37 protein-coding genes (2 of these 37 cut by a window edge) are annotated in these 57,671 nt (G+C 45.1%); 18 read left to right on the forward strand and 19 right to left on the reverse strand.

All coding sequences use genetic code 11. The features are described from left to right. Positions 1 to 249, forward strand: partial view of a YybH family protein gene (locus BMX95_RS29335; RefSeq protein ID WP_081202890.1) — the 3' portion only. It extends 201 nt beyond the left edge of the window; only the last 249 of its 450 coding nucleotides appear in the window; its start codon lies off the left edge, out of view; it ends in the stop codon at positions 247 to 249. Positions 250 to 293: 44 nt separating this feature from the next. Here BMX95_RS29335 and BMX95_RS29340 read toward each other — a convergent pair whose 3' ends face one another. Further along, positions 294 to 1,112 carry a helix-turn-helix domain-containing protein gene (locus BMX95_RS29340; protein ID WP_081202889.1) on the reverse strand — a complete coding sequence of 273 codons (819 nt, stop codon included), beginning with the start codon at positions 1,110 to 1,112 and terminating at the stop codon, positions 294 to 296. Between the two features lie 645 nt (positions 1,113 to 1,757). On the opposite strand from BMX95_RS29340, the gene BMX95_RS29345 reads away from it, so the two are divergent. Beyond that, the gene (locus BMX95_RS29345) at positions 1,758 to 2,780 is read left to right on the forward strand and encodes an LLM class flavin-dependent oxidoreductase (RefSeq protein ID WP_081202953.1); all 1,023 of its coding nucleotides are present in this window, start codon (positions 1,758 to 1,760) and stop codon (positions 2,778 to 2,780) included. 53 nt (positions 2,781 to 2,833) lie between these two features. Here BMX95_RS29345 and BMX95_RS29350 read toward each other — a convergent pair whose 3' ends face one another. After that, positions 2,834 to 3,841, reverse strand: coding sequence for a serine hydrolase domain-containing protein (locus BMX95_RS29350; protein ID WP_081202888.1), 1,008 nt, complete (start codon positions 3,839 to 3,841; stop codon positions 2,834 to 2,836). Positions 3,842 to 3,859: 18 nt separating this feature from the next. Between BMX95_RS29350 and BMX95_RS29355 the strand changes: the two genes are divergently transcribed. After that, complete coding sequence (locus BMX95_RS29355; RefSeq protein ID WP_242673200.1) at positions 3,860 to 4,261, forward strand: putative quinol monooxygenase; 402 nt, start codon at positions 3,860 to 3,862, stop codon at positions 4,259 to 4,261. A gap of 59 nt (positions 4,262 to 4,320) precedes the next feature. On the opposite strand, the gene BMX95_RS29360 is transcribed toward BMX95_RS29355, so the two are convergent. After that, a complete protein-coding gene (locus BMX95_RS29360; RefSeq protein WP_081202887.1) occupies positions 4,321 to 4,878 on the reverse strand; it encodes a hypothetical protein in 558 nt (185 codons plus the stop codon). A gap of 769 nt (positions 4,879 to 5,647) precedes the next feature. Between BMX95_RS29360 and BMX95_RS29370 the strand changes: the two genes are divergently transcribed. Further along, positions 5,648 to 6,439, forward strand: coding sequence for an HAD family hydrolase (locus BMX95_RS29370; protein ID WP_081202885.1), 792 nt, complete (start codon positions 5,648 to 5,650; stop codon positions 6,437 to 6,439). 63 nt (positions 6,440 to 6,502) lie between these two features. On the opposite strand, the gene BMX95_RS29375 is transcribed toward BMX95_RS29370, so the two are convergent. The 5 genes from BMX95_RS29375 to BMX95_RS29395 all read right to left on the reverse strand — a co-directional run bounded on the left by BMX95_RS29375 (position 6,503) and on the right by BMX95_RS29395 (position 13,375). After that, on the reverse strand, positions 6,503 to 7,618 hold the full coding sequence (locus tag BMX95_RS29375; RefSeq protein ID WP_081202884.1) for an efflux RND transporter periplasmic adaptor subunit: 1,116 nt from the start codon (positions 7,616 to 7,618) through the stop codon (positions 6,503 to 6,505). Positions 7,619 to 7,623: 5 nt separating this feature from the next. After that, on the reverse strand, positions 7,624 to 10,803 hold the full coding sequence (locus BMX95_RS29380) for an efflux RND transporter permease subunit (protein ID WP_081202883.1): 3,180 nt from the start codon (positions 10,801 to 10,803) through the stop codon (positions 7,624 to 7,626). Positions 10,804 to 10,812: 9 nt separating this feature from the next. Beyond that, positions 10,813 to 12,195, reverse strand: coding sequence for a TolC family protein (locus BMX95_RS29385; protein ID WP_081202882.1), 1,383 nt, complete (start codon positions 12,193 to 12,195; stop codon positions 10,813 to 10,815). A 117-nt stretch (positions 12,196 to 12,312) separates the two neighbouring features. Continuing rightward, positions 12,313 to 12,699, reverse strand: coding sequence for a hypothetical protein (locus BMX95_RS29390; RefSeq protein ID WP_081202881.1), 387 nt, complete (start codon positions 12,697 to 12,699; stop codon positions 12,313 to 12,315). Between the two features lie 37 nt (positions 12,700 to 12,736). Next, positions 12,737 to 13,375, reverse strand: coding sequence for a peroxiredoxin (locus tag BMX95_RS29395; protein ID WP_081202880.1), 639 nt, complete (start codon positions 13,373 to 13,375; stop codon positions 12,737 to 12,739). A gap of 264 nt (positions 13,376 to 13,639) precedes the next feature. Here BMX95_RS29395 and BMX95_RS29400 point away from each other — a divergent pair, with 264 nt between their 5' ends. Next, positions 13,640 to 14,089, forward strand: coding sequence for a VOC family protein (locus tag BMX95_RS29400; RefSeq protein ID WP_081202879.1), 450 nt, complete (start codon positions 13,640 to 13,642; stop codon positions 14,087 to 14,089). A gap of 71 nt (positions 14,090 to 14,160) precedes the next feature. Here BMX95_RS29400 and BMX95_RS29405 read toward each other — a convergent pair whose 3' ends face one another. Both BMX95_RS29405 and BMX95_RS29410 read right to left on the reverse strand, forming a co-directional pair. Further along, on the reverse strand, positions 14,161 to 14,661 hold the full coding sequence (locus tag BMX95_RS29405) for an SRPBCC family protein (RefSeq protein WP_081202878.1): 501 nt from the start codon (positions 14,659 to 14,661) through the stop codon (positions 14,161 to 14,163). Beyond that, complete coding sequence (locus BMX95_RS29410; RefSeq protein WP_207631670.1) at positions 14,658 to 14,984, reverse strand: ArsR/SmtB family transcription factor; 327 nt, start codon at positions 14,982 to 14,984, stop codon at positions 14,658 to 14,660. The genes BMX95_RS29405 and BMX95_RS29410 overlap by 4 nt, the downstream gene beginning before the upstream one ends. Positions 14,985 to 15,236: 252 nt before the next feature. Between BMX95_RS29410 and BMX95_RS29415 the strand changes: the two genes are divergently transcribed. The 4 genes from BMX95_RS29415 to BMX95_RS29430 all read left to right on the forward strand — a co-directional run bounded on the left by BMX95_RS29415 (position 15,237) and on the right by BMX95_RS29430 (position 23,794). After that, a complete protein-coding gene (locus BMX95_RS29415) occupies positions 15,237 to 18,476 on the forward strand; it encodes a SusC/RagA family TonB-linked outer membrane protein (RefSeq protein WP_081202877.1) in 3,240 nt (1,079 codons plus the stop codon). 21 nt (positions 18,477 to 18,497) lie between these two features. Next, the gene (locus tag BMX95_RS29420; RefSeq protein WP_081202876.1) at positions 18,498 to 20,225 is read left to right on the forward strand and encodes a RagB/SusD family nutrient uptake outer membrane protein; all 1,728 of its coding nucleotides are present in this window, start codon (positions 18,498 to 18,500) and stop codon (positions 20,223 to 20,225) included. A 113-nt stretch (positions 20,226 to 20,338) separates the two neighbouring features. Beyond that, complete coding sequence (locus BMX95_RS29425; protein WP_081202875.1) at positions 20,339 to 20,899, forward strand: hypothetical protein; 561 nt, start codon at positions 20,339 to 20,341, stop codon at positions 20,897 to 20,899. 312 nt (positions 20,900 to 21,211) lie between these two features. Then, positions 21,212 to 23,794 (forward strand): M4 family metallopeptidase, encoded by a 2,583-nt coding sequence (locus BMX95_RS29430; protein WP_133053994.1) that lies wholly within the window; start codon positions 21,212 to 21,214, stop codon positions 23,792 to 23,794. 97 nt (positions 23,795 to 23,891) lie between these two features. Here the strand turns inward: BMX95_RS29430 and BMX95_RS29435 are convergent, their stop codons facing one another. From BMX95_RS29435 to BMX95_RS29460, 6 genes are all read right to left on the reverse strand, one after another. Next, positions 23,892 to 26,549 (reverse strand): murein L,D-transpeptidase catalytic domain-containing protein, encoded by a 2,658-nt coding sequence (locus BMX95_RS29435; RefSeq protein WP_081202873.1) that lies wholly within the window; start codon positions 26,547 to 26,549, stop codon positions 23,892 to 23,894. A 33-nt stretch (positions 26,550 to 26,582) separates the two neighbouring features. Next, positions 26,583 to 27,854, reverse strand: coding sequence for a hypothetical protein (locus BMX95_RS29440; RefSeq protein WP_081202872.1), 1,272 nt, complete (start codon positions 27,852 to 27,854; stop codon positions 26,583 to 26,585). A 39-nt stretch (positions 27,855 to 27,893) separates the two neighbouring features. Continuing rightward, positions 27,894 to 28,271 carry a hypothetical protein gene (locus tag BMX95_RS29445; RefSeq protein WP_081202871.1) on the reverse strand — a complete coding sequence of 126 codons (378 nt, stop codon included), beginning with the start codon at positions 28,269 to 28,271 and terminating at the stop codon, positions 27,894 to 27,896. A 19-nt stretch (positions 28,272 to 28,290) separates the two neighbouring features. Then, positions 28,291 to 29,505 (reverse strand): hypothetical protein, encoded by a 1,215-nt coding sequence (locus BMX95_RS29450; RefSeq protein WP_177193729.1) that lies wholly within the window; start codon positions 29,503 to 29,505, stop codon positions 28,291 to 28,293. Positions 29,506 to 29,556: 51 nt separating this feature from the next. Continuing rightward, on the reverse strand, positions 29,557 to 32,082 hold the full coding sequence (locus tag BMX95_RS29455) for a hypothetical protein (protein ID WP_081202869.1): 2,526 nt from the start codon (positions 32,080 to 32,082) through the stop codon (positions 29,557 to 29,559). 72 nt (positions 32,083 to 32,154) lie between these two features. Further along, positions 32,155 to 32,607: a helix-turn-helix transcriptional regulator gene (locus BMX95_RS29460; RefSeq protein ID WP_081202868.1), complete on the reverse strand. Its 453-nt coding sequence runs from the start codon at positions 32,605 to 32,607 to the stop codon at positions 32,155 to 32,157. A 588-nt stretch (positions 32,608 to 33,195) separates the two neighbouring features. Here BMX95_RS29460 and BMX95_RS34715 point away from each other — a divergent pair. From BMX95_RS34715 to BMX95_RS29480, 3 genes are all read left to right on the forward strand, one after another. Beyond that, on the forward strand, positions 33,196 to 37,293 hold the full coding sequence (locus BMX95_RS34715) for a DUF5977 domain-containing protein (RefSeq protein WP_081202867.1): 4,098 nt from the start codon (positions 33,196 to 33,198) through the stop codon (positions 37,291 to 37,293). Positions 37,294 to 37,327: 34 nt separating this feature from the next. Further along, positions 37,328 to 41,902, forward strand: coding sequence for a DUF6443 domain-containing protein (locus BMX95_RS29475; RefSeq protein ID WP_165759034.1), 4,575 nt, complete (start codon positions 37,328 to 37,330; stop codon positions 41,900 to 41,902). A 197-nt stretch (positions 41,903 to 42,099) separates the two neighbouring features. Next, on the forward strand, positions 42,100 to 43,929 hold the full coding sequence (locus BMX95_RS29480) for a M1 family metallopeptidase (RefSeq protein ID WP_081202865.1): 1,830 nt from the start codon (positions 42,100 to 42,102) through the stop codon (positions 43,927 to 43,929). 89 nt (positions 43,930 to 44,018) lie between these two features. Here BMX95_RS29480 and BMX95_RS29485 read toward each other — a convergent pair whose 3' ends face one another. The 3 genes from BMX95_RS29485 to BMX95_RS29495 all read right to left on the reverse strand — a co-directional run bounded on the left by BMX95_RS29485 (position 44,019) and on the right by BMX95_RS29495 (position 50,128). Then, a complete protein-coding gene (locus BMX95_RS29485; protein ID WP_081202864.1) occupies positions 44,019 to 45,845 on the reverse strand; it encodes a carbamoyltransferase family protein in 1,827 nt (608 codons plus the stop codon). A gap of 243 nt (positions 45,846 to 46,088) precedes the next feature. Beyond that, entirely contained in the window at positions 46,089 to 48,887 is a 2,799-nt protein-coding gene (locus BMX95_RS29490) for a TonB-dependent receptor (RefSeq protein ID WP_081202863.1), read from the reverse strand. A gap of 2 nt (positions 48,888 to 48,889) precedes the next feature. Beyond that, on the reverse strand, positions 48,890 to 50,128 hold the full coding sequence (locus tag BMX95_RS29495; protein WP_081202862.1) for a 6-bladed beta-propeller: 1,239 nt from the start codon (positions 50,126 to 50,128) through the stop codon (positions 48,890 to 48,892). Positions 50,129 to 50,371: 243 nt separating this feature from the next. Between BMX95_RS29495 and BMX95_RS29505 the strand changes: the two genes are divergently transcribed. From BMX95_RS29505 to BMX95_RS29530, 6 genes are all read left to right on the forward strand, one after another. Then, positions 50,372 to 50,986 (forward strand): DUF4230 domain-containing protein, encoded by a 615-nt coding sequence (locus BMX95_RS29505; RefSeq protein WP_081202860.1) that lies wholly within the window; start codon positions 50,372 to 50,374, stop codon positions 50,984 to 50,986. Positions 50,987 to 51,096: 110 nt separating this feature from the next. Then, positions 51,097 to 51,915 (forward strand): tetratricopeptide repeat protein, encoded by an 819-nt coding sequence (locus BMX95_RS29510; protein ID WP_081202859.1) that lies wholly within the window; start codon positions 51,097 to 51,099, stop codon positions 51,913 to 51,915. 65 nt (positions 51,916 to 51,980) lie between these two features. Beyond that, the gene (locus BMX95_RS29515; protein WP_081202858.1) at positions 51,981 to 53,321 is read left to right on the forward strand and encodes a hypothetical protein; all 1,341 of its coding nucleotides are present in this window, start codon (positions 51,981 to 51,983) and stop codon (positions 53,319 to 53,321) included. A gap of 171 nt (positions 53,322 to 53,492) precedes the next feature. After that, positions 53,493 to 54,632, forward strand: a complete 1,140-nt coding sequence (locus BMX95_RS29520; RefSeq protein WP_081202857.1) for a sensor histidine kinase — start codon at positions 53,493 to 53,495, stop codon at positions 54,630 to 54,632. Continuing rightward, positions 54,629 to 55,354 carry a LytR/AlgR family response regulator transcription factor gene (locus BMX95_RS29525; RefSeq protein ID WP_081202856.1) on the forward strand — a complete coding sequence of 242 codons (726 nt, stop codon included), beginning with the start codon at positions 54,629 to 54,631 and terminating at the stop codon, positions 55,352 to 55,354. Before BMX95_RS29520 ends, BMX95_RS29525 begins: the two co-directional genes overlap by 4 nt. 145 nt (positions 55,355 to 55,499) lie before the next feature. Next, a protein-coding gene (locus tag BMX95_RS29530; RefSeq protein ID WP_081202855.1) for a TonB-dependent receptor crosses the window boundary here: on the forward strand, positions 55,500 to 57,671 show its 5' portion. The gene runs 258 nt beyond the window's last position; only the first 2,172 of its 2,430 coding nucleotides appear in the window; it begins with the start codon at positions 55,500 to 55,502; its stop codon lies beyond the right edge, outside the window.

The following is a 57,671-nucleotide window of genomic DNA, read 5'->3' on the forward strand; positions in this document are numbered from 1 at the left end:
GCCCCCATTTGTGGTCGCGACAATATCCTGAATTTCTTTAAAGGCGGTCCGAAAGTGCATAGTAAATTTGTTGTTCAGCATATTTACGGAGACGGGAACGACTTTGTTACAGAAGAAAGTAGTTATGAATTGTATGACCTTGATCATAATAAAATAGATGAAGGTAAAGTGCTGGTGATCTGGAAAAAAACTGCTGCCGGCTGGAAAATGCATCGCGATATGTTCAGTAGCAATCGCACAACTCATTAATTTTAATAAAGTGATAGGCGTCTCCCGGGATGCTTATCACTTTCTCAAAAGCCAATATTGACAACCTGCTGGAATTCTTCTCCATTGCTCTGTAGCAAGGATCTTGCGGCTAAAGGAGTGGTTCCGGTGAATTTTGAAAATTCTTTTATAAAATGTGACTGGTCGTGGTACCCACACTCATAAGCAATCGATGTTAATGGGTGCCCGGATGTTAGCACCAGATTAAGACTTTTATTGAATCTATGTACAGTGAAAAGTGCGCGGGGAGATATGCCCACCATGTTCATAAACAATTTCTCCATGTATCTTTCTGAAAGACCATAACCAGATGATAAAGTTTTGCTGTCGTATGCGTCTCCCATCGAGAAAATGTGGTTGCATACGTTCCGGATCAGCGAGACCTTTTTAAATTGTTTTTCATGCTGACCGAGTTTGGCGATCAGGAAACCTTCAAGTGCCGCAACCTTTTGTTCAAGTGTAGCTGTTTCCATTAAGCCAGCATAAAAATCATTGATCTCTTTCAAAAATATCCCGTAAGCATCGGTGGCATAATTTGTGAACTCCGACATGGAATCTGTGAAGAACAATGAGCTGGCAAATGGATAAATTCTGGCAATTAACACTGAAGTTCCTTTGGTGACCGTAAGGCGGGAAGGCAATGTAAGATGGCCAAGCACTTCAACGCCCGGTAGCTTCCTGCTGCGGCCATTAATTAGCGTAAAAGCACTGCCTTCCGAAATGTTTATGACCAGATCTACATAGCCACTGGGGTAAAATACTTCATCTGTCAGATCTTTGTCAATGGAAATCAATGTATAATTCTTCACATAAGGCCTTAATATCTCAGCCGGAGCAAATTGCATACTGGCTTCTTTTTACGAATGTACATTATCCGTTACCTTCATTATTACCACTCGTCATAAATTCTTTCGCCGTCAGAAATGGCGCTTTTTCTTATGTGACATTCATATGAATCCCTGGTGATACTTATGTGATATTCGGTGGATAGTCGATGCTTATTCCACCAACATCCCGGCAATATGCCACTGGAATGCCACTGTACAGTGGCATTCCAGTGGCATTCTGGTGGCATTACAGTGGCATTATTACCGGGGATGTCGTATATCTGGAGTGAATCTGTCTAGAATCAGACAGGGGAAATGGTAGGCCACAAATCGGCAGGCGCGTTAATATGCCCTATAGGCGCTTTGATTGCTCTGGTTGGGCTTTGTGCTAAAAGGATGGCGATGAAGCTAAATTAAGCTTCTTATGACGTTGCAGCTGGGGTGTTGTCGGTTTGCCGTGTCCGCTGTTTAATTCGTCTTTGTTCAAAAAGCCACTCAAACAATCCTGGTTCGTTATAAACTTTGCCCCAAATGTTGTGTTTAAAACCAGGGTATTCTGTCAAAGCTTTCGGCACTCTGTTGAAGGATGAAGAAAGACAGACAATTGCAGACAATTATATATTACTTATTTTTGTGCGGTTATTTTACAATCGAAAGCATGTTATGAAGAAAATAGGATTTTTATCATTCGGACATTGGTCCAATCGTACAGGCTATAAAACCCGTACGGCAGGCGACACGTTGCTGCAGTCCATTGACCTGGCCGTTGCTGCTGAAGAGATCGGTTTAGATGGGGCGTATTTTCGGGTGCACCATTTTGCCGCTCAGCTAGCCTCTCCATTTCCGCTGCTTTCAGCCATCGGCGCCAAAACAAGCAAGATAGAGATTGGAACAGGTGTTATTGATATGCGTTATGAAAATCCCCTTTACATGGTAGAAGATGCCGGGGCCGCCGATTTGATTTCCCGCGGGCGATTACAATTGGGCATCAGCAGAGGTTCGCCGGAACAGGTAATCGATGGGTGGCGTTATTTTGGGTATGAACCAGCCGAAGGAGAAACAGACGAAGGTATGGGGCGCCGCAAAGCGCTGCAATTTTTGGATGGGCTCAAAGGTGTTGGATTTGCAGAACCCAACCCCTATCCCATGTTTCCTAATCCCCCAGGCTTATTACGACTAGAACCATACTCAGAAGGATTGCGGGAACGTATATGGTGGGGAGCCGGTTCAAATGCCACCGCTATCTGGGCAGCCGAAAACGGAATGTATCTGCAAAGTTCAACCCTGAAGTTCGACGAAAGCGGCAAGCCATTCCATATACAGCAGGCAGAACAGATCAGGTTGTACAAAGAAGCCTGGAAAAAAGCAGGGCATCAGCGTGAACCAAGAGTATCCGTGAGCCGGTCTATTTTTGCATTGGTAACTGATCAGGACAGGTATTTCTTTGGACAGGAAACCAACAGAGTCGACAAGATTGGTATTCTTGAAAACGACAGACGCGCCATTTTCGGAAGAAGTTATGCGGCAGAACCAGACCAGCTTATCAGGGAGTTGGCCCAGGACGAAGCCATCCAGGAAGCGGATACTGTCCTTTTAACAATACCTAACACGTTAGGAGTTGAATACAATGTCCACGTGCTTTCTTCTATTTTGAAATATGTTGCACCCGGATTAGGCTGGCGTTAAAGGCTAAGTCCGGTAAAATATAATTAGGCCTCTGGTATTTCTCCAGAGGCTTTTTATTTTGACAATTCAATAAATAATTCCTTTACCAGCGGGTAGATCAATTGCATGTATCGATCTGGTGAAATATTTGATAAAAGTATAACCGAGCAATTACGCGCTCTGTTAGCTAGTATGGAAGCGCCATAACCTCCGGTTCCACCATTGAGTCCTTGCATTCGAATGTCTTCAGGCATGATATGGAGTTCGTACCATCCCAGATTACAACTTTGCAAATCGTTTATTGGGAATGTTTCGGTTGCCTGCAGGCTGGCTGCTGTATTGCCGGAATCGCAAGTCATGATGGCAAACTTTGACAGGTCTTCTGCCGTAGAAATAATACCCAGACAACCATTGAGGACTCCCCCATCCCAGTGCGAACAAAAATTGTCATGCTCATCGATTCCCCTCACCATTTCAGCTTTTACTTCACGAATATCGAACGTGGAGTGGTTCATCTTTAGAGGAATAAATATTCGCTCCCTTACCACTTTTGCAAATGGTTTTCTTTCAATCTTTGATATAATGTAGCTCAGTAAACCCGCTCCCAGATTGGAATAAAGATGTTTTTCCCCTGGCTGGCTGTCCAAACGCAGGTGTTGAGTAAGATAAGAGATCAGTTGTTCCTCCGTATAGTTCTTAAAGGGGTTTGTCTTATCATAGTTTGGTTGCGTATCGAAATCATGCGGCATTCGGGGAAGGCCGGCGGTATGTAGCGCCAACTGTTTTAAGGTAAAGGACGGCGAATTCAATAATGGGAAGGGAAGATACTTTTGGGCAGGGTCGTCTGGATCGACTTTTTTTTCAATGATCAGTTGCGCCAGTACATTTCCGGTAAATGCCTTGGTTATAGAGCCGATTTCAAAGGCAGATGTGTAATTATCGATATAGTCAATATTCCCATCTTGGCTGATCATGCCCTGATAAGCCACCTGTTTGTTTCTGACAAGTGCTATTGATACCTGGGTTTGATCCGGTAGCCTGTTTAGTGTATCCGCTATTTTTTCTAATATTTTAGGGTACATTTAGAAAACAATCTTATAATGAAAATATTTAAATATACGTGGCGAATCTTCTGTATGGTTTACTTAGTCAGCTTAATTGTCTCTTGTAAAACTCACAAAACACCACAAAAGCCAGAGAAAGTTCGCCTTGCTAAAGTTGTCATTGACTCAGCTCAACTGGAAAGTTATAAAACATTTTTAAAGGAAGAGATTGAAGCTTCGGTAAGTAAAGAGCCAGGTGTGTTGACATTATATGCTGTATTTGATAAAGAAAGACCTACGCATCTCACCATCCTGGAAATATATTTGAATGAGGAAGCTTACCAGTCTCATTTGAAAACGTCACATTTTCTGACATATAAAAATGGTACAATGAATATGGTAAAAGATTTAGAATTAATTGAAACGGATCCACTTATTCCGGAGTTGAAAATTAAATAGAAATTTAGAATCACATACATAAGATTTTATCTTGAAGCTATTGGGGGTAAAAGAGACTATTAATTAAACATCGTCAGTAACGTTTTTGCCAATTCGCAGAAGTTATTTGTCTCTTCTATTGAAATTGACTTCCTTGAGCATCTGAATAGACAGGCTTCATTATTGAACTCAAGTTCCATTTCGGGATGTGCTGTTAAGGCATCCAGGTTTTTGAACTGTAAAAGATGCTGAAGCTGTTGTTTGTCTTCTGTTACTACCTGGAATCTTCCCGAAAACATTTTACTGTGCTCAAAATCTACATCATGCTTTAAAAATAAGTCAGTAAATTTTTCCCTTATGGTTTCTTTATGGATGTACGAATTTGGATATTTTACTTTCATTCTCAAATGTCCAAATAGATATTGGTTTGTGCCCGAATTGGATGACTTTCCCGTCGGATAGGAAGAGAAATACTCAGCTATGGAAACTTGCAGCGGGTAATTTTGACTTGCTGAATTTAGAGTTTTGACAATCGTTGCTCCCAAAATTTTGAACATAAGAAAGCTTGTAAGATCTTCCTGAGGTGCATCTTGCATTTCTAGTCGTTCCCGAATAACAGATAAAGAGTCGTTTATCATTTTTTGATTTATAAGGGGTCAATATCCTGTGTCTTATTTCAGATTACTATAATCACGCAGAGTAATTTAATGTGAAGGTAAATGTTTTTAATCGTTCAACATTCAAAGTATACCCCTGTCCGTTTGATTGCCATCTCCATCAATCGACGGATACCCTTCATCAAATTGAGGGTAGCTGCCTTATTTCGACAGGAAGCTTCCTTAATTCATCAATTACCGGCAATATTTCAGGTTGAGATGCCAATATTCTATCTGAAAGATCCCATAATTCAGCTTGTAGGTGCAATAAATGATTTTAGTGCCTCCTGCGCTCATTTTTTGACCACTTATTCCTATTGTTTCATAGAATAAATTAGTTGATGCTTCAATGAGCTGGTTAACAGTCGCCATAAATTGGTTGATAGTCATCATAAATTGCATGATAGCCCTCATAAATCGCATGATAGCCTCCATAAATTGAATGACAGCTTTTTTAAACTTATTATAACTTTCGATAAATCCATTGCCAGCCTTACATAACTTATTATGACTCGCGCATTATTTATTATGGGTCCCAAATAAACGATTGGGGCTTTCGAACAACTTATTGTGATGTTTCAATGTCTCATTGACATTATCCAATAAGCCATTCCGTGAATTCATAAGCTAATTGTGTCATTCAAAAAGTTGATGTTGTCAGATAATTTCTACTCGTAAACTAACGGAAAAATGGAATTGTAATATGGGCAAATATAAGATATCTTTGCCTCCTTGTATTTGATTTTAACCTATGATAAAACTAATTGTAACCGACCTCGATGGGACCCTGCTGAATGACCAACATGAAGTGCCTGAACGTTTTTGGGAAATGGCAGACCGCCTCTTCAGCAAAGGGATAAAATTGGCCATTGCCACTGGCAGACCTCATTTTAGCATCGCTGCTAAATTTCAGACAATAATAGACCAATTGTATTCCATATCAGATAATGGTAGTCTTATTGTTCATGATAACACAGAGCTCCTTTCTAAATCACTGCCACCGCACGAAATTCAAGCATTGGTAATGGCAGCACGCGGTGTCGACAATGCGTGGCCTATTCTTTGCGGAAGAGAGCAATGGTACCTGGAGAATTCAGATGAGGCCCTCATGAATGCCGTATTGGCCTACCACAGTAATTTTAAGGTTGTAAATGACCTTACAAAAGTAGAAGAAGCTTTCTTGAAGGTGACAGTTTACGATCAGGCAGGAGCGGAAACAAACAGCCATCCTCACTATAAACATTTTGAAAACAGGTTAAAGATTGCCGTTGGTGGCGCAAAATGGCTGGATATTACCCGGACAGATGTTAACAAGGGGGAGGCTGTGCAACTATTACAGTCATTGAATAATATTAGTCCCGATGAAACGCTGGTATTCGGTGATTTTATGAACGACTATGAAATGATGAAAACTGCTACCTACAGTTATGCCATGAAAAATGCGAACCCGAAATTGAAGGAGGTCGCAAACTTTGTTACCGATAAGGATAACAATGAGGCAGGGGTGCTGGATATCATTGAAAAGTTATGCTTTAATTCATAACCCGGAAAAAAGGCTCACCGACGTGAGCCTTTTCCGTTATAACATCGGTATATCTTCAACTGACTAATTATATTTCCCTTCTTTTATTTCTTCTGAAGGTTTAAGAACTATGTTATCATTCTTCCCGAAATTTCCAAAAACCTCTAACAGGCTATCCAGTCTTACTCCTTCTTTTACAGGGATCCTCTTTATTTCCTGATTATTGAATGTTAGAACGAAAACACCTGACTGAGTATTGAGCAAGCTTTTAACAGGAATCCAGTATGTTGGATCTTTACGCTTTAGTTGCAATGTTACCTGCGCGTAATCACGCCCCTGCAGATCTCCTGATGCATTGTCTACATCAAATTCTACTACTAATGACCGGTTCTGCTGATTCAGCAGACCGGATGACCTCGATAGTTTTGTTTTGAAGATCTTTCCGGGTTGAGAACTTATGGTAAATGTGGCGGTCATTCCCTCTCTTACGGCCGATGCATGTTTCTCAGGAATAGAAACGGTTAAGCGAAGCTTTTTTTTCTGTTCTATCAGGAAAAGGGGCATGCCTGAGGAAGTTCCTGCCAATGCGCCCAGGGAAACATTTCTGGCGGTAATTATTCCGTCGAATGGGGCGGTGATGCGCAGGTATTTTTGAATTTGAGCAGTTTGCTCCGTTTCGGATGTTGATGCCTCATAGGCAGCTTTTGTGCTTTCCATGGCACTTTTTGCTCTTTCTAATTCTATTGCTGCTACGGCTCCGCTTGTTTTTGATGCCTCTGCCAGTCTTTCATAGTTCTGTCTGGCAAATAAATAATCGTTGTAGACCTTCTGCCCGGAAGATTTGTTTGACATATACTTCTGCTCTATTTCCGGGGCTTCCAGTATGGCAAGCAATTGCCCTTTGCGCACCCGGTCGCCCCGGTCAACATAAAGATGCTGTACAAAACCGGGCAGTTTGGCGTATACCGATACTTCCTCATTCGGTTCCAATTCCGCGGGCAAAGAAAGCTCATACCCCGGATTTATAAACCTGATGGGTGTTGTATTAAATGTTTCAGGCATGGGTATTCCCGATGTCGATTCCTTTTTTTTGCCCTTTTCGTCGTTACCCGGTGAACAGGCAGCAAGCGCCAATAAAGCTACGATTGGTATAATATATGCTTTTGCTATTTTTTGTTGTATCCAGGAGTTACAAAACATTGTATTTACATTTTAGCGTTTAAAGGATGTTCTTCATAATATTGGCTGTCCTTATCATCAGGGTCAAGGGAAGGGCTACTTACTGCAGTGCCTGCCATTAGTGATGAAAAGAAATGTGGTGCCAGCAGCAGAATAGTTGCTGTTGATGCTATCAGGCCACCAATGACTGCCCGACCTATTGGCGCTACCTGCTCTGCTCCCTCTCCTATACCCATTGCCATTGGCAACATACCTGCAAGCATTGCAGCGGCGGTCATCAATACCGGTCGAAGACGTGAGGAGGCGGCTAACCTGGCAGCATGAGTGGCATTCAGAGAAAGCTGCTTCCGGTAATACTCCGCCTGATTTACCTGTAATACGGCATTTGATACGGATATACCTATTGACATAATTATACCCATATATGACTGCAGGTTCAGGGTGCTGCCTGTTATAAAAAGCATGAGTAAACTGCCGGCTATCACCGCTGGTAATACTGAAAGTATGATCAGCGGAACTTTGAACGATTGGTAATAAGCTGCCAGCATAAGGAATATTGCAATGATAGCAACTGCCAGGCCTGATAGCAGACTACTAAGTATTTCGCTGAGCAATTGTTGTGTTCCTTCCGTGAACACCGTTATGCCACGGGGAATTTCGCCGGCTTCTTTAATGGCTTTTTTGATGGCTTTTGATGCTGTTCCCAGGTCTGCACCCGACACATTTGCTATTACTGTAACATACCTGTTGGGTCCTTTTCTGTTTACCTGTGCGGGCGATGTTACCCGGCGTACAGTTGCTACATCTTCCAATACCGGGCTCAGGCTGCCCTTTTTTAGCGGCAATGACTTTAATCTTTCTTCAGAAGACATAAACGCCTCTGGTATTTGCACCTGCACCTGGAATACCAGTCCCGATTTTGAATCTACCCAAAGATTCTTGTCTGTGAACCGGGTGGAAGAAGTGGCCGTTACCAGGCTTCCGGTTATATCCTGCATGCTCAGGCCAAATTGCCCGGCAAGCTCTCTGTTGACCTCTATTTCCAATGTTGGATAGGCAATCGGTTCTGCAATCCGGACATCTCTTAAATAGGGCAGTTTTTTCAGGTTCGCCTCAATTTTGGATGCATAGGCGAAGGCACTTTTTACCTGTCCAGCGCCCACTTTTATTTCAATAGGCGTCATTGCTCCCTGGCTCATGATCCTTTCAGTCAACTCCAACGGCTCAAAATTTATTTTTGCTTCCGGATGTTTTTGGGCCACTACCTCCCTGATCTTTTCTTTCAAAATTTCCATAGAGCCGGTATATTGCTGCTGATTTACCGACACCTGCAGCACTGCTTCATGAGATGCATTCGTAAAAAGGAAAATGGGATTAATGGGGGATCCTGCCGGTTGTAACCCTACATAGGCTGAGGTTATGTATAAGCCGTCATTTGGAACCAGTGCAGCAATATCCCGGGTAATATTTTTCACAAGTTCTTCGGTTTTCTCCAGCCTGCTTCCCTGCGGCGCCTGAATGCGCAGCTGCAGATCACCCCCATTAGAAACCGGCATTACATCCGTTCCTACCCTGCCGAGTAATATGGTTATAATTGCGCCGGATATAATTATATACACGGCAAGCAGCATTAGTGACCTGTTTGACCATTTACGCATCCGGTAGGAATAGCTTATCCTGATCTTTTCAAAAAAAGCCCGTTTTCTTTGCGGGCGGGCTGCATGGCCCCGTTTGGTTGTCATTATCCAGTTGGCAACTATGGGTACAAACGTTTGTGATGCCAAAAAAGAGGCGATCATGGCAAAGGCTACCGCCATAGACAGCGGCATAAACATATCCTTTTGAATACCGGTCATAATAAATACAGGGGTCAGTACCGCCAGGATACATAAAAGAATAAGCAATTTGGGAATAGAGATCTCCAGTAGGGCATCCACTATTGCCCGTTGCTTATTCTTTCCCTTCTCTATATGCTGGTGGATGTTTTCTATGGTTACCGTAGCTTCATCTACCAAAATGCCAATTGATAAAGCAAGGCCACTCAGGGTCATAATATTTATAGTTTGTCCTAAGAGATACAGTACTACTACTGCTGCCATCAGGGCGATGGGTATGGTAAGTACTACAATTAGTGCACCCCGGGTATCTCCCAAAAACAGCAGGATCATCAGCCCGGTAAAAACCGCCCCCAGGATCCCTTCATGAATAAGATTGGACAATGACCGCTCAATGTATTTGGACTGGTCAAATACATATTTTATGGAGACATCTTCCGGCAGCTGGTTCCTGAATAAGGGTAATGCGTTCTTCAAGTTTCTTACTGCACTCAGCGTTGATGCATCCGCTTTTTTTATAACCGGCAGGTATACAGAGCGCCTGCTGTTGATCAATGCATATCCTACTGTTTGATCTGCGGCATCTTCAACTTTCGCAACATCCCGTACAAATACAGTGCGGTTGCCGCTGGTTTTTACCGGCATGTTCAGGAATGCTTCGGGGTTAATGCCAATAGAGTTAACGGGGACCATCAGGTTCTGCTCCCCTATACGAATGTTACCTGCAGGTGACGGCAGGCTGTTTCTGGTAATGGTGGCTGTTATGTCTTCCGGGCTTAGTCCATTGGCCTGCATCAACTCCGGATCTATATTGACAACGATTGATCGAAGATTGCCTCCGAATGGTGCAGGGGCAGTGATACCTGGTATTTCTGCAAACATGGGCCTGATCTTTGTAAATACCAGCGTCTGGATTTCGTTGATGCTTCGCTGATCACTTTCAAAAACCAGTTGCCCAACCGGCAGGGAGCTTCCGTCGAAACGAACAACAATGGGAGGTATTGATCCGGGTGGCAGAAATCCCATTGCCTTGGATACAGCGGTTGAAACCTCTCCGGCAGCCTGTGACATATTGGTTCCCGGATAGAATGTCAACTTCATTAATGTTAACCCCTGTATACTTTTAAAATCAATATCTTTTACTCCATTTACAAACAGCAGCACTTTTTGAAACTCATTGGCCATAAAACCGTCCATGTAAGCGGGGGAAAGACCACCGTATGTCATGGAGATATAAATGGCTGGTAATTCAACTTCGGGGAAGATATCGACATTTATTTTTTTTATCGTGCTGTAGGAACCAACTACAATCGCCAGCACGACCACCATCACTGAAACCGGCTTTCTTAAAGCAAATCTTATCAGGTTCATTCTTGTGTTTTAGAGGTTGTTAAAAAGGAATTGAAAATCGGCTGTCAACGCTGCCCGATCGGCATGAAGCATCCAATAATCAACTGTAGCTTCTATTTGGTTATTCTCTGCCTGTTCGAGCAATAATTGGATCTGAAGCAATTCAGTTAATGTTATAAGGCCGCTTTTAAAACGGGACATGTACATGTCGTATGCGCTAACCGCCTGGCTCACTGCTATGCCTGTTTTTTGTACCTGTTGATACTGCTGAACCGCTTTAACCTGAAATGATAATAAGTCTGCCTGCATTGCCTGTTGATACTGTTCCCGCAGGTGCCCGGTAGTTTCGGCCTCTTTTTGTAAACCGGCATATTTTAGCCGATTGGCATACAATCCTGTAATGTTCCAGGTTATGCCTATCCCGGCCAAATAGTTATTGGTGGCATTGGTAAAACCTTTCTGCCAGTTGCCAGAAGCAGAACCATTTGAACTGATACCTGCTCCCCTGTACGCATAGCCTCCCAAAAAACGCACTGACGGCAGCGCTTTCTTCTTTTCTACTTCACCGCTCAGTTTATAAAAATCAACCTGCCTGTCCAATGCAACCAAAATTGGATGCTCAGTGCTGATAAGCTCTTCTCCCTCATTCGGGGCTGGTTTTGTAGCTGCCATAAAACGTTTTGCGGAAGAACTGTACCCGACGAGTGCTCCATTAGTAAGCTCTGACAGTTTTATTAAATTAGCTTCATGCAGGCCTTTCCATTTTTCATATTCGCCTATTGCCTGCATGTAAGCGGATGAAGCCAACAAACTGTCTGCAGCCGGTTTGAGACCTGCTGCAGACAAGCCGCTGGTGATCTTTCGGATATCATCCAGGCGGTCTGCATTTTTCTTTATCCAGCGAAGCTTTGTATCGGTATAGAGTAGTTGTATATAACGTGTTGAGAGCATTTTTTTTAAATTCAACAAATAGGCGTCATATTCACTGCGCTTTTTAGCTGTTAATGCATGACTGGCCTCATTTTCCTTTCTAAGTTTACCGAAAGCATAAATATCCCATTCCAATGTCGCTGAGGTGAATGTATTGGCCGTGAGGGGCGATCCATCTGTAGCAGTGTTGCCGCTAACATTGAAAAAGCCTGCCTGGGGGAAAAATGCGCCTGCATTTCCCTTATAAGTACCATAAGTATTCTGCGCTTGCGCTTTTAGCTGTGGCAACATATTGCTTGCCTGGTATTTTTCATCGAGCCTGGCTGCTTCTATGGCGGATTGCTGTGATCGAATACCGGGATAGTTTGCCTCCACCTGCGGCCATAAGTGACCCAATGTATTGGTGTCTTCCTGTGCCAGCAGTGGATAAAAGGCCACGTTGGTCAGCCACAGCACAGCGACCCCGATAATATGTTTCAACATATTATTTAATAGATTTTTTAACGGGCTATGATGAGACCCGAAGATTTTTGAGAGATAAATAAATGCCCTGACGAAGTGAATTACTTTATCAGTTGTTTTGAGATGGGAGGTATGATTCTAAATGATAAGTCTGCGATGCTGCAAAAAGAGGGATAGATCAGTGAGTATATTGTATTTCCAATACCTGGGAAATGTTTTTCGAATAAAATTTCCGAAGCTGAGGGCCAGAAACGCTGTTATGAAAAGCAGTACCGGCAAATAATCCGTAGCCGATACTGATTTAAGCTGAGTCAGATTAGTATCTGCTGATTCACTTTTTTCACAGGTGTCAGCCAGATAGGCTGCAAAATGATTTATGTCTTTGGGAGAGGAGCTTTCTGTTTCTGTATGGATATGTACAAGGCTTATGATCCCTTTTTTAATGGGACAGGATGAGATCAATAACAGCAATATCGACACCAGGAGGATCAAATGCCGTGGGATATTTCTTTTGCTATTATTCATGTTTTATGATTTTTTAACACCTTATTTCTCCGTGTTACTATTCAATATCCGGTTGTGGAGTATATCGTAAATAAGGTTTTACTTCATTAATCCCTTTGGGAAACTGGCTGATTGCATCCTCCGTTTTTACTGCATTTGAAATGATGACGTCATCACCGGGATTCCAGTCTGCAGGCGTTGATACCTTGTAATTGTCTGTTAATTGAAGGGAATCGATAACACGTAATATCTCATTAAAATTCCGGCCGGTTGAAGCGGGGTAAGTCAGGGTTAAGCGGATCTTTTTGTCAGGACTGATTATGAATACAGAACGAACCGTTTGTGTTCCTGAAGCATTGGGATGGATCATGTCGTATAAGGTAGACACCATCCTGTTTTGGTCAGCAATCAAAGGAAATTCGACACTTGTTGCTTTTACTTCATTGATGTCTTTAATCCATTCATAATGGTCGTCAATTCCATCAACACTTACAGCAATAGCCTTAACGTTTCTTTTTTTAAATTCTTCGTGTAACTGTGCCGTTCTACCCAGTTCCGTTGTACATACGGGCGTATAGTCTGCCGGATGGGAAAGCAAAAGCCCCCAGCTATTTCCCAAAAAAGTATAAAAATCGATTACTCCAAGAGTGGTCGATGCCTTAAAATTGGGAGCTTCATCCCCTAAATGTAATGTCATAATTTATTTTTTTGAGCTGTTTTGTATTTCCCGGGAATGTAATAAAATAATCAGGTTCAAATTTAATTTGAATAATGCTGCTGTAATGGTACTATATACTTATTATATGGTATTTTTCGAAGATTGCTGGCCTTTATTGGAATTTATATTGGCAATTGTGTTTGAAGGTTTCATGATTTCAATGATTAGTATCATGATTTTGCCCGGTCAACGGCCTTCCAATTTTCGGTAACTTACGTATCTCAAAACAAATCGGCAGCTGGTATGAGTACTGTACAGGTTGAACAAAAAAGCTATGAGATGCCACCCCGGGAGGGGTTTACCATTGCGCACTTCATCACAGTAACCGACATTGAGCGGTCGGCTCGCTTTTACGAAACGGTTTTTGGTGGTCGGATATTGAGCAGAGGCGACAGCAGCGGGGCGCCTGCGTACATTCAGATTGCGAATACCTGGCTTATTGTGAACGTCGGTGGCGGACCAACTCCCGATAAACCAACGGTAACGCTCACTGTCCCTGATCCTGACAAGATCAACAGCTTTATGAATTTCCGTGTGGCGGATATTCAGGCTTGTTACCAGCTTTGGAAAAGCCGCGGTGCTGAGTTTATTACGGAACCAATCCCTAAATACGGCGAGATCCGTTGCTACATACGCGATCCGGACGGTTATATCATCGAGGTGGGACAAAGCACGGATTTTGCTTATGGTTAGTGATAAACATGCATGAACCATGTATGTTTTTTTAATAAAGCATACATGGTTCATGCAAGCAATAATTTCTGCTATCGTTGCGATAAAGTTCCCAACAATTCATCCAGATTTTGCAGAGACATAGCGAATCCTTCTTTGAAGCCCATTTCAATCATTTTCTCCATACGGGCAAGTGAGTCGTTATAAATAGAAATGTGCACCACTGTTCTTTCTCCCTGTTCGCTAAAATTATAGTCCCAATCAGAACCTGGTGGTTGCGGGTTTTCATCTTTATCGGCAAATACATTGAACAGTTTGAAGTTGGTCTTGGGCGTAATGGACTTGTATTGCTGAAGTATCCAACCCTCCTGCCCTTCCGGACCTACCATGGCATAAAACCTGCTTCCGCCCACTTCAAAATTCATGTGTTTTGTTTTTGACGTCCAGGGTTTAGGCGCTACCCATTGGTCAAGCAGTTCCTGTTTGGTAAAAGCGTCCCATACCAGAGAAAGATCGGCATCGAATTCCCTGGTTATGTATACGGTTTTTGCCGCTTTGTCGACGGTAAGATCGAATTGCAAATTTGTTGTCATTTTTTTTGTTTTTTAAGTGTTGCTAATACTTCGTCAAGTTGATTAAATTGAGTTTCCCAAAGCTTCCTGAATTGGTCTAACCATTTATCAATCTCTTTCATTTTTTGAATGTCGAGTGAATAGTAAATCTCCCGGCCCTGCTGTTCCTGCTTTACCAGGTCGCACTCTGTCAATATCTTTATATGTTTTGATACTGCCTGTCGGCTGGTATGAAAATGTTCGGCAAGGGCATTGGGGGTCATTGCCTGTGTGGCTATCAGGGCTATGATTGCCCGCCTCGTTGGGTCGGCAATAGCCTGAAAAATATCTCTTCTTATTTCCATTATACTATTATTCGCAACTATCTGGTTGCAAAAATAAGTGCAATTATCTGGTTGCGCAAATTTATTTCTAATGGAAAGAAAACGGCTTAAATAAATACCATCTCCAGATTATTAGATATTCCTAAGAATTTTCTCTTGTAACATTAATGGCAGCATTATTGTCGGGTGCGGCATGAAAAATCAGGCTTGCAGCAGTTGGTATTTTCTACCACTGCTTTAAGCCATGTTTAATTAAATTTTAACCCCGCTCTAATGAAAAAGTTTTACATACGGTTGCCACGTAGCCGTTATGAAGGAATTCTTTTGCTGGTAGCACTCATTGCTTTTCATGCTACTGTTAATGCCCAGTCAGATACAGCCCGGGTTTCCCGGGATGCTGTACCTGTAAGCACTTCGGAAAATTCAGCCGGTAAAATCATAACCGTTACCGGCAAGGTTATTTCAGGCGCAGATAATCAACCGCTTCCTAATGTATCTGTATTTGTAAAAGGAACGACTTCCGGAACAATGACCAATGCCAATGGAACATTTTCATTTGCTGCCCAATCAGGTTCCGTACTGGAGTTCAGTGCGGCCGGATACGAAACAAAAACACTTACGGTTAGGGATGGCGTATTGAACGTTACGCTCAGTGCTGGTAAAAAAATGGATGAGGTGGTGGTGGTTGGGTATGGTACCCAACGAAAAAAAGACCTCACCTCTGCTATCAGTACCATCAGTGCCGAAAAAATGGCCGGCCGGCCGGTACAAAATACCGAGTCGTTGCTGCAAGGCCAGGTAGCCGGACTTACTGTAACCAGTAACGGCGGCGAACCCGGCGATAATGGTAAGGTAAGGATCCGCGGTGTTGGTACGTTCGGTAACAACAATCCCCTGTATATAGTAGACGGAATACCTGTAAACAATGGGTTGAATTTTTTGAACCCCGGCGATATCGAAAGCATCCAGGTATTAAAAGATGCAGCTGCAGCAGCTATTTATGGCAACCGGGCGGCTAATGGAGTGATTTATGTTACCACTAAAAAAGGACGCAGCGGTAAAAGACAGATCTCTTTAGACGCTTATTATGGAACAGCCACCAACGGCAAAACCCGCCGGATGGCCAATGCCCAGGAATATTTTGATTATGTAAAGATCAAAAATATGGATGGCCCGCTCTCCTCGCTGTATAATAAAGGCTATAATACAGACTGGGTTGATGCGATCACCCGTACCGGCACTACCCAGAATTACAATTTGAGCATCCGGGGCGGAAACGAAGACCATAACTATTTCACCAGCGTCAACTATTCAAAAGTGTTAGGTACACAATTGAAGTCGGACAATGAAAGACTGACCGCACGGCTGAACAGCAGCAATAAACTCTTTGACTGGTTCAAGGTAAGCGAAGACCTGGCCATTTCTAACGAAAAGCGGCATAGCTATAATATTTACGGTTCAGCAAGAAATGTTCCAGCCATTGCTCCCATTTATAAAACGCCTGACGAAATTGCTGCACTGCCTATTACCGAAAGAAATCTCAATCAGTATTTTGATGTGCTCGAAGCACTTAACATCCTGAACAACCCGGTTGCCCAAACTGCCCGGAATAATGGTACCAATAATTATTTAAGTCTGTATGGGAATGTACAGGGCGAGATTGACTTCGGACAAATTGTTGGCATCCTGAAAGGATTGAAATTCACGTCTACTCTGGGTTTCGAGCGAATTGACAACGACTACCACAGCTTCTCGCCTGTATACCGGTTAGGCTCCAGGGACTATTCCATCAAGACGGGTGTTGGTGACAACTTCTCCAAGTATATGCACTGGACCTTTAATAATTTTGCCACCTATTCTAAAAAGATCAATAAACACAGCTTTGACCTTACCGCTGGTATGGTGGCAGAAGAGGAAAGATCCAACTATTTTAATGCCAGCGCCTCAACTGGTCTTTCCAACGATCCTTATTTACAGGTGCTCGATGCACAAACCCTTGACCGTAACAATGGCGGCAGTGCGTATCAATACAACTATGTTTCTTATGTAGGCCGGGCCAATTACAATTACAACGACCGGTACCTGTTGCAGGCAAGTATTCGCCGAGATGGGTCGTACCGTTTTGCTCCCGGTAAACGCTGGGGTACTTTCCCCTCGGTTGGTTTGGGTTGGCGCGTATCCAATGAAAATTTCTTTAAGGACTTAAAGGCTTCCTGGATCAGTGATCTTAAGTTAAGAGGAAGCTGGGGACAATTAGGCAATGAGAAAATACAGGCCAATTATCCCTACCTGTCGCAGATCGCCGGTACGGTAAACCGCGGTTATGTATTAGGCGGTGTAGGCGGCGATAATTCAAGCAAGGTGTTTGTGCAGGGGTATGGTCCAACAAATGCGCCCAACCCCGATTTGACCTGGGAAACCACTTCTTCTACCAATATTGGTGCAGACCTTGGTTTGTTCAATAATACGGTAAGGCTGGCTGTTGATTATTTTTCCAGACATACGACCGGCGTTCTGTATCAGAAAACACTTCCTTTATACTCCGGTATTCCGGCGTCTGATGGTATTGCGCCCGTTACCCAATGGGTGAATGGGGCTGAAATAAAGAACCATGGCCTGGATGTCACCGCTTCGTACAATAATAATTTTGGCAAGCTCTACCTCGATCTGGGTGCTAACATTTCTTTCTATAAAGCAAGCGTTTCAAAACTGAATGACAATATTCCTATCCAGGTAAGCGATGAACGCATTCCTACCATCATTCAAATGCGTGAAGGCGATCCCCTCGGCGCTTTTTATGGTTATGTGGTAGATGGCTTCTATAATACAACCGCTGAACTAACGAATAAATTCGGCAATGAAAGACAACAGGGCGCGCAGGTTGGCGACTTCAGGTTCAAAGACCAGGATGGCAATGATGTTATTGATGGAAAAGATAAAAAGGTGATCGGTAATCCCAATCCCAAATTCACTTATTCGTTCAATGTAAATCTTGCCTATGCAGGTTTTGATCTGAAATCTTTCTGGACTGGTTCTTATGGCAATGATATCTATTCTATTGGCGATATCTATTTATCTGGCTGGGATGAAAACAATCCGCAAAACATTTGGGCAGATGTGGTGGCCAATTCATGGACCCCTGAACATACCAATGCCATTTATCCAAAGGTGAGTCCCGGTGGTACTAAACGGAACTTTGAAAAAGGACCTGTTACTACCAGCATACAGAATGGCTCCTTTCTTCGGTTAAAGAACCTGCAGATGGGCTATACTTTGCCGGACAATATTTTAAGAAAGTCGGGGATCTCAAACATCAGGGTTTATGTTTCTGCTGAAAATGTGTTTGTACTTACCAAATATAAAGGCGATGACCCCGAAATTGCCAATGGCGCACGGCTCAATGCCAATGAAGGCGGTCAGGCCAATAGTCCCAGCTATATCATGGGCCTCGATTATGGCGACCGCTACCCTACCCAGAAATCGATCACTGCGGGCCTGAGCATTCAATTCTAAACCTTACAACAGGAATTTACCATGAAACAAGTGCAATCTATCATAAGCTGTTTTTTATTACTGCTGTTGCTGGCAACTGCCAGTTCGTGCAAGAAGAGTTTTCTTGATTCTGCGCCCTATGGCGTAGTGTCGGATGATAATTTTTATTTAACTACCGAACAATGTACGGGGGCCGTGATGCAGGTTTACAACCGCACGGTGCATTTAGGACCTATTTATCTGTTCATACGCCGTGCATTGAACGAATATGCCGGGGATGATCTGCTGCGTACACCTACCGATGATTTCACCGTATGGTATAATTTTTCACCCGATAACGTTCAGTTCCTTTGGGGCTGGAAATATTGTTTCCAGGGCATTTACCTCTGTAATTACACGCTTAAAAAACTGGAAACGGCCCCCATTCCACAAGCAGACAAGGATGTGTTGGCAGCCGAGTGTAAAAGCGTACGTGCATTGATGTATTATATGGTGGCTACACGTTGGGGTACCTGTCCGGTGATCACCGATGTATTGCCAATTGAAAACTATTACACGGTGGCTTTTTCAAAAGCGCCTGAAGTATATGCACAGGTCATTAAAGACCTGCAGGAAGCCGCTCCTGCCCTTCCCAAAAGCTGGGACCCGGCCAACAAGGGAAGAATCAGTCAGGCGGCAGCCAAATTCCTACTGGCAAAAGCCTATATGCAGCTGGCGGGTTATCCTTTAAATCTGACAGATAACTGGCAGAAGGCGGCAGACGTGCTGGCGGAGTTTGTTCCAGCTGGTAAAAGAAATGAATACGGGCTTGATTTACTGCCCAATTTTGGTGATGTATACAGCAAGGCGCATGACCAGGACAAAGAATCTGTTTTCGAGGTAAATGAAATGTATTATGCACCGGGTGCAGGCGTAAGTCATGAAGTAGGCGCCCCGGGTAATTATTTGCAGGTTTTTGAACAACCTGATATGTATGAAGGGTATGGTGGGCGTGAATGTTTTACCGGTGACCTGTATAACGAATTTGAAAAAGACATCAGTGGCAAAGTGATCGACAAACGGTTTACCTATACCATGCTGGAACCGGGCGATGTGTATTATGTTACGTCGTTGAAAGATACCATGCTTCACAATTCAACCGGCAAGTTTTATATTAAAAACGTATCTGTAAATCATGCTGATAATTCCCTGAGTTATGAGGTGAAAGACAGTTCAGAAAAATCATATGCGGGCTGGGTTTGGCCGGGTCATGAAAACCAATGGTATCCGAACTATAAATACCTGCGTAATGCCAGTGAAAGAACCGGTTTCCAAAACAGCGCCGGCATATTTGCAGAAGACCTTAACGTAAAATGGTTGCGTTTTTCCGATGCCCTTCTTTGTTATGCAGAATGTTTGAATGAAACAGGCCGTACTGCTGATGCCGCCACTTATGTGAATGAAGTAAGAACGCGGGCTAATAACAGTCCGGCTGTTGACAGCCGTCGTATTTATCAAAAAACGATCGTCACCGGTTCGTTGCCTATGATAAACGCCGGTTTATCTGTAACCGATATGCGTGCTGCGATACAACATGAATCCCGGGTGGAGCTGGCTGGTGAAGACTGGCGGTACGAAAACCTGAGAAGATGGGGTATTGCTGCAGACAGGCTGCATCAGATGGCGGTGGAATCGCCACAGGTAGGAGCCTCCCGGTTTAATCCTGCTTCTAAATATGTTAAGGGTGCCTGGGATTATTTCCCGATCCCGGCCAATGAGTTCAAGCCATAATAAAAAAGCCCCGGCAACGGGGCATTTTTATTATATCCCCGGCACAAGTGGTGACTTAATTAAATTTCATTTCCAATTTCTTTGTCTTTATTTTGGACATAAATTAGAATCCAATGTATCTATGGGCAGGTTTTTACAAAACAGGATCCAGCAATGTCGAAGAAGCTTTACATCGCCTGGGTTTGGGCAATTATCGTTCAACATCACAGAAGTTCGGCTTTTTCTATACTTTCAGGAACATGAATGATAACAACTTGTTTGCAACCATGACCGCAAACAACTATCTAATGATCACGGACATTAATTACTCGATCATTGCAAATCATACAAAAGAGATCAATCCCTTGTTAAGGGAACTGGAACTAATTAAAAATTTTCAGGTAGAAGAATTCATGAAGATATATTACGAGAATAACAGTAATATAGAAGCATTTGCCAGAGGTAGAAATGGCTTACTTGAACAATTTGTGTATACAGCCGCTGATTCCAGAATGTCATACGAGTTGGCAAAGTATGGAAATGAAGATGAAGAAAATCCATTTGAGACCATCAATCCATTTGAAGAAGTTTGCGAAACTATTGAGAATATTACAGAAAAGGTATTTGGAAAAAAGATTTACTCGGAATTTGGTGACCTACAGGAGTTTGAATTGGAACAATTCATCAAAAGCTGAGTTTTTTCATTTCACGAATTCGTGTTTCTGCAGGCCCCTTCAGCTTATTGGATATGAAGGGGCCCTTTTTATAAGACCTTGATTTCAACTTTCCCTTGCATTTAAAAATTCCTTAATAATGCCTTTGTTTTTATATGCCACCATTTAACCTAACTTAGATTTCATACCATAAACCTGTCAAATGAGAACCTTACACAACCTTTCCCTGCAACCCCGAACGGCACCTTTGCTGTTCCCTAACGCTAACTGGCTTTTCTTCCTTTACCTCACCAGGTAATATGCCCGTTTTTCTTCACTTAAAATAAACAGCCTGTGAAAAGATTTCTACCAAGTGCCTTGGGGGCACTTGCCATTGTACTAATGGCACCCAACCTGCGCGCCCAAAACGGCGGCGACACATTAGATTTCCAATTAAGAACCGACAAAACGGTTAGCAATGCCCGTTTTAAACCCGACAAATCCGGCAAACGGAAATTGTCCGAAGCTGCTCAATTCTTCAAAACTTTGCACAATGCTGGTAATGACGATCAGTTTGTGCTGCAGCGTACCCAAACGGACAATCTTGGTATTACCCACCGCCTGTACCAGCAGTATTATAAAGGCATTCCAGTAGAGGGTGCACAATACGCGGCACATGGCCATCAGGACGAGATCGAGACTGTCAATGGCGAATTTGCTAAAGTAAAGATCGCCGGCGATCAACCTGGTGTTTCCGAAAAAAGCGCGCTCGCGCTGGCGCAGAAATTCGTAGGCGCTAAAAAGTACAAATGGGAAGATGCGCAACTACAGGCGCACATGCAAAAAATGGGGCATGCCGGTTACAGTCCCAAAGGCTCGCTCGTTGTTACCCGCGACGAACGGCAGGCCGGTCGGCCATGGCGGCTTTCCTGGAAATTCACCATTTCCGCCCTTGAGCCGGAAAGCGAGCAACTGGTGTTCGTAGACGCTTGGGACGGGCATATCCTGGATGCCGTTTCCCTGCTGTGCAACACCAACGCACCAGGTACAGCTGAAACCCTGTACAGCGGCACCCGAAATATTATGGGTGATTCCTGGAGCGGACAATTCCGCCTGCGTGAAACCCGTAACAACGTCAATATTTCCACGCTCAATGCGCTGCGGGGTACCAGTTATGGCGCCGCTGTTGATTTTACAGACAATGATAACAACTGGACTGCTGCGGAGCATACTGCCAATTGGGACCGCGCCGCACCTGATGCCCACTGGGCTGCGGAGACAGTACTCGATTACTGGCAAACCGTGCAGGGCCGCAATAGTATCAATGGCAGTGGCCTGCCTGTGCAGAACTATGTACACTTTGCCGTAGACTGGGACAATGCGCAATGGGATGGCGTTGGCAACGCCATGCGCTACGGCGATGGCAATCCTGCCAAGCTTTATACTATACCGTTTGTGGCGCTGGATGTAGTTGCCCATGAATTTGGCCACGGTATTAACCAGTATACGGCTAATCTTAAGTATGAAAAAGAACCTGGTGCGCTGAATGAAGGTTTCTCCGATATCTGGGGCGCTGTTATAGAAAACTGGGCTGATCCCAATAAACAAACCTGGTTGATTGGCGAAGAGCTTGGCTTCATCCCCCTTCGCTCGATGAGCAATCCCAACGCCTTTGGCCAGCCCGATACATACCACGGTACAAACTGGGTTAACGTAGATAATTGTACGCCTGTCGGCGGTCCTACTGGCAATGACTACTGTGGCGTGCATACCAACAGCGGCGTGCTCAACTTCATGTTCTTCCTGCTCGCACAAGGTGGAGCAGGCACCAATGACATTGGTAATGCCTATAACGTTTCCGGTATCGGAATTTTTGAGGCCGCCCGTATCGCCTATATCGCCGAGAGTTACTTCCTTACACCCAACTCAACGTTTGCTGACGCGCGGAATGCCTTTATCAATGCATCACACGCCCTGTACGGCCCTAATTCCTGCGAGTCTATTGCAACGTCCAACGCATGGTATGCAGTTGGCGTAGGCGGCCCCTTTGCACCTTCGGGAATGTCTATTTCCGGCCCCAACCATGTTTGTGGCACTTCCGATCCTTTTGGCATTACCAGCCTGCCGCCAGGAGCAATTGTTACCTGGTCGAAAGATGGCCCGGTAGATATCGATAATCCTAACAGTAATACCACTACAGTCACTCAATTCGACTACGGCTGGACAACACTAACGGCTACAGTTACCTCACCCTGCGGCCTGAACGCGACCATTACTTCAGCACCTATTCAGGTGGGCAATCCATATATGGTTGGTCCCATCGAAACCAGCTCGAATGGCCTGGGCGCCGGCGAGAATTTATGTAACCATGATTATGACTATGACGATTGGGTAAATACCATGTTTATCACCGTCAATCCGGCCCCGCCAGCATGGGATACCTGGACGCTTCATTGGGAGATGTATGGACCGAACGGACTTGCTATGAGTTGGACAGGTACCAACCCCAACCTGGGTCTTCCCTTCATTATGCCGGCGTCACAAGAGCCAGGCTGGTATAACGTTGACGCCTGGATTACGAACAGTTGCGGACAAACAAGTGACTATTACGAAACTGGTTTCTATTACGTGGATTGCAAAGGCGCCAGCCGTTTCAGCATGACCGTTTATCCCAACCCGGCCACCGGCGGCAACCTGCAGGTAGTGATGGAAGAACCTGAAGCAGCTAAATTACCGGCTAACGCAAAAGTGGCGAGTTCAGAGCAGATCACATTCACGTTGTACGATATGAAAATGACCAGTATGATGCGCATCTGGAAAGTGCCGTCCGGACAGAAAAAACATTTATTGAATACTACAGGTATTAAAGCGGGACAATACATTCTCGTTATGACCAAAGGTAGTCTGAAGCGTACACAGCAGGTGTTGATCAAATAAATTGAGCTGAAGTTATTCTTTCAAAACAGGAAAATATTAGAAGGCTTTACGATGTCAATCAGACTTGTGAAGCCTTCTGGTTTTTCTGTAGCTCAACTTACCAATTGGTCATCTGTACAATCCGTTGCTTTAGATGTTCTTTGGGAACCAGGTAATGATTGGCTGCTGTTGACCGTTTCATGTAAATATTGTTGACGCCATTTTTATTGGCCATGTTTTGGAGCAGTTTACAATGTGCCTGCGTGCTGCCGAGGTAATAAAGGATCAGTTTTTTTGAGGCGTTGCGTTTGGCCCATTGACACCATTTCGTTTCACCGCCGTATAAGGAATCAAACCCCCAGCATTCTGTAATGCGATTGCCAAACACCGGGTTGGCGGTGGTTACTATTTTTCGCATTTGACTGCCGCCCGCAGAATGGGCTGCTATGATGAGGTTGTTGATGTCGATCGTTTTGCTGCCAAAGCCGGGCATTATATAAGTGTTGATGGCTGCAAGTACCTGCTGCAGGTATTGATCGAGCCCGCCTGCCTTACCGCTAAGGGTGTTTGTATAAGCATTCGGACTGTTTCCCATTGAGGGCGCCACCAGAATACAGTTTTTGCCGGCCGAATTTACCTCTTCCCGCAAACGAAAATCGTATTTAGGTTTGGTCAGTGACCAGTATCGATCAATTTGAGCGGTAGCGCCGGGAAACTCTCCGGTCATACCATGCAGGTATAAAATTATTGTCACTGGCTGGGCAGCATTGAAATGCGCCGGCACATAAATACCTGTTTTAGTAAGCGGATAGTTGGCTTTACCAATATTAATGGTCACATAACAGGTAACGCCCGGAACGGAAGTGTCTTTTCCCAGCAAGGGAGGTGCAGTAACCTGGGGGATTTCACTTTCAGGAAATGAAAGATGTTCGAAGGATTCTTCTTCGAGTTCATTTAGTTCTTCCCACTCCTCTTCCGTTTCGTTTGCTGTTTCTTCGGATTCAGCCTCGTCGTAGTACTCATAAAAAGTTTGTTCATAATCCTCCGTCTCTTCTTCGCCATCAAAATATTCCGGACCATAAAATTGAAGCTCGTTTTCTTCGGTTTCGAAGCTGGTTACTGGTGCTTCCCGGTCAAAGGCTTCTTCTTCGCCGCTCCATTCATACTCCTGTTGCGTGGGAGTACCCGCAAAATAGCGGTAATACTGAAGAAACACATCGAGATAATGGGGCGTGTTTGACCGTTTGGTTTGGATCCAGCATTGAAGGACCGGCGATAACGTACCGGTTACTGTGCCCCAGGCGGACGGATCGGGTTGTTTGTACCAGGCTGCTGCGCCTTTTCCTTTCTTAAAGCGAAAGGCCGCTTTTTGTTTTTTAGCGGTGGCAATATCGCCGGGGGAAGCGCTTCGGGTGCAGTTGTCATAAAGATCATAGGCGCCGGTAAACAACAACGCCCGTTGATAGTATTCCGGTTTTAACCAGTTGCCGGGTTCACCGGCCTGAGAAGCATATTGCATGGCCTTGATAACAGTGACATGCCCGGCATTGTAACAGGCCAGCACCATTTGCGCATAGGCATCTTCGCTAAGGGCCGGGAAAGGGATGTGCAACAAGTCCAACCCTTTTTTTATATAGCCTTTAAAGTTCTGGTATTTTTTGATCCCTGTTTCCAGGCTGATTGCCGGTGTAAGTTGGTCAGGGGTGCGCTCTGCCTGCATCAGTCCTTTGTATCCCGATTTACCGGCTCCCGCATTGGCATTGCCGCCAGATTCCGCAGCAATGATACCCCGTACGATATTGGGATCGAGCCCTGACGCTTTACTTAACCGGTTGATAGGTTCATCATATTTTCTGATGTTGGCTACCACTTTGGGATCGACACCTTTTGCTTTTTTGACGGCCGACTGGGTTACACCACCAATTGCACTGGTCAATATTGTCTTCATGAATCCCGGTGTGTTGGCAGCCGTTGAACCACCGGCGAATGTGGAGTCTTTAAGATAGGCGGCATTGCGGAAGAAAATAAAAAAACAGCTGCCTCCTTTGATGGTATTGATAACCGGTTGTACCAGGTTGTTATCAATAGCCGGACAACCCCAGCTTCTGCCCGCGGCTTTATTGTCGTCCTCATTGACGTAAGAAGCGCCATGCACTACTATTTTCCTTCTTTTGGCATTGTTGTTAAATCCTGGTTCCATTCCTTCCAATTGAAGCGAAAGGCCGTGTTTGCCCTGATAGGTGCTCAGGGTGACATAAAATCCCAGGCTGCTTTGATTAGACCCGATATCATTTGAAAAGCGATTGGAAATGGCCCCATTGGAAGGATCAGATGAGTTTTTGCCATGCGCCACTTTACATTGCAGGATTAGTTTTTGTTGGGTGAGGTTGATGATGTACATCCTTTTTTGTGTGGCGGGCTGATTAAAATCAACGATGGTCAGTATATCGATATTCTTTAAAGCACCCCGGTTGTTTAACGCATTGTAACCATTGATAGCTATACGGAAAACATCTAATGGAAGTGCCCTCGCTGCCAGACCGAGATGGTTATAGAGATCGGGCACAGTCGCTGGCGTAATCTCTTCCTCCCACTCAGGCTGCCCCCTGTAATCTTCCTCTTCTGATTCTGGTTCTTCCCACTCCTCGGTTTCGAATTCCTCCCCCTGAAATGGAGAATATTCCTCAAACGCAGGTGCCGGCGTTGGCGTTGGTCTTGGTGTTGGTTCATCCCCACTCGTTTCAAAAACTTCAAGGCTCGCTGTATACTGGTTCATGGTCCTTACATTTATAATCAATAAAGAATGGTGTTAGTTCAATTGGGTGCGCGGTTTTACGGGTGCCGGTGCACCATTGGAACTTATCTTTACCGTGCCACGGATATTGGCTTCGGGATTTTTAATGCGGTGGCCGGTTGCTTTTTCCCAGTTATTGATCACCGTTAAAAAGTCATCCATGAATTTTCGCTGGGTCGCATTGAGCAATGTGGCAGGCCCCTGGAAACTGGTTAACATTTGCTGCACCCAGTTGGGGTCATCCAGCAAACCGTTTGCTTCCACCGCCAGGAGAATATTGGCAGCCGAGCCGGCCATGTCAAAAAGTGCCTGGCATTTGGAATGCGCCGGGATGCCTACCTTGGTGCCAATCTTCATCAGCCTTTCACCGACGGTGCTTGATTGGGCATTGAGATAATTTACAATGGGTGAGTTATACGATACAATGAAGCTGAACCAGCTGTTCATTAACACCGATGAATATTCTTCTTTGGAAAGATTGAGCCTGCCATAACTGGTAGCGGCCACACTCCCCCGCCGCGCAATTAAAATTTCCCGGATCTCCTGGGCCAGTTCCACCAAAATATTCACATCGGCGGTGTTGGCGCCGGAGGTGTTTTTTGCATTGATGAATCCCTGCCATATTTCTGACAAATAGCGTTCGAACAGCACGATAAACTGCTGGTTCGAAGCCCTGGCTTTAATATAGGGTTTAGAGGCATTTTGCGGGTCTATGTCGCCAAAAGCAAGGTCCATCCCAAACATGCGGAAGTAGGCATTCCTGCGGCTGTTATCGGAATTCGGACGCAGAATACTGCGCAGGTTCGTTTGCTTGGGGACGTCTGATTTAAAGAAAAGCCGTTCACTGTTCTGGATCCAGTTAAATGTGCTGAAATTGTCAGCGATGCCCAGCTCTTCATCATTGAGGTATTTATCGATGACCTTTTCAAAGATCTGGAGGATGCGGGTATTTTCAATAAGATACCCATAGATCATATGATAGTTGCTGGTATATAGAAAGCTGCTGTATTGAGGCGTACTCCCAGGTCCTGCATAGATGGCTTTCTCGTTTACATCGAACCAATGCCTGAGAATACCTTTTTCAATAAACTGCGGGTCATCCACTATGCAGTAACCCAGTTTATTTCCCAGTGTATAATTATAAACCGGTACCAGTGGTGTAGCGGGGTTGGAAATCACCGGCAATGGAAAGGTGGCTGGATTGGCTATATAATCGCTTTCTATAGGCCGGCTACCCGTGAGCTGGCGAAAAAAACTGGCGAACATTATATTGTCAAGGATATCCATAATGAATATTTTAGTAGTGAGTGGTTGATGTATACAGCGTTAAGGCTTTTTGGCCGGATCGGGGGCCGAATAAATTTTCCCTTCTTTGATGGGTGTCTTTTTTATTTCCAGCTCATTGGTCTGGTCTACCAGCTCTTTCGATTCGGGGCGAATATTGACGCCGCCGCCGCCGGAAATGATATCGAATCCCTTTTGCAATTGAGAGCTGTCCTGTTTATACGAGGAATTGTCGATAAATGAAAGTTCCTGATCAATTTTCAGGATGGAAGCAGCAAGGGTATTGATGCGGCCAAACATATCGTTCACCGGTGTTTTGGGCGGTTGATTTTTGATCAGGTCTTCTATTTGATCAATTTGCTGCTGAAGCTTTTCTTTATCTTTCTTTAATTGCTCACGTTTTGTTGAATTAGGTGTCATATTGCAGGTGTTAAATAGTTTAATTCAATTCAATGGAAAATCCCAGTTGTTGCATCCAGTCCTGTTGTTGCCGGTAAAGGGCTTCTATATCGCCTTTAACCGCGCCGATCTTATACCCGTTAATGGCCAGTAACCGGATGCATTCTTTCCAGATCCAGGCATGGCTGGTAAACAGGGCCGGACCGGCCACATATTCCAATCGCTCAAGCGCCTGAGGGCTTACTCTTGCCGGTGGTATCAGTTGTGATAATGACTGGCCATTGAAGGCATTGTACCCCGACTTTAAAAGAACCGTTACCACATCAGGCAAGGCAGGTACACACATTTTTATCAACCCTGCAGAAGGGAAATTAACCAGGTTGAGGTCGTAATCGTTTTTGAATGCGGCTTCCAAATCGTCCCAGGGGCCCCGCCCATAAAACTGCCGGCACATTTCTACGTTCATCAGTACGCGTAAGTAGGCTATAGGATGCGGGTCATGCGCACGAAAGGCAAAGACTGCTTCAGGGGTGCCGCTTACCACATCGTTTAAAGAGGCCACGGCTGCAAAGCCCGTATGCACGAAGGCAAAGGCATCGGCTGCAATTTCACTGGCCCAGGCGGAAAAGGCCAATCCAACGGCTGCAGGGTGTGTGGTCAGTTGTGTGCGAAACGCGTTGGCCAGTTCCCTGTTCCAATCCAGCAGGTCTGCAATCTGGTGACCGGTTTCATGAATGATAGCGGTTGGCCGAAACAGGTTGTGCTGGGTTATTTTAATGGCTGCAACCGGGCTCAGTCGTCCATCCCAAAGCCGCAAGCCTGCTTTTAGAATAGATGCGCCCACTCCCTTATCGACATACGTCAGTACGTCGGGAATTTCTTTGCCCAACGGCTGCAACAGTTCCTGCATACTTTTTTGACAAATAATATCGCAGGCGCGTAACAAAGCAGCGATGGTGGGCGTAGTACGGGAGTTGATGGCGATGGTATAAAAATGGATCGTTTCTTCGGTTTTAAGATACCGTTCCCGCAGTTGTAACAATCCTCTTTTTACCGCTCTCAATACTTCGGGTTCTGCAGATTGCTCCAGTTGTCTTTTCAGCACCGTGCCCAACTGTACTACTTCATTACTGCTGTGCTGTAAGGCAGTCCTGATCTTGTTGGCCAGGTTACGGTCGATGCCATGCCAGGCATTGCCCGAAGCCAGGTGATCGATGGTAGCCATGCGCCGGGCAGCCTGGAGCCAATGCTGCACCTGGCGAGTTAAGGATTTGTGTATGGGATTGGTAGTGGTAAGCATATGCGATCAATCAAAATTTTTACCCGCTTTTACCTGCACTTCGGGACTTGGGATAGATGGCAGGGTAAGATCGAGCAGGTTGCCCACAGAGAAGGTGCCACGTAGGGCATTGATCACGGCAGCGATCTTTGACATGCCTGGTACATTTACATAAATGATCTTTACGGTTACCCCATCAGCTTGTTCGGCCTGCGCCTGTTTGAATTCAACTGCCCTTGCTTTAAAATAATTGACTACTCCCTGGTAAGCGGCCTCTGCAATTTTTTCAATCAGTGCCCCTACGATCTTGCCCATGGCTTCTTTACCTGCAGCTGCCAGGAATTGTTCCTGTTTGTCCTGGATATTTTCAAGATAGAGTTCGGGTATGGCTTCATGAATGATCTTTACCTTGGTGCCCACATTATTCAACAGAATGCCATTCAACACATTTCGAACAGAATACCGGATGCTGTATGCTGCACCGAAATAATCACTCTTGTTTAATTTTTCGACTACCGTTTTGGCTTCTTCTTCACTGAAGAAATAATTGAGCCGGATCTCGGCTTTGGGGAAATTGATCACGCCCTGAATATCGCTGCTAAGTGCAGGCTTATCGCCCGGTTTTTCGAGGGGCATCAGCGGTCTTGGCTTGTCTTTTCCCGGGTCTTTGGCGGCCGGTTTTGGCGCTGGCGGCGCCACCCGTAAACGGGCGCCATTTATTTCGAGGTAATAAAAACGTTGCCCTACGCCGATCTTATTACGGTTCACCGTAAACGCGGCAGGTGTTTCAGAACCCAGGCAGGGTTCTTTGATGAGGATGGCGGCGGTACAAATGGTGAGGGGATGCAATTGTACATAACCATAATTGACTGAAAGACCAGTCACCTTTTTTTCATGGTTGCTGATGTGGCTCAACTGTGTGCCGGGAATGGATTCGTACAAGTGAACCCGGGCCTGAATGGGTTTGGTAACATCCAGCCCTAAACTATCACGCAGGAAATTGGCGAGCGGTACTCCGCCAAAAGTTTTTATTACCCGGGCCATTTTAGGCTCAATAGTAGTGGTAAAAACCTGGGTGTATTTTTTATACAGCTTTTTAGGCCCTTTGCGTGGTTTAAGGATCCAGATGCCTTGCACCCCCGAAGGCAATAAATGTTTTTTGATATACTGGGCGGGGAAGTTATTGGCGGCAGCGGTTTCAAACGCTTCCAGGGTTGCTGCTGCCAGGGCTTGTTCGTTGCTGAAAAGTTCTTCATTTAACGAGCCCATATTCTGGATAGTTTCCTGCAGGGTATTTGCAATGGCTTCATAACCTACATCGGGCCGCCCGGTTTCGTAGGTCTCAAAACCAATGGCGGTCATGCCGATATCTATAATGTTGGCAGCAAGCGGTTGCACCACCTCGCGGGGGACGTATTTCTGAACCAGTTTGGCCAGCAGTCCGGCCAGGAAATTGATGACCTTTTGCCGGCCAATGATGGAGATGGCCGTTTTTATAATGGGACGCAGGGCCATGATGGCCACCGGTATAAATCGTTCAATGGCTGGTGTGGCGTTCTCTCCTTCCCTTAGATTTTTGAGGTCGTCGACCAATTGCTGGCGGGCCGCTTCCAGCGAAGGTGTGTTCGATTCATAAGACTCACGGCTAAGATCATTTGAACTGTGTTCATAATCTGATGCCAGCTGTTCGGCTTCGCCTTCATCGTGCGCAAACGCCAGTTGGGCAATATAATTATCAAATTCGGTTTGAATGCTTTCCAGTTCTCCACCCGTAGTGGCTTCATCATAATTTTCCGGATTCTCACTCTCCAGATTCAAAAATCTTTTGGCCAGATTTTGCGCATGTGGCTGCAATTGTTTCGGCAGTTTACCTATGGCAAATTGCAACACCCGTTGCAGTAAGGGACGGATCATGCCCTTTAGTTTATCCAGTACCAGGTTGATGGGAAGCAGTTTTCCCACCACACTGATCCCTTTTTTTGCCAGATCCACTCCTTTTTTAACGACTGATTTTACTTTATTAAAAACAGATTTGAAGAAGTCTTCCTGTGCCGGCGTATAACCAGCAGGTGATTCCAGCTGGCTGAAAAACTGTTCCAGTTCGGCTTCGGAATGCCCGGCCAGGTTATTGCCTGAAAAGTATTGACTTACCCGGTCAAGTGCCCGTTCTGTTTCACCGATCAGCGGTTCGAAATATTGTTGCGCCTCCTGGTTTACAAAGGGCACATATTGGACACCCATGGCCGTTTCATCGGAGATCTTGCTGCTGAAATGTGCTTCCAGTTCGGCAGCCAGCTGATAGAGATTGTTATTGAACTCCTGGCTGTTTAACTCACCGGTCAATTGTACAAAGTCGCCTGCCAGGGCGTGCTTTTGGGCGGTTGATTCCGGCTCAAAACCCTGTCTGAAAGGACTTTCCATTTCTGTATAGAACTGTTCACCGGAAAATTGCAGTGGTTGATGTTCCGCTTCTCTTTTTATAGTTACATCGGCAAATGGCGTTTCAAATTCGGACAGTTCGAACGACTGACCGTTAGACTCATAGTAATTCATACTCTGCAGTATTATTTAAAATAAATGTACAGATCATGAACCCCTGGTTTCAATCCCCCGAAAGGGGGAATCTCAGGGCTTGTCGAAAAATGTCTGGTGATAATGATTAATTAAGGCGGCTGTGTTGTTGGTACCTGTTTTTTGAAGAATGTTTTTGCGGTGGGATTTTACCGTTTCATAACTCACGAATAATTTATCGGCAATTTCCTGGTTTGTATAACCCTGCATGATCAATCCCAGGACTTCAATTTCCCGGAGTGATAAATTTTCCTGCAGGGCGAATTGTTGTTTATTGATCTTTTTAGCGATCTGAAGGCGGGCGTTGTCTGCATCGGTTACCTCTATATTTACCTCGATGCTGATGTTAGCAGCGGCTATTGTTTTAAAGATGTACAACATTTCCTGCATACGGGCGATGAGCTGCTTTTCAGCATCTGTGTTCCAACTGTCGGCATGGAAAAATTCTATTTTTTCACATGCCGGTGCTGTTGGTGAATTCACCAGTATACTCAGGTTTGCAGACATTTTTTAATATCGCATAGGTTACTTTGTATTTTAGTAAAGCTATCATAACAGCAAACTACTAACAATCACCATATGAGGTGAGTGCTTGTTAATACTGAATCAGGCGAGGAGTTACAGATCAGACTTTTTTGTAAGGGATGCGGGGGAATCTATCAGAATGGGTGTAGGTTGATTTAAGTAGCGCAGCACGGTATTGTAATACATTCGAACTATAATTATCGATATTACTAACATTTGGAAAGATAAAAAAGGGTGTTTTCACCCATATCGTTGAATGCTAAATATACAGGATGCAGAAAACCACAAAGCTGCAAGTAATTTTGCCCGATTTTTAAAAAAGAAAGATTTATGGACGATGCACTGCATAGTTGGATAAACTATCCGGCTATCATTCAAAACAGAACGAGTATTAGCTTTTTAAACATGCCTGCCATTTTATATTTCTTATAGCTGCCGTTATTGTACTGCTCATTGGCATCGTCATCACTTATTGGTCCCACATCATATTACAAACCAGCTTCGTAGATTTATTATCACATCGTGCCCAAGTCCTTTACGGACTTACTCCTGACCATTAAACCTTTTTTTATGAGTTATTCTCATTCCCGCAAGGGCAATGTCTGTCCGCTCCTGTCAAAAATGCTTTTACTGCTATGGTTGCTACCTGCACATTATGGGCTATTGGCCCAATCGTCATTTACCAATGCACTGGCATTCCCTTCCGCCAATAATAGTTTTTCAGGAAAAACTGCCACCACCCAGGCAGATGCCAATGTGGATGTTGACCTCTATACCGGAACAGCGCAGGTGCATATCGGGATATGTAACCTGGCTTCGAAAGAACTGACGATTCCAGTTTCGTTGAATTATACCGGTGGCCGGGGCATTAAACTACAGGAATACGCCGGCTGCGCCGGAATTGGATGGCAGCTTGATGCAGGCGGTAATATTTCCAGGGTGGTCAGGGGGTTTCCTGATGAACAATTCAATGGATACATTGGCGGAGGCTGGGGTAACAAGCTGGCTGCCTGGGCCGGCTGGAGCACCGGGGACCTGGGAAGCATGAGCACAGACGACGCCTTTGCCCTGACCGGTATAAACACCAGCACCAATGCTCCGACCGCAGATGGCGAGCCGGATCTGTTCTATGTAAAAACACCCTTTTTTGCTTTCCAGTTTGTGCTGGATGGCAATGGACAGCCGGTTGTTTCCAATAGTAACGGGATTAATATCAGTTATAATAGCTCAGCCAATAGTTTCATTGTAACAGATGACCAGGGAAACCGGTATTATTTCGGAAGCAGTTCCGCCTCTGTTGAATCTACCGGCACCACGCTTTACGGAACAGCACGCAGTTTCATCTCCACCTGGTACCTGGACAAAATTGTTACCTGGAATGCAAAAGACCTGGTAACATTTACTTACATGACTTATTCGGGCAGCGATGTCTCCTATCGCAACGACACACTTTATCATTACCAGTTTACGGAATCTGTTAACAGTATTCTGCAGACTACCATGGATTCAACGCCTCAGGTAAGTGTTGTTTATAATCCAAAATATATTTCCTCCATCACTTCAGCCCTGGGTAAAATCGAATTCAGTTATGCCTATGACAGGCAGGATGATAAACATGCCGCCAGGCTGACAGGCATTACAGCAAAAGAATATGACCCGCAATTGTCTTCCACCATCAGCAAGATAATACAGACCTACACTTTCAATACCGGCTATTTTGGCAGCCCTTCGGCCGATGCCAATATACTCCGGCTAAGGCTTGATGATATTACGGTTGCCGGAAATACCACGGCAACGGCTACGCCCGTTACAATGGCGGCCTTTATGTACAACCAGGCCAACATACTGCCCTCCCGGAAATCGGGCGCCTTTGACTACTGGGGGTATTGTTCGGCCACCTCCACATCGGTCTATTATTCCAATCCATCGGATTACTGGACCAACGTTAACCGGATACGCGAACCCAACCTGGTGATGGCCGCAACAGATGTACTCACCTCGGTATCAGACCTAAAAGGCAGCACCTGGAAGCTTACCTATGAACTGAATGATTACAGGGGCGCGGGCACGCGCAAAATAGGCGGCCTACGGGTCAGCAAAATTTCCCGAACGGTATCCGGCGGCGATACGCTCAACACTATTTATTCTTATACAGATAACAGCGGGAGCTCTACCGGTCAGATTTTTGGTACTTATTACGATCAGCTTGGTTTTTATTTCAGCAACGCCTCTATCTTTTTTTCAGAATCGCCTTATGTTACCAGCGACCTGAACGGAAACTTCGTGGGCTACTCATCGGTCAAAGTAAGTCAGCCAAACGGTGGTGGATATACTATATCTTCGTTTTCCAATTTTAACGATCCCAATCTGTCTGATGTGGTGAACCAGCAGATGGCCGGTGCAACCAATGTTTTTTCTTTTATTTCCACCGCAAGCCTCTCTTATAAACGGGGATTGCTGAACAACCAGACCATGTATACTGCGTCTGGTGATACCGTTACCCAAATAATCAATACGTATGCTTCCATCACCCCTTCCGCTCAAAAGGCCCGGGGTTACCGGATGTTAAGGATAGGCGCTTTTGTCAATAACTTTGGCGGTTGGCAAACCGGTTTTGGCATTTACTATACCAATGCAGAGGATTACCGGCTTACCCAAACGATTAAAAAAGAATATGATCAGAAAACCAGGTCTAAGTTTGTGCAAACCACATCAGCCTATACTTATTCCCCTGCCAATAACCGGCTAATCCAATCCGTTACTACCACAGACTCAAAAGGGCTTTCTTATATACGAACAATGTATCACGCCGATGACATTTCCATTCCCATGGTTACCACCGGCTCGGCCGAGCAACAGGCCATCAGTGCCCTGTCGGCCGCCAATCGTAAAAATGTGCCGGTACACCTGATAGAAAACAGGAACGGCGTGCTACACCAGCTGCACCATGTTTACAGTGCAACAACCTATGGAACGGAAGCCAGGGTATACCTGGCCAATACCGATCAATATACCGGCACTACGCTCACCCGGCAGCAATTTTTCAAGTATGATCCATCTACTTCCAACCTCGTCTCGTCGCGGATGGCGGGTGGTAAAACCACGGCTTACCTGTATGGGTACAATGCCTCTTTGCCGGTTGCCACTGCGGTCAATGCTGAAAATATATATGTTGCCTCAACGAGCGTTGGTTCACAGTCAGGTTTTATCCTGGGTTCCGTTACGACTGGAAGTTTTACCGCCACGGCTGCCGGAAATATTGTACTGACCGCTGCCGGTAGTCCGCAAAATACATACACCCTCAGTTACACTTTGTCGGGAGCCGCCTCACGCACCGGATTTTTATGCGCCACCCGTACCTCCGCCGCCTGTTCTTTCCCGGAATCCGTGACTTTAACCAATATGCCTGCCGGCAACTACACCATTTCTTATTTTATCAGCGATGGTAACCCTGCTGAGCGGGGCATTAACTATACCTATCCCGTGCTGAATGGCGTTACCACGGTCACCAAAGGCTTTTTTTACGAAGGGTTTGAAGATTCGCCCGCGCCGCTTACCGGCAGTGCGCATACGGGGAATGGTTATTACAGGAGCAATCCCAATAGCTACGTTGTTAATTTTCCCCTGCCCGATAGTCGTAACTATATTCTCCAGTATTGGAATTGGGCAAACGGGAAATGGGTGATGAACCAACAGGCGTATACCGGATCGGCCACCCTGCCGGGAATAATAGACGATGTGCGGATCTTTCCTGCCGATGGTCTGCTGACAACCAATACCTACAATTGCCTTACCGGAATGACAGGCGAAACTGACCCATCCGGGTTATCAAAAACCTATGAGTATGATGGTTTTGGGCGGCTGAATATTACCAGGGACCAGGATAAAAACATTGTTTCAAAATTATGCTATTCCTACGCCGGTCAACCTGTCAGTTGCCCTGTGGGCGCCTCTTATGCCAATACCCTGCAAAGCAGCACGTACACGCGCAATAACTGTGGCACCGGCTATATGGCCGGCACGGCAACTTATACTGTTGGCGCAGGAACGTACACTTCTTCCATCAGCCAGGCAGACGCCAACCAGCAGGCCCAAAATGATATTGCAACCAACGGGCAAGCCTATGCCAATACCAACGGAACCTGCACATTAATTTATTATAATGTGGCGCAGAGCAGGAATTTTACCCGCAACAATTGCCTGCCAGGTTATGCCGGAGGTACCATTGCCTATACAATAGCCGCCGGCCAATATAATTCCCTTGTCAGCCAGGCAGATGCCGATCAGAAAGCCACCAACGATATCAATGCCAATGGTCAGAACTATGCCAATACCAATGCCGCCTGCAACACAACACAGGTAAGAAAATTTGGTGATTTGAATATGAGTGTTTCCAACTCTGTGACCTTCACCACCACGATTGTAGGAAATATTGTGTTGACCATTGATGCAAGTCCGCCATCAACCTATGCGATTAGCTATTCGCTGTCGGGCCCCACGTCAAAAAGCGGCAACTTATGTGCCGCCAGATCTACGACGCCCTGCAGCTTCCCCGAAAGCGTAACCATTACCAATGCGCCTGCGGGTACCTATACCCTTACCGCCAATATGTTCAGCGGAAGCCCAACTTTTAAAGGCATCAACTATACTTATTATGGAGCGCCCTGATAAAATCAATTGTACATCCCCAAAAAATAATTATATGTTTTGGAGACTTTGTATCAGCAGTTTATTGACAGGCAGCCTGCTCTTCGTGAGCGGAACGACAACTGCACAACTACCACCCCCTGCGCCTTATAGCAGTACGATGAAAAGTAATGTCGTCCGGAAATGGATACCCGGCAAACCAATAAGCAGCGAAACCGATCTGCTCTCAGGCAGTCAAACGCCCCGGGAAGTAATACAAACGACAGAATACTTTGATGGCTTTGGCAGACCACTACAGTCAGTCGTTAAACAAACAAGTCCTTCAGGCAATGATATGGTGACGGCCTCTGTGTATGATACCTTTGGAAGGGAACAGGTACGATACCTGCCCTTTGTATCCAATGCAGCCACCAGCGGTGATATTACCAATGATGGCAATTTTAAGACCGATCCATTTCAGCAACAGGTGGCCTTTTACAACAACCAGCTAAATGGCCAGCCGGGAGAAACCAATACGGGTCCTGCCCACCTGAACTGGGCTTACAGCCGGAACACGTATGAAGCCTCCCCGCTTAACAGGGTACTCAGCACTTTTTCACCCGGTCTCAATTGGGCAGGCAGTCAATCGACCACCTCTGAGCATGCGGTACAGCAATGGTCGCTGACCAACACTACCACCGATAACGTCCGCATCTGGGATATCGCGGCTGCCCCCGGAAGCCTGCCTGTTAGCACGGGTGCTTATACACAAGGCCGTTTGTATAAATCAATCGCAACCGATGAACAGGGACACCAGCGTATTGACTATAAAGACATGTACGGCCAGGTGATTTTACAGAAGATACAAAATACAGCCGCTGCCGACAGCGGAACAACGGGCAGCCCGCATGCCGGCTGGCTTTGCACTTATTATGTGTATGATGACTATGGCAACCTGCGCTTTATTATACCGCCGGCCGTGGTGCAGCAAATTGACGGAACATGGGGGATTACGCAAACCCTTGCCGACGAATTTTGTTATCGCTGTGAATATGATCTCCTGAACCGGCCCATCATTCAAAAAGCACCCGGTACGGCTGCCGGCAGCCAGGGCGAAGTATGGATGGTATACGATGTCCGCAACAGGCTGGTGATGGTGGAAGACGGCAATATGCGGGCAAATGCACAATGGCTGTGTACCCTCTATGACGCACTGGACAGACCAGTGACGACAGGAACCATTTCCTACACCGGTACCCTCACCCAGTTACAGCAATTCGTAACAGCCCAGGGCATCAACAGTCCTTTGCCCGCAGGCTCCAGCCTCACCACTTTAACCAATACTTTCTATGACAATTATAACTGGGTGCCGGGCACTACCCTTTCCGGTTCGCTTGACCAGACCTATACCGGCAACAACAATTATTTTATTACCAGCTATAACAGCACACCTGCTTATGCTACTCCCCTTACACAAAGCAACCTGCGCCACGGACTGGTAACGGGACGTATGACAGCCGTGTTGAGTGCCTCTGCCCCAAAACTCTACACCGCAAATATTTATGATGACCATGAAAGAATTATACAATCCCAAAGCAATAATATCACCGGGGGAAAAGACATTGCCACCAGTCAGTATGGCTGGAACGGCAAACTACTGAGAACCCTGGTAGTGCATAATAAAAATGGCGCCAATGCCCAAACGCACCTGGTGGCCAGTGCAATGGTCTATGATGCCGCGGGCAGACTACTATCCGTTACGAAAACGGTGAACAGTACAATTAACGGGGTAACGGTGAATGCAGCCCCGGTAACCCTTCTTACCAACCAATACGATGAACTGGGCCAGTTAAAACAAAAGACACTGGGCGCGGGTATGGAGACCCTCTCTTATGAATACAATGCCAGGAGCTGGTTACTGGGCATCAACAGGTCCTTTGCCAAATCGGCTTCCTCCGGCACCAATTATTTTGGATTTGATCTCGGGTACGATAAAACGGCCATTATGAGCAGTGATGGACAAACCATCGGCAATTATACGCTGGCTTCTTATAATGGAAACGTGGCCGGAACGGTATGGAAAAGCAAAGGGGATAACCAGCTGAGAAAATATGACTACAGCTATGATAAAGTCGACAGGCTGACCGCTGCCGATTTTAACCAGCAGGCCGGGGCCCAGTTCAACAAATCCGCGGGTATAGATTTTGGCGTAAGCGGCATGTCTTATGATGCCAACGGGAACATCAGCGCCATGAGCCAGAAAGGCTGGCTGCCGGGCGGCTCCCGGCAAACGGACAGTCTCGCATATACTTACCTGAATAACAATAACAGCAACCGGCTGATGCATGTTATTGATAACAGCGCTTATAATACCAATACGCCACAGACTATACTGGGCGATTTCCATTATACGGGTTCCAAAACTGCCACCAGCGTGGATTATGGCTATGATGCCAACGGGAATGTGACCAGCGATGTGAACCGTGCCATCCCTGCGATTGCTTACAATTACCTCGACCTGCCCAAACAGGTGAGCGTTACTAATAAAGGTACGATCCAATACATCTATGATGCCGCGGGAAATAAGCTGCAGAAAATCACTACGGAAGACAGTGCGGCTGTTGTATTCAATGGCGTCAGCAATAATACCGGCATCACCACTACCACTACCTATATAGGCGGTTTTGTATACAAAAGCCTTTCTTATACCAATACGGCACTGGCATCCCTGCAATATACCGATCGCCTGCAGTTTATCAGGCATGAGGAAGGGAGAATACGTTTTCTTCCGGTATCAGCCAGTGGTAACCCGGCCTTTGTATTTGATTATTTTATCCGCGACCAGGTGAACAACGTGCGTATGGTATTGACCGATGAGGTGCAGCAGGATATTTATCCGGCGGTTACCTTGGAATCCGCCACCATCATCGGCCAGGAGCAGAACTATTATAACATCACTAACGATGCCGCCCATGTTATTCCGGTTTCATCCCTTGCCTGGTGGCCTGCTGCGGGCAATTATGACGACAACAACGGTATATCCAATCCCGGCAATCCAAACCCCAATGCCACCAGCACACAGGTATACAAACTGAACGGGCAAACCGGTGATAAATTCGGATTGGGCATAACCCTTAAAGTCATGGCCGGCGACAAAATATCCATTTTGGGCAAAAGCATCTGGCACAATACCGGTACAACGCCGGCATCCTTCCCGATAGCTTCGGTGCTCAGCAGCCTGGTAAATGCCTTTGCCGGAACATCTGCTGTTTTTGCCGGCAGCCACGGAGCAGCCACGGGCAGCGTGCTGAACAACACCGCTGCCACTACCGTACCGCTGACCAGCCTGCTGAATGGCACTCCCGGTCCAACCAATCCCACCGTATCGCCCAAAGCAGCCATCAACTGGATTTTGTTCAACGACCAGTTTGTGCCGGTTAGTATGGGCACCGACCTGGTGAGCAGTACCGGTGATATGGTTAAATCGCATAGCCAGTTGAACCTTCCCATGATCGCTAACGGCTACCTGTACGTTTATTGCAGCAACGAAAGTAATATTGATGTATATTTTGATAACCTGCAGGTAGTAGACCAGCGCGGTCCCCTGGTGGAAGAAACCCATTATTATCCGGTGGGCCTGACCATGGCCGGTATCAGCGATCGTGCATGGAATAAAGGGGCGAATTTCAATCACTACCAGGGCATGGAAATGCAAAACCAGGAGTTTAATGATGGAACGGGTCTGGAAGAATATGATTTCGGTGCAAGATATTATGATCAGCAGATTGGAAGATGGCATACACAGGATCCCGCAGCGCAATTTGCCAGCCCCTACATGGCCATGGGCAACAACTGGCTGAAAGGAAGAGACCCCAACGGAAGATATTATGTCTGGGATGATGTAGCTGTAGCCGCCGTAGGTTTTGTAATAGGTTATGTGAGTTATGGCCTTGAGAAAGGGGACTGGGGCGGCAAAGCATTTTTAAGCGGAGCTGCAGGCGCAGTCATTGCTGAGGGGGCCTACCTGACAATGGGTGGCGGCCTGGCAGGAGCACGAGTAGCAACACAAGCAGGAGCAGCCGCCGAAAGAGAGGCAGCGAAGACCTTTATTCGGTCCTACGCTTTAGCGGACATACCAGCTCTATACGAACACAAGGAACAGATTCATGATGCCAGCGACTGGGGCGCGTTCGGGCTTATAGCCGGGTATTCGTTTTTAGCTTCCCTGGATGTGGGATTTTCATCAGAATATATGTCAGGGGAAGTAGATAAACTTTTTGGTACAGGAGGGAAAGTGGGATTCTTTTCTTCGACAAAAGGAGCATTGTCTGAAGGTATCGGCAGCGTTTTAAAGGATGGAGGAACCCAGGTACTGGAAAAATACAATCCTCATACCAATACCTGGGATTGGGACGGAAAAGGATTCAATATTCTGGGAAGAAGTGTGCTGGCAGGCGGATTAAGTACCTACCTGGGTAAAGCCACTGAACTCAGTTTACAACAGTCGCCCGCTTTTAACAAAGTCAGTTACAATACGGGAGCGATACCGGGATGGGTACCCGGAGATCCTTGTGAATATGGGTCGAAGGGTATGGGCAAACTGATAAAATACGGCAACACCAAATTATGGGAATGGTGGATTCCTGAATAACAGGAATTCCGCTATGCCCGTTTTCCTCGATGGATCCTCGGTGGGTTTTCAATTGCTTTTCCAATCCCGAAAGCGCAAAGAGCACCCAAAGAGGATTCAATGCGGTGCTACCGCTTTTACACTAAAATGCCCAATCCCCCAGTTTATTTTTTGAAAATGAACAGATTACCACTTATTTTACAGTTTTACTGTAATTTATGATACGACAATTAATCCTCCTGGCTACCTTTTTCCTGGCACTGCAGTCCGGTGCGCAAACGCTGACCATACCTGCCGAAATTCAAAAAGCCTACGATAGTGGTACCCGGTCTCCAGACGGTAAACCTGGTAAAAACTACTGGCAAAACCATGGACGTTACGCGATCAATTTGACGGTAATGCCGCCAGACAGCACCATTAGAGGTGTGGAGGAAATTGTTTATTTTAATAACAGTCCCAATACGCTGAGCAGCCTGAATATGAAGCTGATCATGAATTTTCGCGAGGCCAGCGCCATCAAAGTCGACGAGATCATGGTGCAGGGTAAAAAGCTGGAGTGGGACAACGCCAAAGCAATTTTTACCAATCAACCGGTGAATTTGCCGGCGCCACTGATGCCGCACGATTCCGTAAAGCTCAACATTACCTGGCATTATACCCTGTTGCACAGCCCTGCGCGCGATGGGATCATAGATTCAGCCAGTTATTACCTCGCTTATTTTTATCCCCGGGTATCTGTATACGACGATTATAAAGGCTGGGATACCCAACCCCATTATGGTTCGCTTGAGTTTTATAACGATTTCAACGACTATACGGTACAGGTTACTGTACCTGCCAATTTTATGGTGTGGGCTACCGGCACCCTGCAAAACCCTGCTGACGTGTTACAACCGGCCATTGCCGCACGCCTGCAACAATCCATGACAAGCGATTCTACCATCCATGTGGCCACCCCGGCCGATTGGGGCAATAAAAAAGTTACTACACAAAATGCGCGTAATACGTGGAAATGGACGGCAACTAATATAAGCGATATCGCAATCGGCATCAGTGACCATTACGATTGGGATGCTGCCAGTGTTATCGTTGATAATAAAACCAAACGTCGGGTAAGTATGCAGGCCGCCTTCGCCGATTCAGCCACCGATTTTCATCATTCGGTACAGTTTGGCAGGAATTCACTGGCCTGGTTTTCGAATAACTGGCCCGGAATCCCTTACCCTTATTCAAAGTCCAATGCGTTTCAGGGGTTTGCCGATATGGAATACCCCATGATGATCAATGACTCTCATTCCCCGGACCTCGTTTTTGCCCAGCTGGTGCAGGACCACGAGCAGGCGCATACTTATTTCCCTTTTTACATGGGTACCAATGAAAGCTATTATGCGTTTATGGACGAAGGCTGGGCCACCACTTTTGAATACCTGATTGGCATAGCCGAGAAAGGACAAAAAGCCGCCGATGCGTTTTATAAAACATTCCGCGTTGACCGGTGGACGCATGGCCCCCATACAAAAGAAAATCCTATTATTACCCCCAGTCCCGATGTTACCTTTGGCGGTGGTAACAATGCCTATGGCAAACCTTCGCTGAGTTACCTGGCCCTGAAGGATATGCTGGGTGATAAATTATTTAAGAAGGCGCTGCACAATTACATGAATAACTGGAATGGCAAACATCCTATTCCCTGGGATTATTTTTATTCAATGGAAAAAGGTGCTAAAAAGAAGCTGGACTGGTTCTTCCATAACTGGTTCTATACAACCGGTTACATCGATCTGGCACTTACCAAAGCTGATAAAACCAGCAAAGGATATGCGCTGTCCATTAACAACATTGGCGGGTTTGCTGTTCCTTTTGATGTGATCGCTACTTATGACGATGGATCTACTGAAAGCTTTCACCAAACGCCCATAGTCTGGGAACAAAATCAACAGGCAATAACCGTACATATCAAAACCAGAAAAAAGGTAAAAACGCTTAAACTGGATGGCGGCATATTTGTGGATGCCAATGAAAAGGACAATACATTTATTCCGTTTTAAGGAGCTGTGATCCAGGAAAAAGGCAGCTTTGTGTTGATCAAATGATCGGCACAAGCTGCCTTTTACTGTTAATTCAAGTCACCACACAACTATAAAACGTCTACGCATAAAGATATTATGCTGCTGATAACCGTAGCAGGAATGGCCGGTAATGATACCGCTCCCTGAGAAATAGACTGACTGAATTTATTATGATCCTTGAGGGCATTGGCTCCTAAATTACTTTTATCAATAATGTAATTACCCAGTACCAAAACATCCAGTCCCGTAGTGAAAAAACATCGAATGGCGTCATAGGGAGATTCAACGATCGGTTCGCCCATTACATTAAAGCTTGTATTGAGCAACACCGGAACACCGCTCAGTTTTTCAAACTCTTTCAACAGGGTATGAAACCTGATATTCGTTTCCTTATGAATGGTTTGCAAACGGGCCGTTCCATCCAAATGCGTAATGGCAGGAACTGCATCGCGTTTCTCGGGCAACACATTGCACACCTTCAACATAAAGGGATCAGCTACATGCTGCTCGAAGTATTTCGGAACGTCCTCTATGGGGCAGGAAGGCGCAAAGGGACGAAATGCCTCCCGGTGTTTTACTTCCGCATTCACTTTATCTTTCATGTGTTTGAGGGTTGGATTGGCCAGGATGCTGCGATTACCGAGCGATCGTGGTCCGATCTCCATACCTCCCTGAAACCACCCTATAATTTTTCCCTCATTCAAAATTTCAGCCGTCTTCTCTTCTATATTGGTATAGTGGGTGGCCGACAATTTGCAGGTTGCGATAATAGCTTCAATCTCCTTGTTGCTATAAGAAGGACCCACATACGGATCTATATGTACAAAACCGCGTTTGTTTTTTAAGATGCAATTGTACACGTAGTAAGCGGCACCCAGCGCCGTTCCATTATCCCCGGCTGCCGGCATCAGGTAAATGTCTTTAAAACCGCTTTCCCGAACAATGCGGCCATTGGCCACGCTGTTAAGTGCCACGCCACCGGAAAGGACCAGGTACTCCTCCCCTGTTTTTTTATGTAACCCGCGTGCCAGTTTAAGCATACATTCTTCGAGGTGTAACTGAAAGGCCGCTGCTATATCCAGGTGATGCTGTTCGAATTTGGCCCGTTTGTTTTTATCGCGGGGTTCGCCAAACGTTTCAACAAATTTGGAACTGAACCGCACCTGGGAATACCGTTGATACCGGAAATAACTAAGATCTACGCCTATCGACAAATCGTCGTTGATCCAAAAGATCCGGGACACCTTATCATAAAAGGTATGCGGGTTGCCTAACGGTGCAAGCCCCATTGTTTTTCCCTCGTCATAATTGGGAATAAAACCGCAGAATTGCGTAGCTGCTTCATATACCGAACCCAGCGACATAGGAAAATAGTCCTGTCTGAAAAAGGTATAACTGCTGCCTTTCCCTTTGCCCATATACGTAGTTGCCCATTCACCCGAACCGTCTACAGATAATAACGCAGCACTTTCGTAAGGTGAAATTAAAAATGTACCTACCACATGTGAGAGGTGATGCGGAACATAATGAACCTGAGGTTTATGTCCTTCCTTGAAAAGGGTTCCGTACCAGTTGGAAAAACGCTTGCGCTTCCAAAGCAAATTCATCAGTAGTTCCTGCCAGATGAATTGGCGACTACGACGCAGGTTCTTCAGACCATAAAAAATCTTTTTTCCCATGCCCAGGGTGGGGTCTACAGAAATGGCGACATGATCAATGTCTGCTGCTTTTAACCCGGCCACTTCCATACATTTAGCAATGGCATTAATGGGAAATTCCGTGGAGTGCTTTTTTCTGGTGATTCGTTCTTCTTCGATTGCAACAATTAGGTTACCATCGGATACGATACACGCAGTGGAGTCGTGATAATAGTAATTGATTCCAAGAATATTCATAAACCTTATTTTATGTATATGCAGTAATATATACCACTACCTGACCAATATGTTAAATCCTGATACTGGTGTAATAGTATAATTAAAGTTGAAAAATAAGGGAACAGATAGGGAGACCTGGGAAGGATATTAAATTAAGAAAGTAAATGTAAATGATAATAGATACATTGAAAAATTTCCTGCTCAAGGTCAGTATTTCATGCCTATTCGTCTGGTTTATAATACTGACCGCGTCAATTGGCTTTATTTCTTTTTAAACTCCATTTTGCCAAATTTTCGTGGATAATAGGAGAACGTCAACAGGAAATATTGCTGCAATCCATTGGTGATTCGGGTACTGGTACCATACTGATTGGCACTGTTACTGATATTCTGGTATTTTTTCAGGATGTCCATGGCCGAAAATTTCAGTTCACCCTGCTGTTTCATAAACCGGTAGGTGGCAAACGCATTCCAGAGAACAATAGGTTTATCGAGGTTTGAGTTGGAGATGCGATCGGCCGTACTGCTCAGCGTAAACCCGGCCGGGTAATTGACAACCAACCCGAACTTTGACGTATTACTAATATTTTGAAAAGAACTGAGCCCGGCAGCAGTGGGCGTGGTTTTATTGGTTTGGATAGTTTGCCCGGCAGTAAGAATAAGGATCGAATTTAATGAAAACTGAAGGGTAAATTGATTAAGCAAACTGTTGGTTTTACTGATATTGCTCAGGGTGTCTATATAGTTAGGTTGTTTGCCGGTCCTGAATTCCCCTTTGTACATCAGCTGAAGGTTGTTTTTATTGAACCTCCTGGAGATATTGAAATTGTAATTCAGGCTGAGGGTTGTGGCTTTGTCGGCATTTGTATAATAATAATACCTTTTACCGGAAGGGTCATAGAAGGTGCTGTCGGTTACGGGGTCTATTGCCAGGTTGTATCTGCCATTAATATTACCATTCACTGCATACAGCGATTTTTTATTGTCGGTACTATAATCACCATTCAGGCTGATGGCGTGGTTAATGGTGTTTCGAAGATTTGGATTGCCATTTCTGATCTCATACGCATTGATATTGTCAACCAGGGTGTATAGCTTGTCAATGGAAGGATACTCCATCGTTTTTGAATAATTGAGCATTCCGTAATACCGGTATTTTTCCCGTTTGAAGTATTGGTACCGGAATGATCCCTCATACCGGATAAACTGGAAGGAACGGTCAAGGTTCCTTTGTTGAAAGGAGGAAGTGTTCCGGTCGTTTTTAAGATCATCCAGCAGTTTGAACTGCATGGAAAAAATGTGGTAATAGGTGTCGACCCACTTGAAAATTTCCTTTGACAACGACAGCGAAGGCGTGTATTCAATCACTTCTCTTTTGTTATAGTTGGAAAGGATGGTGTTGAAATTACGCTTCTTTATTACCGTGTCATAATCGGTTACCACCGTATTATTCGTTTCCCGGGTATAGTTGACCCATTGACCAAGGCTGAGGTTTACACCAAACAGGTTGTACCTCCCCAGCACCAGCCTTTTAAAACCTGAATAATCAACATATCCGGTTACGTTCAGCCGTTCATTCTTTGTGGTGTAGTGTCGGTTGTTGTACAGGTTTTTACTTATATCGGTTAATGACTCAAAATCACTGATCACATCTTTTTCTGATACCGTATTGCTTCGGGTAGCATTTAAGGTAGAACCAAAACTTGTCAAAGGGCGCTCCTCATTCATTTTGCCAAAATTTACCCGCAGCGATTCGTTATCCGACTGCTGGTTGTTTATTGTAGTAGTTTGGCTTTTGCTGAGTAACTGACTGGCAGAATCCCTTACCTCCACGGAACGGTACGAGTTCCCATTCTCCCTGTTGGTACCTACGGTACCATTTACGTCGAGGTTATCGTTATAACTATTGGTCTTTAAATAATTGATACCAATATCATGTTTGTTCTGCTGGTTGTTTTGTACGCCCTCATCCTGGCTGAATTGCGATTGACCGCTGGTGGTTATGCTTTGATAAGTTTTATCGGTAATGTACGCGTCGGTACCTGTTTTATTGTAATTAAGAGTAAGCCGGTCGTTTTGCCGGCTGTTTTCGGAGTTTATAAAATTATGCACCACCACACCGCCGAATGAATGGTTTTTATTGATGCCATTGGTGCCAAACCGGCCTACATTGTATAAGTTGGGGTTGTAATTCCGGTAGGTATTGTTTTGAAACATTTCCTGCAGGTTACCGATACTTTTATTGATATTATTGATTCCCCCGCCTATACCGGCACTGCTCCTCTTATTATATAATTGAAAAGAAAGATCTGCCTCATAGCGGTCCCGGGTGCCATAACCGGCGCCTGCTTTGCCGAAGTAGCCTTTTTTACTGTCTTCTTTCAGCTTCACATTCATGGTGAGCAGGGAGTCCTGCGGTGTGGTTTGCTGCCCCACCTTACTACGGTCGTATTCCTGGTAAAGCTGTATTTTATCGATCGCTGATTTTGGAAGATTTTGCGTGGCCACACGGGGATCTGAAGAACCCATAAACGGCTTCCCGTCAACCAGCAGGTTTTGTACTTTTTTGCCATTGACGGTTATGGTGCCATCAGACCAGATGGTAATACCGGCAACCTGGTTCAGTAATTCCTCTACCACGGCGTCGCTTTTCATTTTAAATGCGGCGGGGTTGATCTCCAGGGTGTCGCCATTCATTTTAACGGGAATGCCGGCGGTTACTACCACTGTGTCTTTACTGCTTAGCTCCAATAAAGCGTTGAGGGTGTCGGTTTTTGCGGTATCCTGTTGAATGGCTGTATGGAAACTGCTATAGCCGGTATAAGAAACGCTTACCAGCAATTTGCGTTTAATCGGTAATTTATCAATGGTGAACAGGCCGTTTTTATCGGATAACTTATAGGAAACAACAGCTGAATCCTGACCGAAAACAGTTATAGTTGCCAGCTCAAGGGGTGTTTTGGTTGCTGCGTCCATAACCGAGCCTGTTAGTTTACCGGTTTGGCAAAAAGCAAGTGCGGACAGGGTTATAAAAACACAGGTAAGAAGGGTCTGCTTCAAGGTTAATTTTTGAGTTTGAATTCAATAATCACGGGTGTGGTGGCGGGTGGATGGCTTTTTATAAAACTGTCCAGATCAGGGGGTACCGGCACATTCTTGTTTTTTTCAAAGAAGGTAAGCAGGTCGCCGGCATTTTGGGCTTTGTAGAATTTGTCTGCCTTGTGTGAAATGCCATAATCTGCCAGGAGCGACAAATTATACTGACTGCTATCCGACTTGATATTTTTGGTTTTGAAGCTGGTATTGGTTTGCTTTTGGTAGATGTAGGTCTCGTAATTATAGAGATAACCTACCCCGAAATAAATGAATCGCGGTGTTTCATAGAATGAATATACCTGGTGGAGCATCCAGCTGTTGTTGCGTTCAAAATTATCCCGTTCGGTTTTATTTTTAAAAGGCCTGGTAAAATACCAGGCCGGCAAACTGTTTTCCAAAGGCAGTACCAGTTGGTAGCCAGGTAGTAAACTATCATTCACCAGTTTGAAAATGGTATCACAAAAAGGGCGGGAAACAATATGGATATCAGGTGTATCTGTTTTTATAAAACTAACACCTTCTTCTTTGTATATAAACCTGGGTTCGTTAATACGATTGTAAGGGAAATAACCTTTTACCAATTGGGTGCCTTTGTAAATTTTAAACTCATAGTCCAGGCTGTCTTTGTACAATTCGCTTGTGCTGATCCTGCCCATGGCATACAGATCATCTCCATATTGATTGGCGTATAGAATGTCGTTTTGCTGGGGGATGACTTTTTTAATAACGGGTGATGCGTCGTTGAGGTCGATGATGTACTTGCTGAAATACTTTTTATTACGCGGATTGCTCCAGGCCAGTTTTATTTTTATCTTGTCGCGCGAGGTAAGTTTATAATTTTTATTACTTCCGAAGAAAAAGATCTGGTTATTGAATTCGTCGTATTGCGGGTAAAAATCGCCCAACTTTTTATAGCTGATTTTTTTAATAAATCGGCCCTTCTTTGAATACAGCGCAATTGTTTTACCGGAATAATCTTTTAAGAGGAAGTAATTGTCGGTTGCTTCAACGCCGGCATACGTCCTGAATTGAATATCGTCTTTTATCTCCAGCGGGATAAACCGGATAGAGTCTACAAATTTTGATTGCTTTTCACTACCGGACGCTTTGGGATGGAGATAGATCTTTTGTAGTTGTGATTGGGCGATCGATGAAATGACCTGGCAGTACAGGATCAAGACAAGACAAAGGGAATAATTTCTCATTTAAGGGTTTGGTTATTGGCAACAACCCAAAAGTATAGTTGTAAATGTTAACGCGCTCCTAAAAACGCATACTAACGCCTGTTCATTAAATTAGTGTTATCATGACAGCGATAAACAATAATAAAGCTGACAACCGTCAGTGGTTTAAGGGGTAAAAACAGGGGTGTTTCCAAATTCAATAATTTCATCATAATTTGCCGGTTGTTGCCAGTGGAAAATGGGGGCAACTGTAAAATACAATCTATGAAAAAACTGATCATCTGGCTCGTATTGGTATTGACTATTGTACTGGTGTTTTGGCTGGGCCAACGCTTCGGCGCCCGGGTAGTAAGTGAAAGAACGCTCTCTAACAGCCTTATTGTACGTGAAATTGCAGAGCTCGCCAGTTTGGAAGTACAGGGAACTGCCTCTATAAAAAGGAGCAACCTCACCAACGACGGTGGCTGGGAAGATAACTTCCGTAAAATGTTTGCTGAAAATACGATCTGGGTAACGGTACCTTACACGGCCAAGTTTGGCGTGAATGTGAACGAAAACAATTTTAAAGTAGCGGTGGGTGAAAAAGAAGTAGTGGTGACCTTACCCCCAACGCAATTGCTGAGCTACGAATTGCGCCTGGACCAGATGGAAACGGCCAATAAAAAGGGCTGGTTCATGTTCTCCGACGACGAAACGTATACCGACGTGCAAAAAAAGCTGTACACGACCTCCCGGCAGCAGATTGAACAGAATAAAGACTACCGCGAGCAAAGCAAAGTAAAGATCTATAAGATCATTTCGCAATATTATGCGCCGTTTAACCTGGTGGTAAAAGTAAAGTTTGGCGACGAAGCACCACAGACCTTACCGCTTAATTAAGGCGCTGATTCGTTTATAGATTAGATTAAGTTAGGATATGATTTTGTGTTAACTATGATGTATGTAAATCTTATCTTTCTGCATCAATGTTCATAATTAAAAGTTAGTACATGAAATCATTACTATTAATCTTTTCTTTTTTTACCCTACTCGAATTACATGCTCAAACTGCCGAAGAATATATTGTAAAGGGAAATGCAAAAAGTAAAGCTGCTGATTATAAAGGGGCCATAGACGATTATTCCATGGCCATCAAGCTGGATCCGCAATCGGCAAGGGCCTTTCACAACAGGGCCATTGTTAAAAAGAACCTGAAAGATTATACCGGTGCACTGGCAGATTGCAATAAAGCCATTGAAGTAGGCCCGGCTTACAAATACAGTTACGACACCCGGGCCTTGTTGCTGCAAATGCAGGGCGATTACAAAGCTGCCATCCGGGACTGGGACATGGCCATTCAATTGGATGCTGCTAACGCAGATGCCTATAGTTTCAGGGGCGTTGCGAGGGCCAGGTTAAATGATCCCAAAGGCGGTGTAAGTGACCTTACAACAGCCATCCGGTTAGATTCTACCAATGCATATTATTACTACAACAGGGCTTATTTTATAATGGACCTGAAAAAGTACCAGGACGCTTTGCCTGACCTTAACAAGGCAATTACCCTCGATGCCAATTACCGGGATGCCTATTTTGAAAGGGGAAATGTCAATTATGAATTGAATAACCACCAGGCTGCTATCAGTGATTATACAAAAGCCATCGAACTTAGGCCCGACGGCAGTGCCTATTACTGGCGGGGTATTGAAAAGATGAATACCAGTGACGATAAAGGGGCCTGTGCTGATTTTAAGGAGGCCACTAAACTGGGGTATGAAATAAGTGATAAACGGGCTCTTAAATGCATGAAAATTTGTGTTAAGGGCTGATGTAAAAATAACGGTTGTACTAACCAGTTGTATTTATTATCTTTCATTTCACTTAAACGCTACATATGAGAATCGCCTACCTATGTGCATTGGGGCTACTGTTGGCTACTTTTGCCTGTAAAAAAAATGGTTCAACAGATGACGTCATTACGGACCCACCGAACACACCTCAATCAACAGCTACTTTTACATTGTCGCGTTATGGCACTGCTGACCTGGTAAAACTATTTTTGTCGGGCGGTAATGAGACGTTAGCTACCATCAAAGATGCTACCGGCAACACAAGTTTTACCTGGGAGATCGCCGGCAGCAATGGGATGAAAAAGACTACCGACACACTCGTTAAAGGCACCGGAAAAACAGATAACGGGGGGAATGCTACGATCAATCCCTATTCGCTGTACAATTATAAGGACGGCACCCTGACCATAAATATCCGTTTCAATAATGCAACGGCTACTACCATTTCGGGTACTACGAAAAAAGAAGAATTTATTATCCGCTCCTACAGAGATCTGATGGCCATCAACAATTTCACCGGTAATAATCTGAAAGACACTTTTGTACAGACGCAGGATATTGCTTTTCCGGATACTGTATTTTCTACCGCTCCGGTTAAATATCCGCTGGCGGCTAACTATGACGGCCGTGGTTATAAGGTTACCAATCTGACCATTTTAACTCCCGCCCGTGGTGCGAACTCGCCGTTAGATTATGTGGGTTTATTCTCATACATTGACGACGAGGTAATCGTAAAAAACGTAAGGCTGGAATTATCTGCTGCTGGTATCAAAACGACCAGCCCTGGTATTTGCGGTGGAATTGCGGGTAGTAACTGGGGCAATATTATCAATTGCTCTGCCCGGGGTAGTATAAAGTCCGCTGCCGGATTCTGGTCCGAGGTAGGCGGTATTGCCGGTGAAACCAATTATGGCCGGATTATCGGCTGTTCATTTAACGGTACACTCGAAGCGGATGAGGTTGGCGGAATAACCGCAGCCATTTATTTTTCCCACCTGAATATGTGCTACAGCAATTATTCTGTCGTTGCTAATTATGGTGGAGGTATTACCGGCTTCATAGTCGAGAACCAGAATGGTATTTCAAACGATACGGTATATAATTGCTATGCCTATGTTAAACAGGCAGCTATAACGAACAGGTTTAATGCTGTTTTCTATACTGTCGATCCGGCTACTGTAAATTGTCTGTATGATGACTGTTACAGCAATTATGGGGTTGCTCAACCCAATGCTATTTCATACAATACAGCGCAGCTGCTCAGCAGTATGATAGTTTCTTTACAGGTAAGTAACCTGCCGGCAGGTATTGCGCCGCCACCTGCCTATAGACCATTTAAAAGTTCAACCGACCCCAATCAACCACCTCTTTTATGGTGGGAATAGAAATAATAAAGATCCCCGTTGTAAAAAGGCAATGGGGATCTTACTTTAGATCGAAACATTTTCCCGTTTGTATATAAATCTGTGTAGGTGGTCAATTAATTCAGCCGTTCCGGCAGGCGTTCTCCTTAAAGATTAAATATCAATGTATCTTTAAAGGAAGGGGGCCTTATTATGTCTATCGTAAAAATAAACCGGCACTGGCTGATAAAATATAAGCTTTACCATTTACCCTTTTGGTGCCTGTATCATTATGTATGGTGGGTAGTGGCGTTGGGTAATCCTCTCAAAGCCGCCAGTGCCATGATCATTTTACCTTATGCCATCAAATTCTCGTTCTATGTGGGCTGGCAGGCAATAGCGGTTTATTTCAACCTGTATTATTTAATACCCCGGTTTCTTGAAAAAAGCAGGTTTACACTTTATATATCCTGTTTGCTGATAACCATCCTGGGCACGGCTTCTCTTATTGTTACCGGTTATTACCTGGGTGCTTTTGTTACCGGGAAAAGCTTTGAAGCCCTTTATGGCCCGGGTAATTACTGTTTGTATTATTTTTATAGCATCGCATTGCCCTCTACGTTGGCCAGCACAACCCTGGCTATGAGTATAAAGCTTACAAAAAACTGGATCCAGACAAAGCGAAGACAGCAACTGCTGGAAAAGGAAAACCTGGAAACGGAATTGAATTTTTTAAAGAACCAGTACAATCCCCATTTCTTATTTAATACCATCAACTCCATCTTTTTTCTGATCCATAAAAATCCTGATAAAGCATCTGTTTCCCTGGCCAAATTCTCGGAACTGTTGCGGTATCAGTTGTATGAATGTAATGAAGGACAAATACCCGTAAACAGGGAGATCATGTACCTCGAAAACGCGGTTGAACTGGAAAGACTTAGGCTGAACAGCCATATAAAGGTCAATAGCGAGGTGAGCCAGGTGGCTTCCGCTCCTTTTGGCATTGCCCCTTTTATCTTAATGACCTTTGTGGAGAACGCATTCAAGCATGTATCAAAACAACCCGGTGAGCGCAACTGGATCTCCGTTAAGCTGCACATTCGTGAGAACCAACTGGATTTTTTTGTTGGGAACAGTACTTCATACGATACCTATACGCCCATGACGCCCTACAAAGGCATCGGGTTAAAAAATGTACAAAGGCGGTTGGATCTTATCTATCCGGGTAAATATAACCTGGATATACAATGCCGGCCCCATAGTTATGAAGTGGCCTTGCAAATACAGCTGTCAGCGCTGCCTGCACCTGCAGGCGTTAACAAAATCGCCCCACCTTCAATTATGTACAAATGATCAACTGTGTAATCATAGACGATGAGCCACTGGCGCGGGAAGGTATTGCCAGTTATGTAAACGATGTGAGCTTTTTATCCCTGATAGCTACCTGTGAAAGCGCGGTTGAGTACAGTAAATGGTCGCCGCAACAACCCGTTGACCTGATCTTCCTCGATATCCAGCTGCCGAAAATAACCGGGCTCGATTTTTTGAAGGTGATCCGGAACCCGCCAATGGTCATTATCACCACTGCCTACTCCGAATATGCGCTGGAAGGTTTCCAGCTGAACGTGCTGGATTATTTACTGAAGCCTGTTACTTTTGACCGGTTTTTTAAGTCTGTCCATAAAGCCAAAGATTATTACCACCTGCTTACCAGAAGCCAGACTGCCGCCTCCTCCCCTGCCAGTTACTTCTTTATTAAGTGCGGTACCAAATATGAAAAGATCTATTTTGACGAGGTGTTGTTTGTAGAAGGCTTGCAGAATTACATTACCATTTATACCAGTAAGGGCAAATACATAACCATGCATTCCCTGAAAATGCTGGAAGAAGCTCATTTAAATAACGAGCAATTTATCCGGGTGCACAAATCCTATATGGTGGCGGTGAACAAGATAGAAAGCATTCAGGGCAATGAGATCTTTATTGGTGCTCATCGTGTTCCTATCAGTCGCAATTACCGGGAGCAGGTGCTTCAACAGGTGGTTATGAACAAACTTTGGGATAAATCGAAATGATTTATTATTCCTTATCTATTGATTGCCAGTTGTTATTTGTAGGGTTGACATTTTTTCCGTTTTGCGTAACCCCTTTTTCCCGATTCGGATAACAGGTGCGTGTCAGTCGTTGTAATTTTGCGTCCGCAAAAAACTACAGTACCGAATGCGCCCTATATCTATTGGCCAGTTTATTTTCAGTGCCCTTGTATTAGTATTCTTTTTAATGATTACTGTTCAACCGGCTGCGGCTCAATCGGCAGCCCTTGATGCGTCGGCTAACCGGGGAACGGTGCCAGTCACAGCAGATCCTGATCCTGCCGGCAGCATTAAAGGAGTTGTTACCACGAGCGACGGCAAACCGGCCGCCGATGTTACCATTGTTATTTCCGGCACTAAAAAGTTTGCGCTTACAGACGGGGATGGAAAATTTGCCTTTCGTCACCTGCAGCCCGGTGAATACTTGCTGGAGGTTTCCCTGGTAGGCTATGAAACCATTAAACAACAAGTTACTATCACGGGTTCGCAGGCATTGAGCCTTACTATCAGGCTCAATGCAGCGCAAAAGATGCTGGATGAGTTGACTGTTACCGGTGTTTATAACAAGTTCAATAAAAAGGAAACAGAGGATGTTGCCCGTCTTCCCCTGAAGAATCTTGAAAATCCCCAGTCCTATACGGTGGTAACCCGCGAGATCATGCAGGAGCAACAGATCACCGACTATGTGAGCATATTTAAAAATATTCCGGGCGCGGGTATTCCCATAGTGTACAACCAGGGACGTACCTCCATGTTTGCCCGTGGGTTCATGACCGATAACCTTATTCGCAACTCGGTTTCCGGTTTTGTATATACGAACATCGACCCGGCCAACCTGCAACGGGTAGAGGCTATTAAAGGCCCTTCCGGTACGCTGTTCAACAGTAGTATGATCTCCTTTGGCGGTCTTTTTAACCGGGTAACCAAGAAACCAGTCGATCGTAATTTCACGGAGCTTAGTTACTCGGCTGCCAGTTTTGACCTGAACCGGTTGACCATGGATTTTAACCGGGTGCTGGATACGGCGCACAATACCCTTTTCCGGCTCAATGCGGCGGTTGGAACGCAACAGAGCTTTCAGGATGCCGGTTTCTCCCGTAATCTGATGGTGGCACCCAGCTTTAGTTATAAGGTGAACGACCGGCTGTCATTGCTACTGGATGTAGAGGCCTCTACTTTCAATGCTACTTCACCCATTCGTTTTACGCCGTCAACAAAGGGAAAGATCACTAATATCAAAGACCTTGGTATCGATTATAAAAAATCATTTACCAATAACAGCCTCGACTACAAGACCCAACAACTGAATGTGTTTGGACAGGTGAACTACCAGCTTTCTGAAGGCTGGCGTTCTCAAACCAACTACACCCGTACCTATTCTGCCACCAAAGGATATGTGACGCAGCTCATCGGGTACGGAAAAACCGATGACTCCCTGCAGCAGCAGGCCCAGATAGAAGATTTCCCCTATAATGGTACTGAGATCCAGCAAAACTTTATTGGCGATACCCGGATTGGCAACCTGCGGAACCGGGTGGTGATTGGGGTGGATGTCTTCAATCAAAAAAGTAACCGCAATACACCCACCGTCAATATGACGCCGATCAACTTTCTGCATCCCGGTGCGGCTTATAACAATTTCAATGCTGCCAAAATAGACTCGGCCGCTGCCCATGCCGCCTATCAGATCTATCGCACTAACATCTATACTTACGGCGTGTATGTTTCTGATGTGATCAATATTACGCCCCAGCTGAATGTGATGCTCAGTCTGCGGGGTGACCGGTTCGATAATAAAGGGACCTACTACCCGGCACAGGACTCCACGGCTGGCGCCTATACGCAGAATGCGTTGTCACCCAAACTGGGTATCGTGTATGAGCTCCTTCCCGAAAGGCTTTCCCTGTTTGGTAATTACATGAACGGGTTTAGTAATACGGGCGGCGCAGATTTCAATGGCGTTGGCTTTAAACCACAACAGGCATATCAATGGGAAGGTGGAATAAAACTGGACCTGCTGGGCCATCGGATCAGCAGCACCATCAGCTACTATCATATCGATGTATCCAATACAACCCGTGACGATATTGACCATCCGGGTTATTCCATCCAGGATGGTGTACAACTCAGCCGGGGTATAGAAGCAGAAGTGATCGCCAATCCCATGCCTGGTTTTAACGTAGTGGCGGGGTATTCGTACAATGACAGTCGTTATACAACTGCCAACAAAAATGTGGAAGGTCTTCGTCCTGCTACTGCAGGTCCGCAAACCCTGGCTAATCTGTGGCTTAGTTACCGG

It is taken from the genome of Niastella yeongjuensis (genome assembly GCF_900110245.1).
In the GTDB taxonomy this organism is placed as follows: domain Bacteria; phylum Bacteroidota; class Bacteroidia; order Chitinophagales; family Chitinophagaceae; genus Niastella; species Niastella yeongjuensis.

What these genes read in the sequence shown, in the direction of transcription:
- BMX95_RS29340 (WP_081202889.1), bottom strand. Translation starts at nt 1,112, where the DNA reads ATGCAATTTGCTCCGGCTGAGATATTAAGGCCTTATGTGAAGAATTAT.
- BMX95_RS29345 (WP_081202953.1), top strand. Translation starts at nt 1,758, where the DNA reads ATGAAGAAAATAGGATTTTTATCATTCGGACATTGGTCCAATCGTACA.
- BMX95_RS29350 (WP_081202888.1), bottom strand. Translation starts at nt 3,841, where the DNA reads ATGTACCCTAAAATATTAGAAAAAATAGCGGATACACTAAACAGGCTA.
- BMX95_RS29355 (WP_242673200.1), top strand. Translation starts at nt 3,860, where the DNA reads ATGAAAATATTTAAATATACGTGGCGAATCTTCTGTATGGTTTACTTA.
- BMX95_RS29360 (WP_081202887.1), bottom strand. Translation starts at nt 4,878, where the DNA reads ATGATAAACGACTCTTTATCTGTTATTCGGGAACGACTAGAAATGCAA.
- BMX95_RS29370 (WP_081202885.1), top strand. Translation starts at nt 5,648, where the DNA reads ATGATAAAACTAATTGTAACCGACCTCGATGGGACCCTGCTGAATGAC.
- BMX95_RS29375 (WP_081202884.1), bottom strand. Translation starts at nt 7,618, where the DNA reads ATGTTTTGTAACTCCTGGATACAACAAAAAATAGCAAAAGCATATATT.
- BMX95_RS29380 (WP_081202883.1), bottom strand. Translation starts at nt 10,803, where the DNA reads ATGAACCTGATAAGATTTGCTTTAAGAAAGCCGGTTTCAGTGATGGTG.
- BMX95_RS29385 (WP_081202882.1), bottom strand. Translation starts at nt 12,195, where the DNA reads ATGTTGAAACATATTATCGGGGTCGCTGTGCTGTGGCTGACCAACGTG.
- BMX95_RS29390 (WP_081202881.1), bottom strand. Translation starts at nt 12,699, where the DNA reads ATGAATAATAGCAAAAGAAATATCCCACGGCATTTGATCCTCCTGGTG.
- BMX95_RS29395 (WP_081202880.1), bottom strand. Translation starts at nt 13,375, where the DNA reads ATGACATTACATTTAGGGGATGAAGCTCCCAATTTTAAGGCATCGACC.
- BMX95_RS29400 (WP_081202879.1), top strand. Translation starts at nt 13,640, where the DNA reads ATGAGTACTGTACAGGTTGAACAAAAAAGCTATGAGATGCCACCCCGG.
- BMX95_RS29405 (WP_081202878.1), bottom strand. Translation starts at nt 14,661, where the DNA reads ATGACAACAAATTTGCAATTCGATCTTACCGTCGACAAAGCGGCAAAA.
- BMX95_RS29410 (WP_207631670.1), bottom strand. Translation starts at nt 14,984, where the DNA reads ATGGAAATAAGAAGAGATATTTTTCAGGCTATTGCCGACCCAACGAGG.
- BMX95_RS29415 (WP_081202877.1), top strand. Translation starts at nt 15,237, where the DNA reads ATGAAAAAGTTTTACATACGGTTGCCACGTAGCCGTTATGAAGGAATT.
- BMX95_RS29420 (WP_081202876.1), top strand. Translation starts at nt 18,498, where the DNA reads ATGAAACAAGTGCAATCTATCATAAGCTGTTTTTTATTACTGCTGTTG.
- BMX95_RS29425 (WP_081202875.1), top strand. Translation starts at nt 20,339, where the DNA reads ATGTATCTATGGGCAGGTTTTTACAAAACAGGATCCAGCAATGTCGAA.
- BMX95_RS29435 (WP_081202873.1), bottom strand. Translation starts at nt 26,549, where the DNA reads ATGAACCAGTATACAGCGAGCCTTGAAGTTTTTGAAACGAGTGGGGAT.
- BMX95_RS29440 (WP_081202872.1), bottom strand. Translation starts at nt 27,854, where the DNA reads ATGGATATCCTTGACAATATAATGTTCGCCAGTTTTTTTCGCCAGCTC.
- BMX95_RS29445 (WP_081202871.1), bottom strand. Translation starts at nt 28,271, where the DNA reads ATGACACCTAATTCAACAAAACGTGAGCAATTAAAGAAAGATAAAGAA.
- BMX95_RS29455 (WP_081202869.1), bottom strand. Translation starts at nt 32,082, where the DNA reads ATGAATTACTATGAGTCTAACGGTCAGTCGTTCGAACTGTCCGAATTT.
- BMX95_RS29460 (WP_081202868.1), bottom strand. Translation starts at nt 32,607, where the DNA reads ATGTCTGCAAACCTGAGTATACTGGTGAATTCACCAACAGCACCGGCA.
- BMX95_RS34715 (WP_081202867.1), top strand. Translation starts at nt 33,196, where the DNA reads ATGAGTTATTCTCATTCCCGCAAGGGCAATGTCTGTCCGCTCCTGTCA.
- BMX95_RS29475 (WP_165759034.1), top strand. Translation starts at nt 37,328, where the DNA reads ATGTTTTGGAGACTTTGTATCAGCAGTTTATTGACAGGCAGCCTGCTC.
- BMX95_RS29480 (WP_081202865.1), top strand. Translation starts at nt 42,100, where the DNA reads ATGATACGACAATTAATCCTCCTGGCTACCTTTTTCCTGGCACTGCAG.
- BMX95_RS29485 (WP_081202864.1), bottom strand. Translation starts at nt 45,845, where the DNA reads ATGAATATTCTTGGAATCAATTACTATTATCACGACTCCACTGCGTGT.
- BMX95_RS29495 (WP_081202862.1), bottom strand. Translation starts at nt 50,128, where the DNA reads ATGAGAAATTATTCCCTTTGTCTTGTCTTGATCCTGTACTGCCAGGTC.
- BMX95_RS29505 (WP_081202860.1), top strand. Translation starts at nt 50,372, where the DNA reads ATGAAAAAACTGATCATCTGGCTCGTATTGGTATTGACTATTGTACTG.
- BMX95_RS29510 (WP_081202859.1), top strand. Translation starts at nt 51,097, where the DNA reads ATGAAATCATTACTATTAATCTTTTCTTTTTTTACCCTACTCGAATTA.
- BMX95_RS29515 (WP_081202858.1), top strand. Translation starts at nt 51,981, where the DNA reads ATGAGAATCGCCTACCTATGTGCATTGGGGCTACTGTTGGCTACTTTT.
- BMX95_RS29520 (WP_081202857.1), top strand. Translation starts at nt 53,493, where the DNA reads ATGTCTATCGTAAAAATAAACCGGCACTGGCTGATAAAATATAAGCTT.
- BMX95_RS29525 (WP_081202856.1), top strand. Translation starts at nt 54,629, where the DNA reads ATGATCAACTGTGTAATCATAGACGATGAGCCACTGGCGCGGGAAGGT.